Annotated in this window: 55 protein-coding genes and 1 pseudogene (1 of these 56 only partly in view); 33 read left to right on the forward strand and 23 right to left on the reverse strand. The window is 70.1% G+C overall.

Going from position 1 to position 54627, the window contains the following annotated elements; all coding sequences use genetic code 11:
• Positions 1-23: 23 nt before the first annotated feature.
• On the reverse strand, positions 24-287 hold the full coding sequence (gene grxC / locus E8A49_RS11860) for a glutaredoxin 3 (RefSeq protein ID WP_293381056.1): 264 nt from the start codon (positions 285-287) through the stop codon (positions 24-26).
• Positions 288-331: 44 nt separating this feature from the next.
• A complete protein-coding gene (locus tag E8A49_RS11865) occupies positions 332-1126 on the reverse strand; it encodes a ComF family protein (RefSeq protein ID WP_293381059.1) in 795 nt (264 codons plus the stop codon).
• Position 1127: 1 nt separating this feature from the next.
• Between E8A49_RS11865 and E8A49_RS11870 the strand changes: the two genes are divergently transcribed.
• Together E8A49_RS11870 and E8A49_RS11875 are read left to right on the forward strand one after the other, a co-directional pair.
• Entirely contained in the window at positions 1128-2039 is a 912-nt protein-coding gene (locus E8A49_RS11870; RefSeq protein ID WP_293381062.1) for a methyltransferase domain-containing protein, read from the forward strand.
• A 66-nt stretch (positions 2040-2105) separates the two neighbouring features.
• Positions 2106-2282 (forward strand): hypothetical protein, encoded by a 177-nt coding sequence (locus E8A49_RS11875; RefSeq protein WP_293381065.1) that lies wholly within the window; start codon positions 2106-2108, stop codon positions 2280-2282.
• Between the two features lie 4 nt (positions 2283-2286).
• Here E8A49_RS11875 and E8A49_RS11880 read toward each other — a convergent pair whose 3' ends face one another.
• From E8A49_RS11880 to E8A49_RS11890, 3 genes are read right to left on the reverse strand one after another with little or no spacing between them, the layout of a single operon-like run.
• Positions 2287-3846 carry a M28 family peptidase gene (locus E8A49_RS11880; RefSeq protein ID WP_293381068.1) on the reverse strand — a complete coding sequence of 520 codons (1560 nt, stop codon included), beginning with the start codon at positions 3844-3846 and terminating at the stop codon, positions 2287-2289.
• Between the two features lie 40 nt (positions 3847-3886).
• Positions 3887-4291 carry an 8-oxo-dGTP diphosphatase MutT gene (gene mutT, locus E8A49_RS11885; RefSeq protein ID WP_293381480.1) on the reverse strand — a complete coding sequence of 135 codons (405 nt, stop codon included), beginning with the start codon at positions 4289-4291 and terminating at the stop codon, positions 3887-3889.
• A gap of 11 nt (positions 4292-4302) precedes the next feature.
• The gene (locus E8A49_RS11890; protein WP_293381071.1) at positions 4303-5523 is read right to left on the reverse strand and encodes a serine hydrolase; all 1221 of its coding nucleotides are present in this window, start codon (positions 5521-5523) and stop codon (positions 4303-4305) included.
• Between the two features lie 306 nt (positions 5524-5829).
• Between E8A49_RS11890 and E8A49_RS11895 the strand changes: the two genes are divergently transcribed.
• Both E8A49_RS11895 and E8A49_RS11900 read left to right on the forward strand, forming a co-directional pair.
• On the forward strand, positions 5830-7290 hold the full coding sequence (locus E8A49_RS11895) for a DEAD/DEAH box helicase (RefSeq protein WP_293381074.1): 1461 nt from the start codon (positions 5830-5832) through the stop codon (positions 7288-7290).
• Positions 7291-7405: 115 nt separating this feature from the next.
• Positions 7406-8290, forward strand: coding sequence for a hypothetical protein (locus E8A49_RS11900; protein ID WP_293381077.1), 885 nt, complete (start codon positions 7406-7408; stop codon positions 8288-8290).
• A 6-nt stretch (positions 8291-8296) separates the two neighbouring features.
• Here the strand turns inward: E8A49_RS11900 and argJ are convergent, their stop codons facing one another.
• The gene (gene argJ / locus E8A49_RS11905) at positions 8297-9769 is read right to left on the reverse strand and encodes a bifunctional glutamate N-acetyltransferase/amino-acid acetyltransferase ArgJ (RefSeq protein ID WP_293381080.1); all 1473 of its coding nucleotides are present in this window, start codon (positions 9767-9769) and stop codon (positions 8297-8299) included.
• Complete coding sequence (locus E8A49_RS11910; protein ID WP_293381083.1) at positions 9766-10740, reverse strand: peptidylprolyl isomerase; 975 nt, start codon at positions 10738-10740, stop codon at positions 9766-9768. The genes argJ and E8A49_RS11910 overlap by 4 nt, the downstream gene beginning before the upstream one ends.
• Before the next feature lie 158 nt (positions 10741-10898).
• Between E8A49_RS11910 and E8A49_RS11915 the strand changes: the two genes are divergently transcribed.
• From E8A49_RS11915 to E8A49_RS11935, 5 genes are all read left to right on the forward strand, one after another.
• On the forward strand, positions 10899-12068 hold the full coding sequence (locus E8A49_RS11915) for an acetyl-CoA C-acyltransferase (RefSeq protein WP_293381086.1): 1170 nt from the start codon (positions 10899-10901) through the stop codon (positions 12066-12068).
• Between the two features lie 157 nt (positions 12069-12225).
• Complete coding sequence (locus E8A49_RS11920) at positions 12226-12969, forward strand: class I SAM-dependent methyltransferase (protein ID WP_293381089.1); 744 nt, start codon at positions 12226-12228, stop codon at positions 12967-12969.
• A gap of 34 nt (positions 12970-13003) precedes the next feature.
• Complete coding sequence (locus E8A49_RS11925; RefSeq protein WP_293381092.1) at positions 13004-13564, forward strand: hypothetical protein; 561 nt, start codon at positions 13004-13006, stop codon at positions 13562-13564.
• Between the two features lie 174 nt (positions 13565-13738).
• Complete coding sequence (secA, locus tag E8A49_RS11930; RefSeq protein WP_293381095.1) at positions 13739-16495, forward strand: preprotein translocase subunit SecA; 2757 nt, start codon at positions 13739-13741, stop codon at positions 16493-16495.
• A 40-nt stretch (positions 16496-16535) separates the two neighbouring features.
• Complete coding sequence (locus E8A49_RS11935) at positions 16536-16934, forward strand: hypothetical protein (protein ID WP_293381098.1); 399 nt, start codon at positions 16536-16538, stop codon at positions 16932-16934.
• A gap of 24 nt (positions 16935-16958) precedes the next feature.
• Here E8A49_RS11935 and E8A49_RS11940 read toward each other — a convergent pair whose 3' ends face one another.
• The gene (locus E8A49_RS11940) at positions 16959-17297 is read right to left on the reverse strand and encodes a TfoX/Sxy family protein (protein ID WP_293381101.1); all 339 of its coding nucleotides are present in this window, start codon (positions 17295-17297) and stop codon (positions 16959-16961) included.
• A 90-nt stretch (positions 17298-17387) separates the two neighbouring features.
• On the opposite strand from E8A49_RS11940, the gene E8A49_RS11945 reads away from it, so the two are divergent.
• Positions 17388-17597: a hypothetical protein gene (locus E8A49_RS11945; protein WP_293381104.1), complete on the forward strand. Its 210-nt coding sequence runs from the start codon at positions 17388-17390 to the stop codon at positions 17595-17597.
• 6 nt (positions 17598-17603) lie between these two features.
• Here the strand turns inward: E8A49_RS11945 and E8A49_RS11950 are convergent, their stop codons facing one another.
• Positions 17604-18995, reverse strand: a complete 1392-nt coding sequence (locus E8A49_RS11950) for a carotenoid oxygenase family protein (protein ID WP_293381107.1) — start codon at positions 18993-18995, stop codon at positions 17604-17606.
• Positions 18996-19094: 99 nt separating this feature from the next.
• Between E8A49_RS11950 and E8A49_RS11955 the strand changes: the two genes are divergently transcribed.
• From E8A49_RS11955 to E8A49_RS11965, 3 genes and pseudogenes are all read left to right on the forward strand, one after another.
• Complete coding sequence (locus E8A49_RS11955) at positions 19095-19694, forward strand: TetR/AcrR family transcriptional regulator (RefSeq protein ID WP_293381110.1); 600 nt, start codon at positions 19095-19097, stop codon at positions 19692-19694.
• 227 nt (positions 19695-19921) lie between these two features.
• A pseudogene (locus E8A49_RS11960) lies at positions 19922-19987 on the forward strand (hypothetical protein); the annotation flags it as partial.
• Between the two features lie 18 nt (positions 19988-20005).
• A complete protein-coding gene (locus E8A49_RS11965; RefSeq protein WP_293381113.1) occupies positions 20006-20866 on the forward strand; it encodes an alpha/beta hydrolase in 861 nt (286 codons plus the stop codon).
• Positions 20867-20938: 72 nt separating this feature from the next.
• Here the strand turns inward: E8A49_RS11965 and E8A49_RS11970 are convergent, their stop codons facing one another.
• On the reverse strand, positions 20939-21295 hold the full coding sequence (locus E8A49_RS11970; protein WP_293381116.1) for a DUF559 domain-containing protein: 357 nt from the start codon (positions 21293-21295) through the stop codon (positions 20939-20941).
• 145 nt (positions 21296-21440) lie between these two features.
• On the opposite strand from E8A49_RS11970, the gene E8A49_RS11975 reads away from it, so the two are divergent.
• On the forward strand, positions 21441-22433 hold the full coding sequence (locus tag E8A49_RS11975) for a threonine/serine dehydratase (RefSeq protein WP_293381119.1): 993 nt from the start codon (positions 21441-21443) through the stop codon (positions 22431-22433).
• Positions 22430-23443 (forward strand): beta-eliminating lyase-related protein, encoded by a 1014-nt coding sequence (locus E8A49_RS11980; protein ID WP_293381122.1) that lies wholly within the window; start codon positions 22430-22432, stop codon positions 23441-23443. The genes E8A49_RS11975 and E8A49_RS11980 overlap by 4 nt, the downstream gene beginning before the upstream one ends.
• Positions 23444-23473: 30 nt before the next feature.
• On the opposite strand, the gene E8A49_RS11985 is transcribed toward E8A49_RS11980, so the two are convergent.
• Both E8A49_RS11985 and E8A49_RS11990 read right to left on the reverse strand, forming a co-directional pair.
• The gene (locus E8A49_RS11985; RefSeq protein WP_293381125.1) at positions 23474-24469 is read right to left on the reverse strand and encodes a nitronate monooxygenase family protein; all 996 of its coding nucleotides are present in this window, start codon (positions 24467-24469) and stop codon (positions 23474-23476) included.
• An 85-nt stretch (positions 24470-24554) separates the two neighbouring features.
• Positions 24555-25517, reverse strand: coding sequence for an acetyl-CoA carboxylase carboxyltransferase subunit alpha (locus E8A49_RS11990; protein ID WP_293381128.1), 963 nt, complete (start codon positions 25515-25517; stop codon positions 24555-24557).
• Positions 25518-25719: 202 nt separating this feature from the next.
• Here E8A49_RS11990 and E8A49_RS11995 point away from each other — a divergent pair, with 202 nt between their 5' ends.
• On the forward strand, positions 25720-26223 hold the full coding sequence (locus E8A49_RS11995) for a hypothetical protein (RefSeq protein WP_293381131.1): 504 nt from the start codon (positions 25720-25722) through the stop codon (positions 26221-26223).
• Positions 26224-26229: 6 nt separating this feature from the next.
• Here E8A49_RS11995 and E8A49_RS12000 read toward each other — a convergent pair whose 3' ends face one another.
• Both E8A49_RS12000 and E8A49_RS12005 read right to left on the reverse strand, forming a co-directional pair.
• Complete coding sequence (locus E8A49_RS12000; RefSeq protein WP_293381134.1) at positions 26230-27180, reverse strand: site-specific tyrosine recombinase XerD; 951 nt, start codon at positions 27178-27180, stop codon at positions 26230-26232.
• Positions 27177-28457: a hypothetical protein gene (locus tag E8A49_RS12005; RefSeq protein WP_293381137.1), complete on the reverse strand. Its 1281-nt coding sequence runs from the start codon at positions 28455-28457 to the stop codon at positions 27177-27179. The genes E8A49_RS12000 and E8A49_RS12005 overlap by 4 nt, the downstream gene beginning before the upstream one ends.
• On the opposite strand from E8A49_RS12005, the gene E8A49_RS12010 reads away from it, so the two are divergent.
• The 5 genes from E8A49_RS12010 to E8A49_RS12030 all read left to right on the forward strand — a co-directional run bounded on the left by E8A49_RS12010 (position 28456) and on the right by E8A49_RS12030 (position 34038).
• Positions 28456-29100 (forward strand): shikimate kinase, encoded by a 645-nt coding sequence (locus E8A49_RS12010; protein ID WP_293381140.1) that lies wholly within the window; start codon positions 28456-28458, stop codon positions 29098-29100. The two genes, E8A49_RS12005 and E8A49_RS12010, sit on opposite strands and share 2 nt — an antisense overlap.
• Positions 29097-30206, forward strand: a complete 1110-nt coding sequence (gene aroB / locus E8A49_RS12015) for a 3-dehydroquinate synthase (RefSeq protein WP_293381143.1) — start codon at positions 29097-29099, stop codon at positions 30204-30206. Before E8A49_RS12010 ends, aroB begins: the two co-directional genes overlap by 4 nt.
• Entirely contained in the window at positions 30203-31486 is a 1284-nt protein-coding gene (locus tag E8A49_RS12020; RefSeq protein ID WP_293381483.1) for an HlyC/CorC family transporter, read from the forward strand. The genes aroB and E8A49_RS12020 overlap by 4 nt, the downstream gene beginning before the upstream one ends.
• Before the next feature lie 191 nt (positions 31487-31677).
• Positions 31678-32046: a response regulator gene (locus E8A49_RS12025; RefSeq protein ID WP_293381486.1), complete on the forward strand. Its 369-nt coding sequence runs from the start codon at positions 31678-31680 to the stop codon at positions 32044-32046.
• Between the two features lie 309 nt (positions 32047-32355).
• Positions 32356-34038, forward strand: a complete 1683-nt coding sequence (locus tag E8A49_RS12030; protein ID WP_293381146.1) for a hypothetical protein — start codon at positions 32356-32358, stop codon at positions 34036-34038.
• A 9-nt stretch (positions 34039-34047) separates the two neighbouring features.
• Here the strand turns inward: E8A49_RS12030 and E8A49_RS12035 are convergent, their stop codons facing one another.
• Complete coding sequence (locus E8A49_RS12035; RefSeq protein WP_293381489.1) at positions 34048-34320, reverse strand: BolA family transcriptional regulator; 273 nt, start codon at positions 34318-34320, stop codon at positions 34048-34050.
• Between the two features lie 52 nt (positions 34321-34372).
• On the opposite strand from E8A49_RS12035, the gene E8A49_RS12040 reads away from it, so the two are divergent.
• Positions 34373-35023 (forward strand): J domain-containing protein, encoded by a 651-nt coding sequence (locus tag E8A49_RS12040; protein ID WP_293381149.1) that lies wholly within the window; start codon positions 34373-34375, stop codon positions 35021-35023.
• 43 nt (positions 35024-35066) lie between these two features.
• Positions 35067-35777: a TlpA disulfide reductase family protein gene (locus E8A49_RS12045; protein WP_293381152.1), complete on the forward strand. Its 711-nt coding sequence runs from the start codon at positions 35067-35069 to the stop codon at positions 35775-35777.
• A gap of 33 nt (positions 35778-35810) precedes the next feature.
• Here the strand turns inward: E8A49_RS12045 and E8A49_RS12050 are convergent, their stop codons facing one another.
• The 3 genes from E8A49_RS12050 to E8A49_RS12060 form a co-directional block, all read right to left on the reverse strand.
• Positions 35811-36539, reverse strand: a complete 729-nt coding sequence (locus tag E8A49_RS12050; RefSeq protein WP_293381155.1) for a glycine zipper 2TM domain-containing protein — start codon at positions 36537-36539, stop codon at positions 35811-35813.
• 144 nt (positions 36540-36683) lie between these two features.
• Positions 36684-37415 (reverse strand): phosphatase PAP2 family protein, encoded by a 732-nt coding sequence (locus tag E8A49_RS12055; protein WP_293381158.1) that lies wholly within the window; start codon positions 37413-37415, stop codon positions 36684-36686.
• Positions 37415-39748 carry a TonB-dependent receptor gene (locus tag E8A49_RS12060; RefSeq protein WP_293381161.1) on the reverse strand — a complete coding sequence of 778 codons (2334 nt, stop codon included), beginning with the start codon at positions 39746-39748 and terminating at the stop codon, positions 37415-37417. The genes E8A49_RS12055 and E8A49_RS12060 overlap by 1 nt, the downstream gene beginning before the upstream one ends.
• Positions 39749-39952: 204 nt before the next feature.
• Here E8A49_RS12060 and E8A49_RS12065 point away from each other — a divergent pair, with 204 nt between their 5' ends.
• Together E8A49_RS12065 and E8A49_RS12070 are read left to right on the forward strand one after the other, a co-directional pair.
• The gene (locus tag E8A49_RS12065) at positions 39953-40729 is read left to right on the forward strand and encodes a response regulator transcription factor (RefSeq protein ID WP_366928815.1); all 777 of its coding nucleotides are present in this window, start codon (positions 39953-39955) and stop codon (positions 40727-40729) included.
• Positions 40710-42077: a HAMP domain-containing sensor histidine kinase gene (locus tag E8A49_RS12070; protein ID WP_293381164.1), complete on the forward strand. Its 1368-nt coding sequence runs from the start codon at positions 40710-40712 to the stop codon at positions 42075-42077. Before E8A49_RS12065 ends, E8A49_RS12070 begins: the two co-directional genes overlap by 20 nt.
• Here E8A49_RS12070 and E8A49_RS12075 read toward each other — a convergent pair.
• Positions 42074-43078, reverse strand: coding sequence for an aldo/keto reductase (locus E8A49_RS12075; RefSeq protein ID WP_293381167.1), 1005 nt, complete (start codon positions 43076-43078; stop codon positions 42074-42076). The two genes, E8A49_RS12070 and E8A49_RS12075, sit on opposite strands and share 4 nt — an antisense overlap.
• A 230-nt stretch (positions 43079-43308) precedes the next feature.
• Between E8A49_RS12075 and E8A49_RS12080 the strand changes: the two genes are divergently transcribed.
• A complete protein-coding gene (locus E8A49_RS12080; protein WP_293381170.1) occupies positions 43309-45213 on the forward strand; it encodes a pyrroloquinoline quinone-dependent dehydrogenase in 1905 nt (634 codons plus the stop codon).
• Here E8A49_RS12080 and E8A49_RS12085 read toward each other — a convergent pair.
• Together E8A49_RS12085 and E8A49_RS12090 are read right to left on the reverse strand one after the other, a co-directional pair.
• A complete protein-coding gene (locus tag E8A49_RS12085) occupies positions 45210-45572 on the reverse strand; it encodes a DUF4180 domain-containing protein (protein ID WP_293381173.1) in 363 nt (120 codons plus the stop codon). The genes E8A49_RS12080 and E8A49_RS12085 overlap by 4 nt on opposite strands.
• Before the next feature lie 2 nt (positions 45573-45574).
• Positions 45575-46033, reverse strand: coding sequence for a helix-turn-helix domain-containing protein (locus tag E8A49_RS12090; protein WP_293381176.1), 459 nt, complete (start codon positions 46031-46033; stop codon positions 45575-45577).
• A gap of 108 nt (positions 46034-46141) precedes the next feature.
• Here E8A49_RS12090 and E8A49_RS12095 point away from each other — a divergent pair, with 108 nt between their 5' ends.
• Both E8A49_RS12095 and E8A49_RS12100 read left to right on the forward strand, forming a co-directional pair.
• Positions 46142-47413 (forward strand): amidohydrolase family protein, encoded by a 1272-nt coding sequence (locus tag E8A49_RS12095; protein WP_293381179.1) that lies wholly within the window; start codon positions 46142-46144, stop codon positions 47411-47413.
• A complete protein-coding gene (locus E8A49_RS12100; protein ID WP_293381182.1) occupies positions 47410-47898 on the forward strand; it encodes a hypothetical protein in 489 nt (162 codons plus the stop codon). The genes E8A49_RS12095 and E8A49_RS12100 overlap by 4 nt, the downstream gene beginning before the upstream one ends.
• A gap of 123 nt (positions 47899-48021) precedes the next feature.
• On the opposite strand, the gene E8A49_RS12105 is transcribed toward E8A49_RS12100, so the two are convergent.
• On the reverse strand, positions 48022-48894 hold the full coding sequence (locus E8A49_RS12105) for a TauD/TfdA family dioxygenase (RefSeq protein WP_293381185.1): 873 nt from the start codon (positions 48892-48894) through the stop codon (positions 48022-48024).
• Positions 48895-48986: 92 nt separating this feature from the next.
• Between E8A49_RS12105 and cobS the strand changes: the two genes are divergently transcribed.
• From cobS to E8A49_RS12120, 3 genes are all read left to right on the forward strand, one after another.
• The gene (cobS, locus tag E8A49_RS12110) at positions 48987-49988 is read left to right on the forward strand and encodes a cobaltochelatase subunit CobS (protein ID WP_293381188.1); all 1002 of its coding nucleotides are present in this window, start codon (positions 48987-48989) and stop codon (positions 49986-49988) included.
• Between the two features lie 70 nt (positions 49989-50058).
• Positions 50059-50310, forward strand: coding sequence for a hypothetical protein (locus tag E8A49_RS12115; protein ID WP_293381191.1), 252 nt, complete (start codon positions 50059-50061; stop codon positions 50308-50310).
• 87 nt (positions 50311-50397) lie between these two features.
• Positions 50398-51585, forward strand: coding sequence for a DUF3089 domain-containing protein (locus E8A49_RS12120; protein WP_293381194.1), 1188 nt, complete (start codon positions 50398-50400; stop codon positions 51583-51585).
• Positions 51586-51654: 69 nt separating this feature from the next.
• Here E8A49_RS12120 and E8A49_RS12125 read toward each other — a convergent pair whose 3' ends face one another.
• Positions 51655-51834 (reverse strand): DUF1328 family protein, encoded by a 180-nt coding sequence (locus E8A49_RS12125; RefSeq protein WP_293381197.1) that lies wholly within the window; start codon positions 51832-51834, stop codon positions 51655-51657.
• Positions 51835-52027: 193 nt separating this feature from the next.
• On the opposite strand from E8A49_RS12125, the gene cobT reads away from it, so the two are divergent.
• Both cobT and E8A49_RS12135 read left to right on the forward strand, forming a co-directional pair.
• Positions 52028-53977, forward strand: a complete 1950-nt coding sequence (gene cobT, locus E8A49_RS12130) for a cobaltochelatase subunit CobT (protein ID WP_293381200.1) — start codon at positions 52028-52030, stop codon at positions 53975-53977.
• 57 nt (positions 53978-54034) lie between these two features.
• Positions 54035-54627 carry the 5' portion of a dienelactone hydrolase family protein gene (locus E8A49_RS12135; RefSeq protein ID WP_293381203.1) on the forward strand. 154 nt of this gene lie beyond the right edge of the window, so 593 of the gene's 747 nt are visible here — the first part of the coding sequence; the start codon lies at positions 54035-54037; the stop codon falls past the right edge of the window.

Raw genomic sequence — 54627 nt, forward strand, 5'->3', positions numbered from 1 at the left:
CCCCTTCATGGGGAGGGAAGGCGTCAGGCCGCCGCCTGCAACAGGGGGTCGAGTTTGCCCTCGCGTTCCAGGGCCATCATCTCGTCGCAGCCGCCGATGTGCTGTTCGCCGACGAAGATCTGCGGGAACGTCGCCCGGCCGCCGGCGCGCTGCATCATCTCCTGCCGCTTGGCCGGGTCGAAAGCGGCCTCCACCTCGGTGAAGTCGACGCCCTTCTTCTCCAGCAGCGAGATCGCGCGGATGCAGTAGGGGCAATAGGGCTTGGTGTAGATGGTGACGTGGGACATCGGTGTTCCAGGGGGCTCTTCGGGCAAATCCTGTCGCGGAAGCTTCATATGGTGAGTCTGGACATCTCTTTAACCCGCGCGACCGCTGCGACGTCCACCCGCACCGCGCCGGCGGCCTTCAGCGCCCGGGCGCAGCCCTCGGCGGTGGCGCCGGTGGTCATCACGTCGTCGATCAGGAGGACGCGCTTGCCGGCCACCCGCCAGGCGCGGCGGCCGGGCACCTCGAAGGCGCCGGCGACGTTGCGCTTGCGGCACACGCCGGACTTGCCGCCCTGGGTGTCCGTGGCGCGGCGGCGGACCAGGGCGTCGGGCAGGTAGGGCACGCCGGTCATCCGCGACAGCGGCCGGGCGATCTCGGCGGCCTGGTTGTAGCGGCGCGACAAGAGGCGCGACGGGTGCAACGGCACCGGGGCGATCGCGTCGGCCTCCTCGATCAGCGGCTGGGCCGCGCGCGACAGCCAGCGGGCGAAGAGGGGCGCAAGGTCTGTGCGGTCGCCGTGCTTCAGCTTCAGGATCGGCTCGCGGGAGGTCTCGTCATAAAGGCAGGCCGCGCGGGCGGCGTCGAAGGCCCGCGGCTGGGCCAGGCACGCGGCGCAACGCGAACCTATGTCGAATTCGAACGGCGCGCCGCAGCCGTCGCAGACCGGGCCGTCGAGGAACTGGATGCGGCTCCAGGCCTCCGCGGAAAGCCCCGCCGCCATCACGGTCCCGCCGTCCATGGCGCGCGGCGGGAAGATCAGGTCCAGCGTGCCGCGCAGCAGCGCCCGGGCGCGCGGGCCGGGCCGCAACAGGCCGCCGTCTTTGACAAGCAGGGCGAAGAGGCCATCTTCCGCGCTCATAATGTCCGCCGCTCCTCGCCTCTTCGACCGCGCCCTGCACCGCAAGCGCCTGGACCGCGCCGCGGGCGGGTTCGCGGCCGCCGACTTCCTGCAGCGCCGCGCCGCCCTCGACCTGGTCGAGCGCCTCGAGGCGATCATGCGGGACTTCCCGGTGGCCGTCGACCTCTCGGCGCGCAAAGGCGCCTTCCGCGAGGCCCTGACCGAGAACCCAGGCGCCGCCGCGCGGGTGGGTCTGCTGGTCGAGGCGGACCTCTCGAGCGCCATGCTGGCCGGCCGCGCCGGGCCGCGCCTGGCCATCGACGACGAACACCTGCCCTTCGCGGCCGAAAGCCTCGACCTCGTGGTCACGACGCTGGGCCTGCACTGGACCAACGACGTGGTCGGCGCGCTGATCCAGCTGCGCCGGGCGCTGAAGCCGGACGGCCTCTTGCTGGCGTCCTTCCTGGGCGGCTCGACGCTCACCGAACTGCGCCAGGCCCTCACCCAGGCGGAGGATGAGCTTTGGGGCGGCGCGGGCAGCCGGGTGTCGCCCTTCGCCGACAGCCGCGACGCCGCGGGCCTGTTGCAGCGCGCCGGCTTCGCCCTGCCGGTCGCCGACGTCGACCGGGTGAGCGTCAGCTACGAGCACCCGCTGAAGCTGCTCGCCGACCTGCGCCAGATGGGCGAGACCAATGTGCTCGCCGACCGCCATCCGCGCGCGCTCACCCGCGCCCTGCTGGCCCGCGCCAGCGAGATCTACGCCGAACGGTTCGCCGGCCCCGACGGCCGGATCGTCGCGACCTTCGAGATCGTGACCCTCACCGGCTGGGCGCCGCACGCGAGCCAGCCGCAGCCGCTCCAACCCGGCTCGGCCAAGATGCGCCTGGCCGACGCCCTGGGGACCGTCGAACACCGCCTGCCCGGCGACGGTTGAAGCGGTCCAGGAACGTCCGCCCCGCGCCACCCGTTAGCTTGGCCTCACCACAACGGAGGATTCTCGATGGGCCAGCATTCGCAGGACGGCCAAGGCGGCAAGACGGAAGAGAAGCACCCCGGCATGATGGGCGACGGCACCGAGGAGCAGAACCTTAACCAGAAAGGCGATCCCTCGGCGCGGATCACCGAAGCCGAGGTCCAGGAAGCCTTCAAGGATGGCGGCGGCAAGCCGAAGGCCTGACGGCCTAGCGCCCCGGCGCGGCGGGCGGAGGCCCCTTGAGCTTCTCCCGCGGCGCCTTGGCGACGTCTTCGATGAAGCCGGCATAGAAGGCCGCGGCCCGTTCCAGGCCGGGGACCGAGATGGTCGACGGCGTGTCGCCCGACGAGTGGTAGTAGACCTCGCTGGAGATCAGCTGGGCCGAAGGCAGGCCCGCGCGGATGTAGGCGCCGAGGTCGCCCGGCGCGCTGGGCGTCGGCTCATAGCTCGTCACCACCCCGTAACGCTTCGAGGCCTTGCCCATCAGCGCCCAGACGTAGGGGCCGGCGTTGACCGCGCCGGCCTGCTTTGTCGTCTCGGTCGTGTTGGCGGTCCACACGCCGCTCTCGTAGCCGCCGGGCGCCGCCGGATCGAGGCGCGCGGCCTGCGTCACGGCGATCTGCGCCAGATGCTCCAGGTTCATCACCAGCACGGTCTTCTTGATGATCTCCGGATGGGCCTTGATGAAGGCCGCCGCGCCAACTGCGGTGTGGTGGCCGCCGGAGACCATGAAGACCAGGGTCCGCGCCGGCTTCTCCTTGCGGTGGGCGAAGTAGTCGGCGAGCGCCAGCTGCACCGCCAGGCCGTCGGCGTTGTCGTCGGCGCCGTCGAACCAGGCGTCGGCGTGGGCGTTGACGATGACCACCTCGTCGCTCATGCCGGGGATGGTCGCCACGCCGTTCCAGGCGGTGAGGTTCGGCCGCTCCTCGGCCTGTAGCGTGAGCTTCATCCGCACCGTCTTGCCAGCCTTGGCGGCGCGGCCGATGACGCTCTCCAGGAACGCCCCGTCGTCGCCGCCCACCAGGAAGCAGGGCGCGGCGTCGCAGCCGTAGCGGTTGTCGTAGTAGAGCAGGTTGCCGGGGCTCTCGACGGCGTTGATCACGCCCACCGCGCCGCGCTTCTCCAGCTCACGGGCGACGCCCTTTTCGCGGGCGGCGAACAGGCTGTCGTCGGGCACGACATTGACCACCGCGACCCTGCCCTTCACGTCGACGTTGGCGAGCTCGGCGGCCGAACCGCGGCCCACGAAGACCAGCGGCCCTTCGGCGGCGGCCGGCTTGAGGGTCCGGTTGCGGATCGGCACGGCCGAGGCCAGCACCACGTCGGGGCTGCCGTCGGTCATCGCCCGCAGCTCATAGCTCACCGGCAGCCAGAGCGGCGCTTCGGACACGTAGGGCTCGGCGTGGGCGTCGGTCAGGCCGTCGGCCTTCAGCCGGGCCACCGCCCAGTCGACCACGGCCTTCTCGCCCGGCAGGCCGCTGATCCGGCCGTAGAGCAGGTCGCCGGCCGCCTTGCGCTCCAGGGAGAAGCCGACGATCCGGCGCACGTCGGCCATCATCTTCTCGCCGGACAGCGCACCGCGCGCATCGTCGGCGGGCCGCACATGCGCCGGCGCGGGGCCATAGCTCGCCGGGCCGGCATGGAAGGTGGGCTTGTCCGGCGGGCTCACCGGCCCGGGCGTCGGCGCGCCGAACCAGGCCTGGGCGGACGCCGCGCCGGCCGTCAGGGCGAGGGCCGCCGCCAACACCAAGCTTTTCAGATGTCTCATGCGCCCGCCCCGTCTTCCGATTTGTAGGCAGCCTAGCCTATCAGATGAGATCGCGCAGCCAGGCCACCAGCGGCGCATCGGCCGGCGGCATCGGATAGTCGCCAAGCTTGGACGGCTTCACCCAGGCCAGCGCCTTGTGCTCCTTGGCGACGATCGTCCCGGACCAGCGGCGCAGCAGGTAGAGCGGCATCAGGAGGTGGAAGGCCTCGTACTCGTGGCTGGCGAACACGAAGGGCGCCAGGCAGGCCTGGGTGACGGAAATCCCCAGCTCTTCGTCGAGCTCGCGGATCAGGCAGGCCTCCGGCGTCTCGCCCGGCTCGACCTTGCCGCCTGGAAATTCCCAGAGGCCGGCCAGCTGCTTGCCCTCCGGCCGCTGGCAGATCAGCACGCGGCCGTCGGCGTCGATCAGGGCCGCCGCGGCGACCAGCAGCATCTTCTTGGCGATCGGAGGTTCGCTCACCTGGCGGCCGGCGGGACCATGGGCGCGCGGCGCGGCGAACCGCGGGTGGCGGGGTCCTGCTCGCCCCAGCCATAGGCGGCGGCCACGGCGCGGGTGATCTCCATCGCCAGCTGGCCGCCGACGTCGCTGTTGGTCATGACCACCACGCCCTGGCGCGGTCCGTCCAGCAGGGCGAGGGCGTTGCACTGGAAGCCCGCGTTGCCGCCGCTGTGCTGGATGAACGGGTGGCCGCCCCAATGGCCGAGCTCCAGGCCCAGCCCGTAGTTGGCGTCGACCGGCGTCATCATCGCCTTCGCGCTCGCCGGACTGAGCAAGGCATGCGGCCGCCCGGCGTAGGCGCCCTGCAGGGCTATATAGAAGCGGCCATAGTCGGACGGCGTGGTCCAGAGGCTCGCGGCGGCGTACTCCGGATAGGTGTGCCGCGCGCCGGGAATGACCTCGCCCTTGCGGTCGTGGCCGCTGGCCGATTTGCCGATCAATGCCGCCGGCAAGGGCTGGGAGAAGGTCGACTGGCGCATGCCGGCCGGGCGCAGGACCAGCTCGTCCAGCAGCGCCGGATAGGGCTTGCCGCCAGCCTCGACGATGGCCAGTTGCGCCACGGTGTAGCCGCCGCCGGAATAGGCGTAGGCGCCGGGCGGTTCGAAGGATCGCACTGCCGGCGTGTTCGACGGCGGCGCCCCGTCGAGGATCTGCACCGTGGTCGGCACCGGCTTGCCGGCCTCGTACCCCGGGAAGCCGCTGACCGTCAGGCCCGCGGTGTGGCTGAGCAGTTCCCGCAAGGTGACTTTCTTCTCCGCCGTGTACGGACTGTCCGGGACCTTCCAGGCCTTCAAGTGCGTGTTGATGTCGCTGTCCAGGTCGAGCTTGCCCTGGTCGACCAGCCGCAGCGCCGCCGCGGCGGCGAGCGCCTTGCTCATCGAGGCGGCCTGGAACAGCGTGTCGGGCGTGACGGCCTGGCTCCTGCCCGCCGCGGCGACGCCATAGGCGCGGGTCCACTTCACCTTGCCGTCCTCGATGAAGGCGACGCTGACGCCGGGGACCTTCAACTCCGCCATGCGCTCGGCCAGGGTCTTGGTGTCGGGCGGCGTCTTGGCTGAGGCCGGCGTCAGGTGCGTCTCGAAGGCCGCGATCGCCGCCTGATCGGCCGGCGAAGGCGCGGCCCGCGCCAGTCCGGCGACCCCAAGTACAAGTGCGACGACGAGGCTGGGCAGTCTCATTCCGGCTCCCTCCCGATCCGGAGCCATCCATTCATAGCCTGAGTCATAAAGGCAACAGCCTGCGGCCAAAGACCCACCGTGGGTTGACTTCGCAGGTGCGAAAGCCGATGTGCACGGCGCGTCGCCATCCTATGACGTACTCGGTGCTCCAGCCGCGTGGGGTTCTTCCGCAACGAAGACCCAGCCTGTCGAGCGCCGTAAGATCCATAGATCGCCCATCACGCGGGGCGCTTCCCCAAAGACCCGCGTCCCGCACCCTCGACCAGGTCGAGCCGGCGCGCTTGGCGCATATGTGAAAGTTATCGTTTGACCCAATTCTCCGACTTCGGTCTGGCCGCCCCGCTGCTCAAGGCGCTGACGCAGGAAGGCTACTCCGAGCCGACGCCGATCCAGGCGCAGGCCATCCCCGGCGTCATGGCCGGCCGCGACCTGCAGGGCATCGCCCAGACGGGCACCGGCAAGACCGCCGCCTTCGCGCTTCCGATCCTCCACCGCCTGGCCGTCGAGCGGAAGCAGCCGCAGCGCAAAGGCGCCCGCGTCCTGGTGCTGTCGCCGACCCGCGAACTCGCCACCCAGATCGGCGAGAGCTTCAAGACCTACGGCCGCCACATGGGCGTCTCCGTCGCCGTGATCTTCGGCGGCGTGAAGTACGGCGCCCAGCACCGCGCCATGGCCAACGGCGTCGACGTCCTGGTGGCCACGCCCGGCCGCCTGCTCGACCACCTGCAGGAGCGCACCATCACGCTGGGCGGCGTCGAGACCTTTGTGCTCGACGAGGCCGACCAGATGCTCGACCTCGGCTTCGTGGTGCCGATCCGCAAGATCGTCGCCCAGCTGCCGAAGCAACGCCAGAACCTGTTCTTCTCCGCCACCATGCCCAACGAGATCGGCAAGCTGGCCAGCGAGATGCTGCACGATCCCCTGCGCGTCGCGGTGACCCCGCAGGCGACCACGGTGGAGAAGGTCAACCAGAAGGTCCTGTTCGTGGAGCAAGGCCGCAAGCGCGCCCTGCTGGCCGAGCTGTTCGACGACGCCGGCTTCAAGCGCGTCATCGTCTTCACCCGCACCAAGCGCGGCGCCGACCGCGTGGCCAAGGGCCTGGAGCAGGTGGGCGTCGAGGCGGCCTCCATCCACGGCGACAAGAGCCAGGGCCAGCGGGAACGCGCGCTGGCCGACTTCAAGGCCGGCAAGGTCCGGGCCCTGGTGGCCACCGACATCGCCGCGCGCGGCATCGACATCGACGCGGTGACCCACGTGGTGCAGTACGAGCTGCCCAACGTGCCGGAGAGCTACGTCCACCGGATCGGCCGTACGGCCCGGGCCGGCGCCGACGGCTCGGCGGTGGCGTTCTGCGCCGACGACGAGCGCAACCTGCTGCGCGACATCCAGAAGGTGACGCGCCAGACCATCCCGTCCTTCGACCGCCGCAACGACAAGCAGCTTGGCGCGGCCACCGCGGCCCTGCCCGATCCAGGCGGCCGGGCGGAACGCGAGGACACCCGCGGCGCGCAACCGCACCGCGGCCAGCACCAGCCGAAGCGCAACCGCAACCACGGCGGCGGCGGCCAGGGCGGCGGACACCGTCACGAGGGCGCTCCGGCGCGCTCGGGCGAGACCCGTGGCGGCCAGGCCCAGCCGGCGAAGTCCGGACACGGACGGCCGGCCTTCAAGGGCCCGCGGCGCGACGGCGGCGGCGCTGGCGGCGCGGCCGGCGGCAATGGCGGCGGACAGCCCGCCGGCCGCACCGGCGTCTGGTCGAACCGCTAACAGAATGCTCAGGCGGCGGACTTGTCCGTCGCCTGACGCACGAACCCTCTCGCCTGCGCCGCCGTTTACGGCGTAGGTGTTCGCCGCAACGCTCTAGAACGGCGTTCGGGGAGCCATGGACGGGACCGACCTTATCGAGGCGGACGAGACGGACCTGCTGTCCGACGCCGCGGTCGCGCACCTGCGGGGCCATCCCCGCTTCCGCGAGGCCGTGGAGGCGTTCGCCCGCGAGTCCCTCGTCCATTACGAGCAACAGGACGCCGCCACCCGCTGGCTGCTGAAAGACCTCGGTCGCGCGGCGCTCTATCTGGCGGCGACCATCCTGGACGGCACGCCGGAGGGGCTGACCTTCGCCCGCCTGGCTATGACCGCGGCGTCCAATGGCACCTGCAGCCGCGGGCGCGTGCTGGCCTTCGTGCATTACGCCCAGGCCGCTGGACGGTTGACGGTGCCGCCGGGTCCGGAACCCTGGGCGCGGCGCAGGCTCGTCCTGACCCCGGCCTTCATCGATCCCACCCGCGAGCGGCTGGTCGGCGCCCTTGAGGCCACCGCCATCGTCGCGCCGGAGGTGGCCGAGGCCCTGCCCCGGCTGAAATCGGACACGGTGGCGCGCCAGGCCGCCACGGCGGTGGGCATGCTGCTCAACTTCCGGCCCGAACTGAACCGCAACCCCGGCGGCCCGCTCAGGCAGATCTTCATCGCCCGCGACGGCGGCATGCGTATGCTGCAGCACCTGATGGTGCGCCAACCGGCGCAGCGCGGCCGGCTAATGGAGACCGCCCGGTTGAGCCGCGCCGAACTTGCCCGCCGCTACGGGGTCTCGCGCACCCACGTGAACCGGCTGCTGGATGACGCCCAGGCCGCCGGAGCCCTGACCCTGCCGGCCGCCGACCGGGTCGAGTTCTCCAGCGCCTTCTCAGACGAGGTCGAGGCCTTCTTCGGCGGCGTGATGCAGGTCAACCGCGTGGTGGCCCGGACCCTGATGGCCCCGGCCGACTGAGCGGGCTCAGCTTCGGTAGTCGCCGTTGATCTCGACGTAGCGCTTGGTGAGGTCGCAGGTCCACAGGCTGGCGGAGCCGCGGCCCATGCCGACGTCGACGCTGACCTCCAGCTCCTTCTTCTTCATGTAGGCGCTCATCTTGGCCTCGTCGTAGGTGGGCGAGACCAGGCCGTCCTGGGCGGCGACCAGCGGGCCGAACCTCACGCTCATCGAGTCGCGGTCCACCGGCTCGTCGGCGCGGCCCACGGCCATGACGATGCGGCCCCAGTTGGCGTCCTCGCCGGCGAAGGCGGTCTTGACCAGCGGGCTCTCGGCGATGGTGCGGGCGATCTTGCGGGCGGAGGCGTGGCTCTCGGCGCCGGTGACGGTGACCTTGATGAATTTGCTGGCGCCCTCGCCGTCGCGGACAAGCTGCTGAGCGAGATCCATCAAGACCTGCTCCAGCTTGTCGCGGAAGTCGGCCAGCCGCCGGTCGCCCGCGCGGCTGATCTTCGGCGCGCCGGACTTGCCGGTGGCGAACAGCAGGAGCGTGTCGTTGGTCGAGCGGTCGCCGTCCACGGTCACGGCGTTGAAGGTGTTGCGGGTGTAGAGGCTGGCCAGCGCCTGCAGGGCGGCCGGCGAGATCGCGGCGTCCGTCACCACGAAGGCCAGCATTGTCGCCATGTCCGGCGCGATCATGCCCGAGCCCTTGGCGATGCCGCTGATCTTCACCTTCGTTCCGTCGATATCGGCCACCGCGTGGGCGCCCTTCGGGAAGGTGTCGGTGGTCATGATGGCGCGGGCCGCGTTCGCCCAGCCGTCCTCGGCCAGGCGGGTGGCGACCTCGGGCAGGCGGTGCACGATCTTGGCGTCGTCCAGGAGCACGCCGATCACCCCGGTCGAGGCCACCATCACGTCGCGCTGGCGGCAGTCGAACCGCTTGCCGGCCGCCGAGCAGACGCGGCGCACCGCGTCCGCGCCGGGCCGGCCGGTGAAGGAATTGGCGCAGCCGGCGTTGACCACCAGGGCATGCACGTCCTCGCCCTTGGTCATCTCCAGATGGCGCTTGCACCAGTCGACCGGCGCGGAGCCGACGCCATGGCGGGTGAAGACCCCGGCGCAGCTCGCCCCGTCCGGGAAATGCATGACCAGGAGGTCGTCGCGCTCGTGCTTGTAGAAGCCTGCCCGGCCGGTCGCCATCTCCACGCCGGCGATGGGCGGCATCTTTGGGAACGGCACAGCGAGCGGCGAGACGGGCAGGGCCCCCTTGGCCGGCGCGGCGAACTGCTTGGCCTGCTTGTCGGCGCGCTTCAGGGCCGCGCGCTTCAGGGCGCTGGCCAGCGGGTCGAAGGCGCGTTCGAGAGTGTGGCCCACCGCCTCGACCGGCCGGGCGGCCGCCTCCAGCACCTTGGATGCGGATTTGGGGGGCGCGGACCTGGGAGCGGCGCGCTTGGCGGCGGCCGCCTTGGGGGCTTTCGGCGAGGCAGGCTTGCGGGTCATTTCTTCGCCCCTGGCGTTGCGGTGGCGGGTAGCGGCGCGGGCGCCGCGGGCAGGGCTTTCGGCGCGTCGGCCGGCGGAACCGCCTGGCTGGGCGCATCGGTCTTGACCATCACCTCGACCTTGGCCCGGCCGCGCAGCTTCTCCAGCAGGTCGCGGATCTGGTCGTAGGTCAGGAAGCGGACGATCTGCGGCCGGGCGGCCTCAAGCGTGATTGGCTGTTCGGTGCGGCGGTCCTCGACCTTGACGATGGCGAAGCCGCCCTCGACCGGGAACGGCCCCACGACCTGGCCCGGCTTGGCGGTCTTCAGCGCCGCGTCATAGGCCTCGGGCATGACGTCGACGGTGAAATAGCCCAGGTCGCCGCCGTTGAAGCGGGTGGCCGCGTCGGTGGACTTCTCCATGGCCAGCGCCTCGAAGGAGGCGCCGGAGGCGAGCAGCTTCTTGACCGCCTCGCCGTCGGCGGCGGTGGCGACCACGATCTGGCGGGCGTGGATCTCCTCCGAGCGTTTGGCGAGCTTCAGCTGCTCCTGGTAGAGGCCGCGCACGGCGTTGTCGTTGACCGCGTCGGCGACCACGCTCTCCACCAGCATGTCGCCCAGCACCCGGTCGCGGGCGGCGGCCAGGCGGCGCTGGGCGGCGGGATCCTTGTCGAGCTTGCGCCGCACCGCCTCGCCGGCCAGCAGGCGCTGGTCGACCACCTGGTCCAACACCCGGCGGAAGAGGTCGGAGGAGACGTCGAGCGGCTCGCCCTCGCCGATCAGGCCCTGGGCCACCGCCTCGCGCTTGACGTCGGAGGACCAGACGGTCTGGCCGTCCACCTTGGCCACCGCCGCGTCGCCGCGCTCCGGCGCGTGCTCGGCATGGCCGCCCTTGCCGCACGCCGACAGCCCCAGCGCCGCGGCGGCGATCAGGCCCGCGAGCAACAGCCCCTTCGGCATCTGGGTCGAGCGGAAAGGCCGGACGACGGCCATGCGGTTCACCCTCGATATGGACGGGAGTTCTTGGGCTCCCGAAACCTCCCAGGACGCCTGCCCGTCCCTAGCCATTTACATCCCGGGATGCAAAGGTTGCGCGCCCTTGCGCCCGCCTAAGGACGCTCCGGACCAATATGTTGGGAGGATCATTTAAAATGCGCGAAGCCGTTATTGTCTCGTACGCCCGCACAGGTCTGGCCAAGTCCGCCCGCGGCGGTTTCAACATCACCCCCACCGTCTCCATCGCCGCCCATTCCGTGAAGCACGCCGTGGCCAAGGCCGGCATCGAGCCGGAGGCCGTCGAGGACGTCTTCATGGGCAATGTGGCGCACGGCGGCGGCAACATGGCCCGCCAGGCGGGCCTGCTCGCCGGGCTGCCGATCACCACCTCTGGCGTGACGGTGAACCGCTTCTGCTCGTCGGGCCTGCAGACCATCGGCATGGCGGCCAACTATGTGCGCAACGACGGCGCCGACGTGGTCGTGGCCGGCGGCGTGGAGACCATCTCCATGCCCAACATGGGCGCGGGCAAGGACAACTTCGATCCCGAACTGACCCGGATGTATCCGGCGATCTTCATGCCGATGATCGACACCGCCGACATCGTCGCCGAGCGCTACAAGGTCAGCCGCGAGGCGCAGGACGAATATTCCCTGGAGAGCCAGCGCCGCATGGCCGCTGCTCAGCAGGCGAACAAGTTCGCCGACGAGATCGTCCCGATGAAGACCAAGATGAAGGTGGTCAACAAGGAGACGAAGGAAGAAACCATCGTCGACTACGTGGTCAACAAGGACGAGTGCAACCGTCCCGACACCACGATCGAGGGCCTGGCCAAGCTCGAGCCGGTGAAGGGTCCCGGCAAGTACATCACCGCCGGCAACGCCTCGCAGCTCTCCGACGGCTCGGCCTCGGTGGTGATCATGGAGCGCAAGGAGGCCGAGCGCCGGGGCCTCGCGCCCATGGGCGTATTCAAGGGCTGGGCCGTCGCCGGCTGCGAGCCGGACGAGATGGGCATCGGCCCGGTGTTCGCCATCCCGCGCCTGCTGGAACGCCATGGCCTGAAGATCGACGACATCGACCTCTGGGAGCTCAACGAAGCCTTCGCCAGCCAGTGCCTCTACAGCCGCGACAAGCTCGGCATCGACCCGGAGAAGTACAACGTCAACGGCGGCTCCATCGCCATCGGCCACCCCTTCGGCATGACCGGCGCGCGCCTGGCGGGCCACGTCCTGCAGGAAGGCAAGCGCCGCGGGGCCAAGAACGTCGTGGTGTCCATGTGCATCGGCGGCGGCATGGGCGCCGCAGGACTTTTCGAGGTCCTCTAGACCTCAAAAAGGTCCGGCTGCGGCGCCCATCATCAAAAGTCACTGAAATCGCGCCTCGCGATTTCAGGGCGCCGCAGGACTTTTCGAGGTCCTCTAGACCTCGGTTTTTCCGGCCCGGTCCTTGGTCGCAGCCCACGGCGCGGCTAAGGATCGGGCGATGGAAAGCCCACTCTTCCGCAGCAAATTCTTCTGGGGCGTCGCGGACCCTGTCGCCTTCGGCGCGGGCATCGACAGCCTGGTGGCCGCCGCACGGGTGAAGCGGGGCTGGTTCGCCGCCGACAACCTGATCGCCTTCGGCCGCAACCTCGGCTTCCTGACCGACGAGCCCTTCATCGAGGCCTGGAAGGTCCACGCCCAGACACCGGAGGAACGCGGCGTCCTGTGGCGCACGGCCACGGTGGTCTGGGCCGCCCGCCAGGCGATGCGCCGCGGCGGCGATCTCGTGGAGTGCGGTTGCTACAAGGGCACCACCGCGCGGATCCTGATGGACAGCGTCGACCTCTCTGAGCGGCGCTATTTCCTCTACGACCTCTTCGAGCACGACGCCTCGATGAACCACCACGCCATGCCGGAGCACGGGGCGGAGCTGTTCGAGACAGTGAAGGCGCGCTTCGCGGACTTCGCGAACGTCAGCGTGATCAAGGGCGCCGTCCCGGAAAGCTTCAGCCAGGGCCTGCCGGACCAGATCGCCTTCGCCCATATCGACATGAACAACGCCGCCGCCGAGATCGGCGCCCTGGATGCGATCGAGGACCGGCTGGTCCCGGGCGCGATGATCGTGCTCGACGATTTCGGCGCCCTGCCCTACCGCAAGCAGCACGTCGCCGAGACGGAATGGTTCGGCAAACGGGGCATACCGGTGCTGGAGCTGCCCACCAGCCAGGGCCTGGCGATCTGGTGACCCGGAGCTAAGGCCGAACCCGAGGGAGCCAGCCATGCAGGCCTTCGACTATCTCTCGGTGCTGCTGTCGATCGTCCTCGGCCTTGGCATCACCCAGCTGCTCTCGGCGTTCGCGCGGTGGCTGGAGTTGCGGCGCGAGATCAAGCCTTACGCGCCCTCCGCGCTCTGGGCCGGCTTCCTGTTGCTGGTTCACGTGCAGACCTGGTGGGCGATGTTCGCCCTGCGGGGCGTCCGCGACTGGAACTTCCTCGAATTCACCGTGGTGCTGCTCCAGCCGATCCTGCTGTTCCTGCTGGCGTCCTTGGCCTTGCCGGGTCCCCAGTCGACCGAGCGGGATATGCGGGCGCACTTCTTCGCCCACCGCCTGTGGTTCTTCTGGATCTTCCTGGCCGTGCTGGTCGTGAGCCTCTCCAAGGACCTGGTCATCGCCGGCGTGCTGCCAACTCCGCTGAACCTGGCGTTCCACGGCGCCCTGTTCGCCTGTGGCGTCACGGCCTTGTCCAGCCGCGGCCCCCTCGTCCAGCTCGCCTCGGCGACCTCCGCGCTGGCCCTGATGGTCCTCTACATCGGCGTGCTCTTCGCCAATCTGGGGTGAGCCCGGCGGGGTCCGCAGCCGGTTCGCGCGAGGGGGGGAAGCGTGAGGGCGGACGCCGCGCCGCGTTGACACCATGGGGGTCGCTGCTTAAGTCTCCCGCGCCCTTAAAAGAGCAAGTTTTCCCGGCAGGCGACGGGCAATAGCCGCGCCCACCGCATCAACCGGACCTCTCCCTTGAGCATCTTCCAACGGTTCTTCGGCTCTTCCAACGACCGCAAGGTCAAGGCCATGCAGGCGCGCGTCCTGAAGATCAACGCGCTGGAGGCGGCCACCAAGGCGCTGTCGGACGAGGAGCTGCGCGCCAAGACCGTGGAGTTCCGCGAGCGCCTGGCCAAGGGCGCGACCCTCGACGACCTCATGGAAGAGGCCTTCGCCGTGGTGCGCGAGGCCGCGCGCCGCACGCTGGGCCAACGCCACTACGACGTGCAGCTGGTGGGCGGCATGGTGCTGCACGCCGGCGGCATCGCCGAGATGCGCACCGGCGAGGGCAAGACCCTGGTCGGCACCGCGCCGGTCTACCTGAACGCGCTCGCCGGCAAGGGCGTGCACGTGATCACCGTCAACGACTATCTGGCGCAGCGCGACGCCGAGTGGATGGGCCAGGTCTACCGCTTCCTCGGCATGGAGGTGGGCGTCATCGTCCACGGCCTCAGCCAGAACCAGCGCCAGGCGGCCTACAACTCCGACATCACCTACGGCACCAATAACGAGTTCGGCTTCGACTACCTGCGCGACAACCTGGTCTACGACGCCAGCGAGATGGTCCAGCGCGGCCACAACTTCGCGATCGTCGACGAGGTGGACTCCATCCTGATCGACGAGGCGCGCACGCCGCTGATCATCTCCGGGCCGACCGAAGACCGCTCGGAATTCTACAAGACCATCGACCTGCTCGTGAAAGAGCTGATCAAGGACCCGACCTCCTACGACTTCGACGAGAAGCAGCGGCAGGTGATCCTGACCGAGGACGGCTCGGAGCGGATCGAGGAGATCCTGCAGGCGGGCGGCCACCTGGCCGAGGATTCCGCGGGCCTCTACGACGCCTCCAACGTCTCGGTGGTGCACCACGTGAACCAGGCGCTGCGCGCCAACGTGCTCTACCAGCTCGACAAGGACTACATCGTCCGCGCCGGCGAGGTGATCCTGATCGACGAGTTCACCGGGCGCATGATGCACGGCCGCCGCCTTTCCGAAGGCCTGCACCAGGCCATCGAGGCCAAGGAAGGCGCGGTGATCCAGCCGGAGAACCAGACGCTCGCCTCCGTCACCATCCAGAACTACTTCCGCCTTTATGAAAAGCTGTCGGGCATGACCGGCACGGCCGCCACCGAGGCCCAGGAATTCCTCGACATCTACAAGATGGACGTCACCGAGATCCCGACCAACCGGCCGGTGGTGCGGATCGACGACGACGACGAGGTCTACCGCACCTCCGCCGAGAAGCACGTGGCGATCATCGCCCTGATCGAGGACTGCTTCAGGCGCGGCCAGCCGATCCTGGTGGGCACGGTCTCCATCGAGAAGTCCGAGCAGTTGTCGGACCTCTTGAAGGCCCACAAGTTCGAGATCGACGGCAAGACGCAGAACGGCATCCCGCACAGTGTGCTGAACGCCCGCTACCACGAGCAGGAAGCCGGCATCGTCGCCGACGCCGGCGTGCCGGGCGCGGTGACCATCGCCACCAACATGGCCGGCCGCGGCACCGACATCCAGCTCGGCGGCAACGTCGACATGAAGCTCGCCGACTGGCGCGACGAACAGCGCGTCCTGGGCGTGGAGCCGACCCCGGAAATGGCCCTCAAGCGCCGCGAGCAGATCGAGGCCGAGATCGCCGAGAAGAAGACCCAGGCGCTCGCCGCCGGCGGCCTCTTCGTGCTGGGCACCGAGCGCCACGAGAGCCGGCGCATCGACAACCAGCTGCGCGGCCGCACCGGCCGTCAGGGCGACCCCGGCCACTCCAAGTTCTTCCTCTCCTGCGAGGACGACCTCCTGCGCATCTTCGCCGGCGAGCGGCTGGATTCGATCATGCGCACCTTCGGCGTCCAGGAAGGCGAGGCGATCACCCACAAGTGGCTGAACAGCGCCATCGCCACAGCCCAGAAGCGCGTCGAGCAGCGCAACTACGAGATCCGCAAGAACCTCTTGAAGTACGACGACGTCGTGAACGACCAGCGCAAGGCGGTGTTCGAACAGCGCGCGGAGTTCATGGCCGCCGAGGACATCTCCGACGTGGTCGCCGAGATGCGCAACGACACCATCGAGGACTTCGTCTCGCGCTTCCTGCCGCCCAAGGCCTACGCCGAGCAGTGGGACACCGACGGCCTGGAGCACCACGTGCGCGACTACCTGGGCCTGGAGCTGCCGATCAAGGCCTGGGCGGCCGAGGACGGCATCGCCAACGAGGAGATCGAGGCGCGCATCGTCAAAGCCGCCGACGCGCGCGCCGCCGAGCGCGACACCCAGGTCGGCCCGCACATGCGCACGGTGGAGAAGAGCTTCGTCCTGCAGATGATCGACCTGCAGTGGCGTGAGCACCTGATGCACCTCGACCACCTGCGCAACGTCATCGGCCTGCGCGGCTACGGCCAGCGCGACCCGCTGAACGAGTACAAGACCGAAGCCTTCAGCCTGTTCGAGACCCTGCTCACCGATCTGCGCCAGAACGTCACCCGCTGGCTGATGACCGTGGAGTTCCAGTTCGAGGCGCCGCCGCAGCCGCCGCCCGGCCGCTTCCAGGAGATCCACCTCGATCCCCTGACCGGCGAGAACGCCGCCGAGATGGGCGCCCTGCCCGACGGCCTGAACGCCGAGCAGCGCCAGGCCCTGCCGGTCAGCGCCCTGCCGGACAACTGGGAATCGACAGGCCGCAACGCGCCCTGCCCCTGCGGCTCCGGCAAGAAGTTCAAGCACTGCCACGGGGCGCTGATCTAGGCCGGGCGCCGGGCCGCTTCACCCCGACGAAGGAGAGGCCATGACGACGCATCGGTTCAAAGTCCTCGTTGCCGCAACCGCCGCCTTGGCCCTAGCCCTTCCCGCGGCGGCGCAGCCCGCCATGCCGCCCGTCCCGACCACCAAAATCCTCGCCATCGGCACGATCGCGCCAGGGTCGGACATGGCGAAGGCGACGGCGATCCTGCCCTCGGAAGTGCGCGCCACCGCCCAGCTCTACCTCGAGGGCAAGATCGACCAATGGTACTCGCTGCAGGACAAGCGCGGCGTGGCCTTCATCCTCAACGTCACCGACCCGAAGGCGGCCCGGGACATGCTGGAAGCCCTGCCGCTCGGCCGCGCGCACCTGATGACCTTCGAGCTGACCCCGCTCGGCCCGCTCAATCCGCTGCGGCAGCTCCTGGGCCCGCCGGCGAAGTAGCATGCCGAAGCGGCCCATGCTCGATCAGCGACGCTTCGCCGCCTTCTTGGCCTCGGCCGCCGCCAGCGCCTTGCGCGCCCAGGCCGCGGCCTCGTCGGGATCGTCGAGCGCGGCCTCCGGCAGCCGCCAATAGGAGGTCTCCTCCCAGCGTCCGGGAGCGCGGCTGTAGACCCAGGCCGCCGAGCCCTCCGCCGCCAGCTCCGCCTTCAGGGCCCCGTCGGCCTTCAGGTAGATGGTCTCGTCGTCGATCAGGCCGAACATGACATCACCGGCGTAGATCCCCGCGCCGCCGAACATGCGCTTGATCCGCACCGGCCCAAAGCCCGCGAACAGCTCCTCGACGAAGGCGTGAAAGTCGCTCATCCGCCGGCCGTTCTAGGCCCGCGCCGGCGCCACGCAACCGTTTCACGGTGGCGCTCGTTCTAACGGCTAAGTTTTTTGGGGGTTACCGGAATGACCACCTACCGCGCCTACCGCCTGGACAGCCGCCGCCACATCGTCAACGGACAATGGCTGGAAGCGGCCGACGACGAAGCCGCCGTCGATCAGGCCGAGGAACTCTGCGAAGAGGGCGTTCCCACCATCGAACTGTGGCAGGCGACGCGGCTCGTCGACCAGATCGACTGCGAAGATGACGGCGGCTGCGACTGCGCCGACGACTGAACCCGACTAGGCGCCGACCCAGTTGCCGTGGAAGCCGAAGGGCACGCGCCTGGGCACCCGGGCGAGCGCCAATGGCCCCTTCCCCAGATCCTGGGCCTCGAAGACCGCGAAGTCGCTGCGGTCCTCGGCGGCGCGGTAGATCACCGCGGTGATCCAGCCGTCGCCCTCGGCGGCGTCCGCCGAGCGCGGTACGAACACCGGCTCCGAGGTCGCGTCGCCCGCGTCCAGCGGCCAGACCTGCCGCTTGCCCGTGGCGAGATCGAGGTGGGCGATGGCGTTCATCCGCACGGTGCCGGAGCCCGAGGGGTCGGCCGCGTACCAGCCGTGCCGGTGCTTGAGCGTCTCCACCCGTGGATCGACCCGGGGGAACTCGCCGTCCATGTCGTCCAACGCCTCTTCCTTGATGGCGTTCGACGGGCTGGCCAGGTCGAAGGTCCAGCGCACCAGCCGCGCGGCGGCCTTGTCGCCCGGCGAGCCGTCGGCCTTGGGGAACAGGGGCGCCACGTCGTAGCGCATCACGTCGCAGAAGATCTGGTCGCCTTCTTCCCAGCTGTTCAGCGGGTGGAAGACGTAGCAGGCCTCGGTGTTGAACCAGCGGATCGTCGAGACGTCGGCGTCGCGGCGCATCACGCCCACGTGGGCGCCCTTCTCCGGCTCCCAGGCGAAGGGCGGCAGGCCCTTCATCACCCGCTCGAGGCTGGCGGTCAGCGGCATGACCGGGAATAAAACGTGGCTCTGCGTGGTCATGAAGTCATGGACCATCGACGCGAACGGAGCCTGGAAGTTGTCGCGGCGGATCACCGCGCCGTCGGCGGCGGTGACGCCATAGCTCATGCCCGCCGACAGCGGCGCGCCGACGCCATAGGCGAACCAGGTCATCTCGCCGGTCTTGGGGTCGATCTTCGGGTGGGCGGTGACATTGCCCCGGTAGGGCCGGACATAGCCCTTCGACTCCAGGGTCTTCACATCCATCTCGAAGGGATGGTGGCCTTCCTCGAGCGCCATGAGCTTACCGGCGTGCCAGACGATATTGGTGTTGGCGACGCCGCCCTCGTTGCCGGCGGTCAGTGGGTCGCTGTTCATGGGATTGCCCATGCCGCCGAACAGGGCGCGGCCGTGCTCGTGCTCCAGCTGCCACTTAGGCGTGCGGACATAGCGGTTGCGGTACGAGACCTTGCCGTCCTCGACATAGAAGCCGTGGACCATGCCGTCGCCGCCGAACCAGTGGTGATGCTCCGGGTCGCGGGGCTCGAACTGGGGATTGGGACCGATCCGGAACAAGGCCCCGCGCAGGCCGGCCGGAATCTCGCCCACCACCTTCAGATCGAAGTCGTCCTCGCTGCGAACCGGGGCGAAGTTGCCGGCCAGATAGGGGTTCAACCGCACATTGCCGTCCATCGGCGCGCCTCCCTTGGAGTCTAGGAAAACTTACTACGTAAATTTATCTCGTAAAACGATCCACATTGCAACGCTTTTGATGCAAACCTCTGAGTCGCCATGCCGCGCGTATTGTCAGATACCGACGTCGCCGATTTCCGGGAGCGGCTTTGCGAAGCCGCGGAGCGCCTGTTCGCGGAGCGCGGCCCCGACGCCGTGACCATGCGCCAGCTGGCCGCCGAGCTCGGCGTCTCGCCGATGACGCCCTACCGCTATTTCGAGGACAAGGACGACATCCTGGCCGCGGTGCGGGCCAACGGCTTCAACCGCTTCGCCGAGTCCCTGGAGACGGCCCGCAGCGGCGCCAACGGCGCGCGCGCCATCGGTGAGGCGGTGGGCGCGGCCTATGTGGACTTCGCCCTCTCCAACCCGCACGCCTACAAGCTGATGTTCGACCTCAACCAGCCGAACGTCGAAAAGTATCCGGAGCTGGTGGCCGCTGGCGTCCGCGCCCAGAAGACCATGACCGCCCACATCGAGGACGCTATCAAGGAAGGCCTGATGGCCGGCGATCCGCGGCAGATCGGCCTGATGTTCTGGGCCGCGATCCACGGCTCGGTGATCCTGGAGCTGGCCGGCATGCTGCCGCCCGGCGGAGCGCGGCATATCTTCGAAGGCCTCGACGTGGCCCTGATGCGCGGCGTGCGCCCGCAAGACTGAGGCGCCCATGCCCGATATCCGGCCGTTCGACGTGGACTGGCGCGCGGCCGAGGTCGAGGCCCTGCTGGACCGGATCCGCGCCTACCCCTGGCCGCCGGCGCCGCGGCTCTCCCCGGAAGACGGTTTGGGCGGTTGGGCCTACGGCTGCGACGGGGCCTATCTGAAGGGCCGTCTGCGACCACTGGACGGAGGTTTACGACTGGCGGGCCGCCGTCGCCGACCTCAACCGCTTCCCGCAGTTCATCGCCCGGGTCGAGGACTTCGACCTGCACTTCCTGCATGTGGTCGGCGAGGCCGGCGGTAAGCGGCCGTTGATCGTCACCCACGGCTGGCCGGGTTCGCACTACGAGTTCTGGGGCGCCATCGAGAAGCTGGCCTTCCCCAGCCGCTTCGGCGGGAACGCGGCCGACGCCTTCGACCTGGTGATCCCGTCCCTGCCGGGCTTCGGCTTCTCCTCCAAGCCGGCCCGTCCGGTCGGCCAGCGCACCACCGCGCGCCTGTTCAACACCCTGATGACCGAGGTCCTGGGCTATCCGAGCTACCTGGCCCAGGGCGGCGACTGGGGCGCGATGGTCACCTCCTGGCTCGGCCGCGACCACGGGGGAAACGCCCGCGCGATCCACCTCAACATGCTGGGCTTCCGGCCGCACGGCGGGGCGCAGGGCGAGGCGGAGATCGCCTGGGCGCAGCGGCAGGCGGCGATGATGGACGTCATGGGCGCCTATTTCCGCCTGCAGGTCTCCAAGCCGCAGTCCATCGCCTGGATGGCCGCCGGCAACCCGGTGGGCCAGGCCGCCTGGATCCTGGAGCGCTTCCACGACTGGTCGGACCTGTCGGCCAAGGACCTGGACGCCGCCTACGGCAAGGACGCCCTGATCACCAACATCATGCTCTACGCGATGACGGGCAGCTTCACGACCGGCGCCTGGTACTACCGGGGCCTGGTGGAGGAAGGCGGCCTGGCCTTCCAGCCCGGCGAGCGCTGCGAGACGCCCACCGCCTTCGCCAACTTCCCTGGCGAACCGCTCTATCAGGCCCCGCCCAGGTCCTTCGCCGAGCGCGCCTACAACATCGTCCGCTGGCGCGACATGCCGCGCGGCGGCCATTTCGCCGCGATGGAGGAACCGGACCTCTACGTGGACGAGGTCCGCGCCTGGGCGCGGGAACTATAAGAAGCTGCGCATCCGTTCCTCCTCCCCTTGCGGGAGGAGGTGGCCTGCGAAGCAGGTGGGAGGTGGGGTCGCTCAGATGGTCGGGATAGGCGGCAGTTCGTCGAGCGCGGCGAGAACGCGGTCGGCGACGAGGTCAGGCGAGCCCAGGATTTCGCGGTTGCTGAACCGCAGGACGCGAAAGCCCTTGGCCAGCAGCCAGGCGTCGCGTTCGGCGTCACGAACCGGGTCATGGAAGGGACCGTCGGCTTCGATGGCCAGCCGGTGTCTCAGGCAGACGAAGTCCAGGACATAGGGACCCATGGGCATCTGACGCCGGAACTTCAGGCCTTCGAGCCGGCGTTGGCGCAGGCGTTCCCAGACGGCGCGTTCGGTGGCGCTGGGATTTCGCCGAAGCCGCCGCGCCCGCTTGATGGCCGCCTCGCGATCCATGGCTCAGCTTAGCAGCGGAGAAGGCTTTCGACCCCACCTCCGTCAGCCTTCGGCTGCCACCTCCTCCCACAAGGGGAGGAGGAACACGCTCTGGCGTCGATTGCGATTTGCGCTAACAAGCCAGAGCCGCTCAGAAGGACCCGCCATGCCCGCGACGCTCGCGCCCGTGCGCCCGATCGAAATCGCCGAGATCCGCGCGGCGGTGGCGCGCATCAAGGGCACGGCGATCCGCACGCCGCTGGTCAAGCTGGAGCTGGGCGCAGGCTTTCCCGACATCCGCCTGAAGCTCGAGAACCTCCAGCCGATCAACGCCTACAAGCTGCGCGGCGCGGCCAACGCCGTGGCCCTGCTCTCCGACGAGGAACGCAAGCTGGGCGTCTGGACCATCAGCGCGGGCAACGCCGGCCAGGGCGTGGCCTTCGCCGCGCGCAAGGCCGGCGCGCCCTGCACGGTGGTCGCCATCGAGACCGCGCCCAAGGCCAAGCTGGAGCGCATGCGCGCGCTTGGCGCGAAGCTGGTGCTGGTCTCCTACGAGGAGGCCTGGAACGCGCTGGACGACCGGGCCTATCCCGGCGTCGAGGGGACCTTCGTCCACCCGTTCGACGACGACGCCTTCATCGCCGGCCACGCCACCATGGGCCTCGAGATCCTGGAGGACTGCCCCGAAGCCGCCGCGGTGATCTGCGGCGTCGGCGGCGGCGGCCTGATCACCGGGGTCGCCAGCGCCGTGAAGGCCGAGAAGCCCGCCATCAAGGTCTGGGCGGCCGAGCCCGACACCGCCGCGCCCTTCGCCCGCTCGCTGGAGATGGGCTCACCCCAGAAGTACCCGGAATGGCAGGCCTCTTTCGTCGACGGCGCCGGCGGCCAGAGCGTTTTCCCGCGCATGTGGGAGCGGATGCAGCCGCTGGTCGATGGCTCCATCGTCGTCACCCTGGACCAGACCCGGCGCGCCCTGCGGCTGATGGCGGAAAAGGCGCGGATCATCGCGGAGGGCGCGGGCTGCCTGCCGCTGGCCGCGGCGCTGACCGGCCAGATCCAGCAAAAGGGGGCCGGGGACGGGCCGATCGTCTGCGTGGTCTCGGGCGGCAACATCGACATGACCACCTTCTGCGACATCCTCCGGGAGACCGCGGAATGACCGCAGCCCGCTACGATTTCGCCTCCGACAACACCGCCGGCGCGGCGCCCGAGGCCCTGGCGGCCTTCGTCGAGGCCAACAGGGGCTTCGCGGCCAGCTACGGCGCCGACGCAGTCACCGCCCGCGCCGGCGACCTTATCCGCCAGCTGCTGGATGTGGACGCCGAGGTGCGCTTCGTGGCCTCCGGCACCGCCGCCAACGCCATCTGCCTGGCGGCGCTCTGCCGGCCCTTCGAGGCGGTGCTGGCCCACGGCCACGCCCACGTGACCATCGACGAGACCGGCGCGCCCAGCTTCTTCGGCCACGGCCTGGGGATCATCCCCTTGATGGGCGTTTCCGGCCGTATCGACGGCGCAGCCCTCACCGCCGCCCTCGGCCAGGCGGAAAGCGGACACGTGCAGTCGCCGGCGGCGCTGTCGCTGACCAACGCCACCGAATACGGCGCGGTCTATGACGCCAAGGCGATGGGCGCGCTGATCGCGCCGGCCAGGGCGAAGGGACTCTCCGTCCACCTCGACGGCGCGCGCCTGTTCAACGCCGCGGCGGCGGGCTTCGACCTGGCGACGATCAAGCCGCTGGGCGTCGACCTGCTGGTGATCGGCGGAACGAAGGCCGGCATGACGCCGACCGAGGCGGTGGTGATCCTCGACAAGGGCCTCGCCCGGCGGTTCGACGCGCGGCTGAAGCAGTCCGGCCAGCTGCCGTCCAAGAGCCGCTTCTACGCCGCGCCCTTCGTCGGCATGCTGGAGGACGGCGCGGCCCTGCGCCACGCCGCCCACGCCAACGCCATGGCCGCCCGCCTGGCCGCGGCCGTGCCCTTCCCGCTCGCCCACCCCGTGGAGACGAGCGGCGTCTTCGTGGACATGGACGAGCCGGCCCTGCAGCGCCTGCTGGCCGCCGGCTGGCGGGTCCAGCGCTTCCTCGACGGCTCAGTCCGCTTCATGTGCTCCTGGGCCACGACGCCGGAGGCGGTGGACGAGGTGGCCGAGGCGCTGAAGCAGGTGCGCTAGCCACCCCGCCACCCATGTTCTGTGGAGGGCCTAAGCCTCCGCCATCGCGCGGCGGCCGGCCATGCGCGCCAGGCGGCCCTCGATGATCTCCTCGGCCTCGCGGACGATGCGGTGGATCAGCTCGGCGCAGCTGGGGACGTCGTGGATCAGGCCCTGCACCTGGCCCGCCGACCAGATGCCGTGGTTCTGGTCGCCGTTCTCGAAGACCACCCGGCCGCGCACGCCCGCCACCAGCTCGCGCACCTGCTCGAAGGTCGCGCCCTCGCGCTCGAGCGCCACCACCTGGTCGGAGACGTCGTTCTTCGCCACCCGGCTGGTGTTGCGCATGGTGCGGAAGATGAGGTTGGTCTGCCGCTCGTCGTTGTCGACGATCTGCTGCTTGATCTGCTCGTGGATCGGGCTCTCGACCGTGGCCATGAAGCGGGTGCCCATGTTGATCCCGTCGGCCCCGAGCGCCAGCGCCGCCACCAGGCCGCGCGCGTCGCCGAAGCCGCCCGAGGCGATCATCGGGATCTTCACCTTGTCGGCCGCGGCCGGGATCAGGATCAGGCCGCCCACGTCGTCCTCGCCCGGATGGCCGGCGCATTCCAGGCCGTCGATGGAGATGCCGTCGACGCCCATCCGCTCGGCCGACAGCGCGTGGCGCACCGAGGTGCACTTATGCAGCACCTTGACCCCGTGCTTCTTGAACTCGTCGACGTGCTCCTGCGGCTTGTTGCCGGCGGTCTCGACGATCTTCACCCCGGCCTCGATGATCGCCTGGCGGTACTCGGCGTAGGGCGGCGGGTTGATCGCCGGCAGGATGGTCAGGTTCACGCCGAAGGGCTTGTCCGTCAGGCCACGGCAGCGGGCGATCTCTTCGGAGAGCTTCTCCGGCGTCGGCTGGGTCAGCGCGGTGATGAAGCCCAGGCCGCCGGCGTTGGCCACCGCGGCCACCAGCTCGGCGCGGCCGACCCACTGCATGCCGCCCTGCACGATCGGGTGCTCGACGCCGAAGGTCTCGGTGAACCGGGTCTTGAGCGCCATGGGCCGTCCTCCAAACGTTTGTTTGGATCGCAGTCAACGCGCCTCCCGCGCGCGTGGCAACCCCTTCCCAAACGTCATGGCCGGGCTACTGCATCCCCGCCCGGCCGATGGCGTAGAAGCGCTCGGCCCGCTGCTTGCGCAGCTCGTCGGGGGTCAGGCGCTCCAGGGCCTTCAGCTCTTCCTCAATGGCGTCGCCGACCGCCTTCAGGGTCGCCTCGGGATCGGAGTGGGCGCCGCCCGGCGGCTCGGGGATGATCCGGTCGACGATCTTCAGGCCGAGCAGGTCCTGGGCGGTGATCTTCATGGCCTTCGCCGCCTCGTCCGGCGTGCGCCCGCCGCGCCAGAGGATCGAGTTCGCGCCCTCCGGCGAGATCACCATGTAGATGGCGTGCTCCAGGATCAGCACCCGTGAGCCGCTGGCGATGGCGCTGGCGCCGCCGGAGGCGCCCTCGCCGGTGATGACGGCCACGATGGGCACGCCCAGCAGCAGGCTCTTCTCCGTCGACCGCGCGATGGCCTCCGCCACGCCGCGCTCCTCCGACGCCACGCCCGGATAGGCGCCGGGCGTGTCCACGAAGCTGATGATCGGCAGGTCGAAGCGCTCGGCCAGCTCCATCAGGCGGATCGCCTTGCGGTAGCCTTCCGGCCGGGCGAGGCCGAAGTTGTGCTTCACCCGGGTGATGGTGTCGCGGCCCTTCTCGTTGCCCATGACCACCACCGGCCTGCCGCGGAACCGGCCGATGCCGCCGATGATCGCCTGGTCGTCGGCGTAGGCGCGGTCGCCCTTCAGCTCCACGAACTCCTCGATCAGGCCGGCGGCGTAGTCGACGAAGTGGGGGCGGTCCGGGTGGCGCGCCACCTGGGTCTTCTGCCAGGCGTCCAGCTTGGAATAGGCTTCCCGGCGCATCTCCTGGGCGCGGGCGCGCAGGGCCTCGATCTCGGCGTCGAAGGCTCCGGCGCCGGCGGTCTCGGACAGCTTGGACAGCTCCTCGATCTTGGTTTCGAGGTCGGCGATCGGCCGCTCGAACTCGAGGTAGTGGACGGCCATCTGGGAGAACTCGGTCCTTTGGCGAAGCGGGGCCGGAACGTAAGCGGGTTGGCCCGGCCTCACAAGGGCGGGAGGCGGCGCGGGGTTCCCTAGCCGGTTCGGCATGCAACCCGCCGACGCCTCAAGGGGTTGTTGCGCCCGAAGATGCGCCGAAGGGCGTCGACACCGCCTCCGCGCGTCCGAGGAGAATGGAGATTTCCCAATGAAGACCGCTATCAAGATCGGGATGGTCTCGGCGCTGGCCCTCGCCGCCGCCGCCCCCGCCATGGCCCAACCCCAGGCCGCCCCGCAATATCCCGCCCAGCAGTACCAGCGCGATCCACAGGACGAGGGCTCCCAGCCGCCGCCCTCGTACCAGCCGACTCCGCAATACCAGCAGCAACAGCAGCAGTACCAGCAGGACCAGCAGGACTATCAGCAGCGCCGGGGCGCCTATGACGCCAGCAAGGACGCCTACGACGCGCGGCGCGACAACTACGAAGCCAACCGCGCGGGCTATCAGGACGCCCGCATCGCCTACGAGCACCGCCTGCATGCCTGGGAGCGCGCCCGCGACCGCTATGACGCCCGCTACGGCTACGGCGCCTATATCCGGGTTTATGGGCCGGCCCCGGCCTGGGACTACCGTCATTGGGGCCCCTATGAAGGCGCCGTCGCCGTCGACCGCTATGGCCGGCCTGTCGTCGCCGTTGAGCCGCGCTACTAGGCCGGCTCAGCGTTTCCGGGCCAGCGGGTGTTTGGTCGCCACCACCTCAGTGAGGCGGTCGGAGGCTACGTGGGTGTAGATCTGCGTCGTGCCGATGTCGGCGTGGCCCAGCAGGGTCTGCACCACCCGCAGGTCCGCCCCGCCTTCCAGCAGGTGGGTGGCGAAGGCGTGGCGCAGCACGTGCGGGCTGACCCGCGCCGGATCGATCCCGGCGTCGGCCGCCGCCTCGTCCAGCAGCTGGGCGAAGCGCCGCGGCGTCAGCCGGCCGCCCTGGCCGCGTGATGGGAAGAGCCAGGGATTGGCCTTCTGGCCCTTCGGCAGGAACTGGGTCCTGACTTCCAGATAGGCCTTCACCGCCGCGCGCGCGGCGTCGTTCAGCGGCGCGAGCCGTTCCTTGCCGCCCTTGCCCTTGACGATCAGATAGGCCGGGTCGCGGGCCAGGGCCGCGAGCGTCAAGCCGGTCAGCTCGGAAATGCGCAGGCCGGACGCATAGGCCAACTCCACCATGCAGGCGAGCCGCAGCCCCCCCGCGCCATTGGGGGCGCCGTCCTTCGCCCCTGCTGCGGCGATCAGGGCGTCGACCTCGGCGCGGCTCAGCACCTTGGGCAGCGACCGGCCCTTCTTCGGCGCCTCGACCCGGCGCGAGGGGTCGTCCGCCCGCCAGGCCTCGCCCAGGACGAAGCGGTAGAACTGGCGCACCGCCGCGCGCCGCCGCGAGGCCGTGGCCGGCGACAGGCCCCGCGCGCCCAGGGCCGCGAAATAGGCCTCCACATCGGCCGCCGAGGCGCTGGCGAGGTCGCGCCCTCGCCCGGCCAGGAACCCCGCCGCGTCGGCCAGGTCGCGGGCGTAGGCGGTCAGCGTGTTCTTGGCCGCCGCCCGCTCCACGGACATCATCTCCAGGAAGGCCTCGGACCAGGCGCCGCCCTGCCCGCGCCCTTGCCCCGGGGACTCGCTCATTTCAGGCCCGCGAGCCCTTCCAGGGCGAAGGCGCGGGCCTCCGCCTCCAGGCCCACGGCGTGCAGGGCGCGCACGATCCGCACCCGGTCGCCCACGGCCGGCCCGGCGGCGCCGGCCTCCGCGCAGGTCCAGAGCACCAGGAGCGCCGCCTCGCCCTTCAGCTTGCGCTGGGCGGCGGCGTCCAGCGCCAGGTCGCGGCCCACCGGCGCCTTGCCCTCGGGCACGGTCAGCGCGGCGAACTGGTCGCGGACGTCGGCGGTGAGTTCGGGCGCGAAGGCCAGGGCCAGGGCCGCGGCGGCCTGGCCCCGGGCGCGGACCTTGGGGTCGGCGGAATTGGCCGTCTCCAGCATCGCCGCCGCAACCGCCTCGCGCACCGGCTCGCCGCCGCTCAGCGCCTCGACGAGGACGCTGACGTCGGGCGGCGCGGTCGAGGCGTCGATGGCCGACGCGGCGGGACCGTCCGGCGACAGGGCCGCGGCCACCGCCGGCGACGGCTTGGCGGCGGAAAGGTCGAGGCCCAGGCTGCGCGACAGCGCCGCGTCCAGGCCGTTGCGCAGGCTGGCCGCGCCGGGGTTGCCGACGCCGGAGATCTTGGCCGCCATCAGCCGGGCGAAGATCGCGTCCTTCGCCTGGGCCTGCGCCAGGTCGAAGGTGAGCTGGGCCTGGGCGGTCTGGCCCGCCGCGGCCTGGCAGTAGGTGCGCAGGCGCAGCCAATAGATCTCGTCGCGCCCGGAACTGAGGTCCCCGGCCACGGCGCAGGCGCGGGTGTCGTCGCCGGCCAGGAGGGCGCTTTCCGCCGCGGCGCGGGCCAGGTCGGGGTCGCGGTCGACGCCGGGCGCGCGGGCCAGGATCGCAGCGGCGGCCTTGGGATCGCCCTGGGTCAGGAGCGCGCTGGCCCGGGCGCCCAGGAGCGACGGATCCTCGCCCGCGCCCTGCGGTCCGGGTGCGCCAGTCGCCAGCACGCGGCGTGCAAGATCGGCGGCGGCCGGGCTGAGCGGCCGGGCGGCCAGCAGCGGCAGGACGGCCTTCGCGGTCTTCAGGGACGCGCCGCGCCAGAGGTCCTTCGGCAGGCCGGTCTCGCGGCCCGGGGTCGAGAAGGCGTCCGGCGCGGCCAGGGACGAGACCTGCACGCCGGTGGGCGGCGCGACCGGCGAGATGGCGGCCGGCGGCGGGGCTGACGGGGCGGCCTCGGACGGGGCGGGAGGCTCTTGTGCGCTGGCTCCGCTCACCGATCCGGCGAGGAGCAACAGGGCGAGGAGACCAGGGCGACGCGACATGGCGACCATCATAGCCGCCGCGCGAGGTTGGCGCGAGGGCGCGGGCTCGTGTAGACCTTCGCTGTCCATGGACCGTTACGCCCCGCTGCGCCGCCGCACGATCGCCCTCGTTGGCCTGATGGGCGTCGGTAAGTCGAGCGTTGGCCGCCGGCTCGCCAACGCCCTGGAGCTGCCGTTCCGCGACACCGACACCGAGGTGGAGACCGCCGCGGGCCGTTCGATCTCCGACATCTTCGCCGATCTGGGGGAAGAGGCCTTCCGCGAGGGCGAGCGCCGGGTGATTGCGCGCCTCCTGGACCAGGAGCCGCACGTCCTGGCCACCGGCGGCGGCGCCTTCATGAACCCGCAGACCCGCGAACTCATCAAGGGCGCGGCGATCTCCGTCTGGCTGAAGACCGACCTCGACGTGCTGGCCCGGCGCGTGGCGCGTAAGGACACCCGGCCCTTGCTGGCCGGCAAGGACCCGCTGGAGGTGCTGCAGGCGCAGGCGCAGGCGCGCTACCCCGCCTACGCCGAGGCGGACCTGATGGTGGAGACCGGCGACGCCGCCCACCACGTGACCGTCGAACAGGTGATCGCGGCGCTCAGCGTCCATCTGGCCGCCGGGACCGAGACCGCCGCGTCCGAGGCTTCCCCGCCATGATCCGCACCGTCCTCGTGGGCCTGGGCCCCCGCAGCTATCAGGTGCGCGTGGGCGCGGGCCTGATCGACGCCGCCGGCCAGGCCCTGGCGCCGCTGCTGAAGCGCAAGCGCACCGCCGTCGTCAGCGACGAGACCGTCTGGGGCCTGCACGGCGCGCGGCTGAGCGCGGCCCTGGCCCGGGCCGGCATCGAGGCTGTTCCCATCGTCGTGCCGCCCGGCGAGCAGACGAAGAGCTTCGAAGGCCTGGCCGAGGTCTCCGACCGGCTGCTGGAACTGGAGCTCGACCGCGGCGACGTGATCACCGCCTTCGGCGGCGGCGTGGTGGGCGATCTGGCCGGCTTCGCGGCGGCCATCTACAAGCGCGGCGTCGATTTCGTGCAGATCCCGACCACCCTGCTCGCCCAGGTGGACTCCTCGGTGGGCGGCAAGACCGCCATCGACACCCCGCGCGGCAAGAACCTGATCGGCGCCTTCCACCAGCCGCGCCTGGTGCTGGCCGACCTCGACGTCCTGGCCACCCTGCCCGAGCGCGAAATGCGCGCCGGCTACGCCGAGGTGGTGAAGTACGGCCTGCTGGGCGATTTCCGCTTCTTCGAGTGGCTGGAGGCCAACGCCGCGGCCGTGCTGGCCCGGGACCCCGCGGCCCTGGCCCACGCCGTCGCGCGTTCCATCGAGATGAAGGCCGAGATCGTGGCGGAGGACGAGACCGAGCAGGGCCGCCGCGCGCTCCTGAACCTCGGCCACACCTTCGGCCATGCCCTGGAGTCCGAGACCGGCTATGGCGAGGCCCTGCTGCATGGCGAGGCGGTGGCCGCGGGCATGGCGCTGGCGTTCCGCTTCTCGGCCTCACAAGGCCTCTGCGAGACGCAGGAGGCGGGCCGCGCCGCCGCCGCCATCGCCGCCGCCGGCCTGCCGGCCACCCTGGGCGAGGTGCGGGCCGAGCCCTTCGACGCCGAACGCCTGGTCCGCCACATGGCGCAGGACAAGAAGGCTGAGGCCGGGCGGCTGACCTTCATCCTGGCGCGCCGCCTGGGCGAAGCCTTCGTGGCCAAGGACGTGGACGCGCAGGCGGTCGCCGCGTTCCTGGAATCGGAAGGAGCTGTCTGATGGGCGCTCTGATGGCGCTGGCCCCGATCGTGTTCGGCCTCCTGGCGGCTTCGGCCCTGTTCTCCGCCGCTGAGACCGCCATGACCGGCGCCAGCCGCGCGCGGATGCACCAGCTCGACCGTGAAGGCGACCGCGCCGCGCGGCGGGTCACCCGCCTGATCAGCGACCGCGAGACGATGATCGGCGCGGTTCTCCTGGGGAACAACATCTTCAACATCCTGGCGACCGAGCTTGCGAGCTCGGTGTTCGCCAAGGCGATCCCCGGCGCCTGGGGCGTGGCGGCGGCGACGGCGGTGATGACCGTGCTGATCCTGGTCTTCGCCGAGATCCTGCCCAAGACGCTGGCCATCCTGCGTTCCGACGACGTGGCGCGGGTGCTGTCGGGACCCACCGAGATCGTGGTGCGGGTGTTCGGCCCGATCATCTTCGCCGTCCAGTGGGTGGTGCGGAAGACGTTGACCCTGTTCGGCGTCCACCTGGGCATGAGCATGGACGTGCTGGCCGCCCACGAAGAGATCCGCGGCGCGGTCGAGTACCATCACTCCGAGGGCCTGGTGGAGACCCACGACCGCTGGATGCTGGGCGGCGTGCTGGACCTGGCCGAGATGGACGTCAGTCAGGTGATGGTCCACCGCAACGCCATCGCCTCCATCGACGCCGACCAGACGCCGCGCGAAATCCTGGCCGAGGCGCTCGCCAGCGGCCACAGCCGCGCCCCGCTCTATAGCGACGAGCAGGAGAACATCGTGGGCGTGCTGCACAACAAGGACATGCTGGCGGCCATCGCCGAGGCCAACGGCGATATCGACGCCATCGACATGGCCGCCATCGTCCGCGAACCCTGGTTCATCCCCGAGACCACCAGCCTGAAGGACCAGCTCTCCGCCTTCCTGAAGCGCCGCAGCCACTTCGCCCTGGTGGTGGACGAATATGGCGCCCTGCAGGGCCTGGTGACGCTGGAGGACATCCTCGAGGAGATCGTGGGCGAGATCGAGGACGAGCACGACGTGGCCATGCCGGGCGTCCGCGCCGCCGAGGACGGCTCGGTGGTGGTGGACGGCTCGGTGGCGATCCGCGATCTCAACCGCGCCCTCAACTGGGACCTGCCGGACGAGGAGGCGGTGACCGTCGCAGGGCTCCTGATCTACGAGGCCCGGCGCATCCCCGACGCCGGCCAGACCTTCACCTTCCATCGCCAGCGGTTCCTGGTCCTGGAGCGCAAGATCAACCGTGTCACCAAGCTGCAGATCTGGCCCGCGACCGCGCGCGACGAAAGCTGAGCCGCCGGCCGGAACCAAGCTGCGCCGTGAACGTTTTGGCGATCGCGGGTTTAGGGGATCGCCTCGTCACAATGTCAGCCGACAAGTCGTCGACTATGGCCGCATGGTTTGCGATGCCCTCAACGCAGGGCAAGATGCCCCGTGATCGGACCACCGCCCGTCTGGCTTGGAGCTTCCGCTAAATGACCGACATCGCCCAACTGAGCGGCCTGCGCGTGCTGGTGGTCGAGGATGAGATGATGGTCTCGATGCTGATCGAGGACATGCTCGCCGACCTCGGCTGCACCGTGGTCGGTCCGGCCTCGCGGCTGGACGAAGCGATGGAGCTGGTGGAGGGCGCGGAGCTCGATTGCGCGGTGCTGGACGTCAACCTGGGCGGACAGCCGATCTTCCCCCTGGCGGACCTGCTGCGCGCGCGCGGCGCGCCCTTCGCCTTCGCCACCGGCTATGGGGATGCGGGGCTCCGCGACGTCGACCGGGGCACTCCGGTCCTGCAGAAGCCGTTCCGCGAAGGCGACCTGGCCCGCGTGCTCGGAGAGCTGCGCGCCAAGGTCGGCTAGGCGGCTAGAGGTAGCTGAGGACCGGGCCCCAGCCCTCGAACAGCAGGGTCAACGCGCCGGCCAGGCTAGCCAACGGCAGGATCAGTTTCACGCCCCATCTCCTCGAAATCCTGAAGGCGGAAGCCAGAGGCTCCGCTCTCAAGACGCCCTAGATAGGCACGAACCGACACCGCGTTAGATGCGGCTTTCCGAAACACTGTTATGCGCTTTCGGAAAGGGTCATACCGCCGAGCGATGAACAATTTTGCGGGAGTTGCCCCGCATGACGCGCCGCCTGTAATGGTCGCTGTATCACGGGAGGACCACTCCATGCGGTCGCATTGGGTTTTCGGAACGGCCCTGGCGTTTGCGCCCATGGTCACCGCGGCGAACGTCGAGCCCACGCCCGCCATCGGCCACATCTGCGGCGCGGCCGCGCCGGACGACGCCCAGGCCGCGCCCGCCGCTGCGCCGGCGCAGAAGCTGCTGACCGGCTACGGCACCGGCGGCTTTCCGGTCCGGACCTCCAATCCCCAAGCCCAGGCCTATTTCGACAACGGCATGCAGCTGGCCCACGCCTTCGCCCACAAGCCGGCGATCGCCGCCTTCCAGGAGGCCGAGAAGCTGGACCCCAACTGCGCGATGTGCGCCTGGGGCGAGGCCTGGTCGCGCGGCCCGACGATCAACTACCCCATCGACCCCAAGACCCAGGCCGAGCTGGCGGCCATCGCCGACCGCGCCGCGGCGCTCGCCAAGGACGGGCCGGTGAAGGAGCAGCGGCTGATCGCGGCCCTGCAGGCCCGCTACCACAAGGGCGGCGGCGCGGGTCCCGGCGACTTCGCCTTCGCCAAGGACATGGACCAGCTGGCCCGCGACAATCCCACCGACAACGAGATCGCCATCGTCGCCGCGGACGCCTGGATGATCCCGGCGGCGGCGAAGAACACCCAGGACAACCTCAACCGCGCTCTGGAGCTGATCGGCGGGGCGCTCACCCGCAAGCCCGACGACACCGGCGCCATCCACTTCTACATCCACGCCACCGAGATGAACGGCATCGGCGGCCAGGCGGAGAAGTACGCCGACACCCTGCAGCGGCTCGCGCCCTCGGCCAGCCACCTGGTGCACATGCCGTCGCACACCTACTACATCGTCGGCCGCTATCAGGACGCGGTGCGCGCCAACCAGGACGCCGCCCAGCTCGACATCGCCAACGCCACGCGCCAGGGACTGGGCGGCGACCCGTGGCTGCTCACCTACCACGCCCACAACGTCCAGTTCGCCACCGGCGCGGCGCTGATGAGCGGCGACGGCCCCGCGGCGCTCGCCCAGGCCGACGCGGTGTTCGACCACCTGGCGCACGGCAAGGAGGGCGGCGTCTGGGATCAGGTCGGCGGCGGAACCGCCTACTTCGCCGAGGGCCGGTACGCCGCGCCGGCGCAGGTCCTGGCCCTGCCCGACCCCGGCGCCAAGAAGCCCTACCTGCAGGCCATGTGGCGCTACGCCCGCGGCGAGGCCTACGCCCGCCAGGGCGATGCGGCCGGCGTGCGGCGCGAACTGGCGCTGGTCACGATGAAGCCGGCCGACCTGAAGGCCTTTGGCGACTTCGCCTCCACGGGCCAGGCCGTGGTGGATGTGGCGAATGCGGTGCTGGTCGGCCGCGCGGCGATGATCGAGAACCAGCCGGTCCTCGCCGCCGCGGCCTACCGCAAGGCCGCCCAGATCCAGGAGGCCAAGCTGCTCCGCGTCAGCGATCCGCCGATCTGGTGGTATCCGGTGCGGCGCAGCCTGGCGGCGGCGCTGCTCTCCGAAGGTCAGGCGGATCAGGCGGCCGCGGAAGCCCGGAAGGCCCTGAACGGCTGGCCCAACGATCCGGTGACGCTCGCCGTGCTGGCCCAGGCCGAGAAGAAGCTCGGCGACGGCAAGGCCGCCGACCTGCACCTGGCTGAGGCCAAGGCGGCCTGGCATGGGCGGGCGCAGTTGGCCGTCATGGCGCGGCCTGCGGACGCCTAGGCTTCGCCCTTAGATCTCTCCCGGCGCCAGCGCCTTGACCGACAGCGCGTGCAGCGGGCCGGCCAACTCCTCCGCCAACGCCCGGTAGACCATCCGCTGGCGGGCCACTTTCGGCTCGCCGGCGAAGGCCGCGGACTCGATCGTCACGTTGAAGTGGCTCTCGCCGCCCGGCGAGGCGCCGGCATGGCCGGCGTGACGCGCGGAATCGTCCACGACCTCGAGCCGCGTGGGCGCGAAGGTGTCGGTCAGCTTTTCTTGGATGGCATCGAATATGGCGCCCATCGGCTGCATCTTCAATTCTTGAAAGGGATTATCTCGGCCCCATACTTGGCCCATGCCCGCCGCGTTTCAATACAAGCCGCGCTTCGTCGATATCCGTGTGCGTCCGCCCTCGGAAGAGGAGGACGCGCGCGCCGAGGACGTGCACGCGCTCAAGCCCGGCGAGCGGGCCTGCGACCATCCGGGCTGCTCGAAGGCCGCCACCGCGCGCGCGCCCAAGTCGCGCGACATGCTGAACGAGCACTACTGGTTCTGTCAGCCCCACGCCGCCGAGTACAACCGCAACTGGAACTTCTTCGCTGGGCTCAGCGAGGCCGAGGTGCGCCGCCGCCAGCAGGACGAGCTGTTCACCGGCGGCCGGCCCACCTGGGAGATGAAGGCCGGGCGCATGAGCCGCGAGGCCGCCGCCTTCTCCGCCAAGTTCCGCAAGGGCGAGGGCTACCGCGACCCCTTCAATATCTTCGGCAAGAACGCCGGCAAGCCGATGCCCGAGCCGGAGGACCGCCGGCTGGGCAAGATCGAACGCAACGCGCTGGCCGACCTCGACCTCGACGCCAACGCCGACGGCCCGAAGATCCGCGCCCGCTACACCGAGCTGGTCCGCCGCCTGCACCCCGACGCCAACGGCGGCGACCGGGCGGGCGAGAACCGCCTGCAGCGGGTGATCCGCGCCTACCAGGCGCTGCGCAAGGCTGGTATGGTCTAGCTTCGCAACCCACGCGCGAGACGTGGGCGAGGGAGAGACCGAGATGGCCACCAGCCGAAGGGCGATCCTGGCCGGGCTGGCCGCCAGCGCCTACCTGCCCGGCTCCGCCGGCGCTCAGATGCATCCCGCGGGCGTCGCCTGGTCGGACAGGCCCGCGTTCGGCCATGGGCCGCTGGCGGCCAACAGGTTCGCCCAGATCTGGAGGGCGCCGGCGGCCGAGACCTTCTGGCCCGAGGCGATCCCGATCCTCGGACGCGACGGGCCGCTGCCGATCAAGAGTAAGCGAGGCAAGACGCTGCTTGTCACCTTGTGGGCTGAATGGTGCGCGCCATGCTTGGCCGAGATGCCGATCCTCTCGGCGTTCAACAAGACCTACGCCGGGCCTCGCTTCGAGATCGTGCCGATCGCCACCGGGTCCAAGACGTTGAAGACCTGGACTGACGCCCAGGCGCGGGTCGACCGCATCCCGGGTGCGAGCCTTTCGACGCTCATCGATGGCAGTCGCGATGGGGCGGGGCTGGAATGGGCGCTGGCGCGGATGAAGGTCTCGCCCGAGGCGATCGCCAAGCTGCCGCCGGGCTCCACCATCGAAAGCGTCGCCTTGCCCTGCCTGCTGATCGTGGACCCACAAGGGCGGCTAAGGGCGCGCTACCAGGGCGGGCCTGGCCCGGGCGCCGAGGAGAAGGGCCCCTGGGGTCCGCCGGAAGGCCCGGGACTGATCAAGGCCCTCGCGGAGGGCGCGGTCTGGACCTAGCCAAACCGCGCCACCCGACTCCAGAACGTCCGCCTACCAGTGGCGGTAGTGGTAGTCCCAGGGCCCCGGACGCCAGCCCGGACGCCAGTAGGCGTTGTGGGTCCAGTACCAGTAGCGGTACGGCCGGTAGATCCAGGTGCCGCCTTCGAAGAACCAGGGATTGTACCAGGCCGGGCCGGCGTAGACCGGGCCCGGGCCATAGTAGAACGCGGGCGCCCCGGCGCGCATGTAGTAGCCGGGCGGGCAGGCGCCGGACGCCTGAGCGGAGTTCGAGCCGATGGCCGCGCCGGCCGTGGCGCCCAGCGCCCCGCCGATGATCGAGCCGCCGGTGCGCGAGCCGCGTCCGGAGACGTTGGAGCCCACCACCGCGCCCAGGATGCCGCCGATGATGGCGCCGGCGGCGGTGTTGTTGCGCTGCTTGTCCATGCAGTACTGCGCCGCCCACTGCGAATAGCGCTGGGCGTACTCGCGGTCATAACTCTGCGCGCGGTCGTCATAGACGGCGCCCTGGTTTTCCGCGCCGGGCGGCGGCGGAGCGTACTGGCCCGGCGGCGGGCCGCCCTGCGGACCGCCGGACGGCGGCGGGCCATAGTTCGGGGGCGGACCATAGTTGGAAGGCGGCGGGCCGTAGTTCGAGTTCGGCGGGGGGCCATAGCCCGGCGGCGGGGGCGGCGGCTGGGCCGCGGCGGCGGTGGCCTCCAGCAACAGGCCGAACGCCAGTCCGGCCGCGATCACCTTCGCGCCGGCTTCCGATGGCTTCATCGTGGTCTCCATAACAGTCAGCCGTCCACTCGACTCAGAAGGAGACAGCTAAGCCTCATTTGGGGCCAAGATGTGGAATTGCCAGGGGCGATTGTTACAGACCGCGTTGCGATTCCGACCGCCTTCGGGGGTCCCCGACTGTCTTCAGGGCGCGATATGGGCGGCGGTCAGTTCGGCGCGGGCCGCCTCCAGCTCCTCGCGGAACTTCGGCTTGGTCATCAGCTCAGCGACCAGGGCCACGGCCAGCACATGACCGCCCTCGACGTCGCGCCGGTAGTGCGCCTCGCAGATCAGCCGGCTTTCCGCATAGTCCGCCGCCCGCGCCTGGATCACCTGGGCATTGCCCGGCATCAGGTTCGACAGCACCGCGGCGGCCGAATAGCCCATGGTGGCGTGGCCGCTGGGATAGGCGGTCTTGCCGTCCTCGCCGTGCTTGCAGGGGTTCAGCGTCGGGTCGGCGGTGATCGGGCGGGTGCGCGCGAAAAAGGCCTTGAAGCGCTTCACCGCCAGGCTGTCCTCGTTGCGCAGGTCCTCGAAGAGGAGGGCGGTCGCGGGCAGCCGCGCCAGGTCGAAGGCCGGACCCAGCGGCGCGGCGATCGAGGTCACGTCCTCGAAGTCCTCGTCGTGCTTGGCGAGCGCGAAACGCTCCGGCGTGCGGGCGGCCTCCAGGCGATGCAGTTCGGCGAGTTCGGCCAGGGCCTCGGGCGAGCCGTCGCGCGGCGGCGCTGGCAGCACCTGGGCCGGGTCGAGCTCGCCCGGCGCCAGGAACTTGGAGACCGTCGGCTTGGGCGGCTTGGCGGGCGCGGCGGCAGAGGGGGCAGTCGCCGCGCCCGCGGCCGTCAGGGCGAGGAGGAGCCCAGCGACGGTTTTGCGCATCAGAATTTCGCTCCAATGGTGCCTTCGATCGTCCGGCCGGCCTGGAAGAGGTAGAGGCCGGTGTCGGTGGTGGAATGCAGCACCGCGCCGGTGAAGGAGGTGATGTCGCGCTTGTCGGCCAGGTTGAAGACCTGCAGCTTCGCCCAGTAGCGGGGGGTGAAGTCGTAGCGGACCGCGACGTCGATGCTGTCATAGCCCGGCAGCTCCACCGCCTGGCCGCCGGTGTAGGTGGCCACGTACTGGCCGGACCGCTTGTAGGTCAGCGAGCCGGACCAGTCCTGGTAGTGGTAGATGGCGCCGGCCGCCGCGGTGTACTTCGGCGCATTGGCCAGGGTCTCGGCCGGCGAGGCGGCGATGCCCGCTGCGGGGTCGGCGGCGGTGGCCAGCTGCTTGGCGGTGTTGATCGAGCCGTTGACGAAGAAGGTGACCCCGAACGGCGCGGCGTAGGCCGCCTCGCCTTCCACGCCCGAGTACTGGCCCTTGCCGACGTTGCAGAAGCCGGCGGTCGTGGCGGTGGAGTTGCCGGACGTCGGGTCGGGGATGTTGCAGGCCTGGACGAGGTCGGTGACGTCGACGCGGTAGACGTCGGCGTCGGCGGTGAACTGGCCGTGGGTGTAGACCGTGCCGGTCTGGTAGCTGATCGACTGCTGCGGCCGCAGGGACTGCAGGTTGACCCCCGTCACGTAGAGCGCCGACAGCGAGGGGACCAGGAAGCCCGTGGCGGCCTGGCCGTAGACCGACCAGTCCTTGGTGATGCGGTAGTTGGCGGTCAGGAAATACAGGGTCTTGTCATAGGTGTTGGAGCCCACCAGCGGCTGGTTCTTCGCTCCGCCCGCGGTGCTTTCGTCGGCCGCATCCACGTCGCGGCGGAAGTTCACGTACTTCACGCCCGGCTGGATCGTCAGGTTGTCCAGCGGCCGCCATTCGAAGTCGGCGAACAGCTGGTACTGCAGCCACTTGGAGTTCTCCTGCAGCTTGGCGTTGGTGGTGAACGGGAAGGCCGGCGGGTGGAACTTGTCGTCGGCGATCCCCAGGGTGAAGTCGCGGAACAGGTTGTGGCGGTTGGTCGAGGAGGTCTCGACCAGGGCGCCGGCCTTCAACGTGCCGAAGCCGAAGTCGTCGTTGAGGCGCACGATATCGCCTTGGACCCGATACTCGTTCAGCTTGTCATAGCCGCCGATGTCATTGGCGCTCTGCGGCGCGGTCGTGATGTTCGGCGGCGAGGTGTTCGGCCCGCCGATCAGCCCGGTGATGTCGTTCACCGAGGTTGTCTTGTTGGCGTAGAAGTAGGTGTAGAGCTGGTTCTCCGCCGTGATCTTCGGCGTGAATGAGCCCTTCAGGTCGATGTATTCGAAGTCGCTGGTCTTGTACTCGTAGTTCAGCTTGTAATTGTGCTCATCGCCCGGCAGCGCGTCGAGGGCGAAGTCCTTGCCGTAGAGCTGCACCTGCTGCCAGGTCGCGCCGGGTCCGGCGTCGGACAGGTTGAAATAGGTCTGCTCCATCGCGCCGAAGGCGGTCAGCGTCCAGTCGGAGCCCAGCGGCTGCACGAACTTGACCATCTCGTTGTTCGCATAGCCGCCCGAGTGGCTGAGTTCGCCGTCGGAACGGCGCAGGTCGAGGTTGAACAGGAGTTTGCCGCCGCCGGGCAGTTCGCCGGTGTTGATCGTCGTGACCGAGGCCTGGGTGTTGAACGAGCCGGCCGTGAGCCGCTCGGCGAAGCTGCGGTCCGAAGTCGGATCGAGGGAGAAGAAGTGGATCGCGCCGCCCAGGTTCGCCTGGCCGAGGTCGCCGGCCGCACCCGGACCGCGGTCGATGACCACCGCCTGCAGGGTCGAGGCGGGGAAGTAGGAGGCCGAGTGGTGGGTCGGGTCGTTGGTGTCGCCGAAGGCGATGCCGTCAAAGGTCAGGTTGAACTGGCCGTCCTGGAAGCCGCGCAGGGTCAGCGTGTTGTACTCGCCGATGCCGCCGCCGTTCGAGGTGATGCCGGAGACCGAGGGCGCGATGCTGGCGACCGTGGTCCAGTCGCCCGTCTCCGGCGTGGCCAGGCGGATGAAGGCGTTGCTGACGATCGACTCCGGCTGCATCTCAACGAGCGAGGCCTTCGACGGCGCGTCCTGCGCGGCCTTGTTGGGCTCGGCGGTGACGATCACCTCCGAAACGTCGGTGCCCTCGGCGCCCGCGCCGGTCATGGGGCGCGGCGCGGTGGCCGTCGGCGCGGCGTCGCCGGCGGCGGCCTCCGCCGCGAACGCCGGGGCGGCGACGACCGCCAGGCCCAGGCTGATCGCCGTACCGCAGAGAAGCCGCGAAATGGCGGCGGAATGGCTGGTGCGCATGAATGATCCCCCCTGAAACTCGCCGGGGAAACACGATCAAGCGGCCGAAAGTACAAGTTACAGAAACGTCGCCGATATTTGACAGATCTATGACACCCTAGACACTGGTTTGAATTTATTGGTTATTTCGAGAACCGTCACATAAGCTACATCGATATTGAGATATCTCAACCTGACACGCGCTTGCCAGGCGGAAACGATCCGATGATGCTTCTCTCTTCGTCCGAGGCGGGCCGCCGCCCGCGCCGGGCGCGCCCGGCCGGCGCGACGCCCGCCCCGCAGTCCGCGCCCGCCGCCCTGCGCGTGCTGATCGTCGAGGACGACGTGGAGGCCGCGCAGCACATGGCCGACGACCTCGCCGCCCGCGGCATTGAAGCGGCGCTGGTCCACGACGGGCTGCAAGCGCTGGAGCCCGGCGTGGGCGACGGAGCCTTCGACGTGCTGATCGTCGACCGCATGCTGCCGGGCCGCGACGGCCTTTCGGTGCTGAAGGCGCTGCGCCAACGCGGCGTGGAGACCCCGGCCCTGTTCCTGACCGCCATGGGCGCGGTGGCCGACCGCGTCATGGGCCTTCAGGCCGGGGGCGACGACTATGTGGTCAAGCCGATCGATTCCGAGGAGCTGGCCGCCCGCGTGCAGGCCCTGGCGCGCCGGCGCGTCCGGCCCGCGGCCCCGGAGACCACGGCCCTCACCTGCGGCGACCTGGAGCTGGACCGGCTGCAGCGCAAGGTCCGCCGCGGCGGCCAGCCGATCGCGCTCTTGCCGCTGGAATACCGCCTCCTGGAATTCCTGCTGCTGAGCCGCGGCCAGCCGGTGACCCGCAAGATGCTGCTGGAGGAGGTCTGGGGCTTCCGCTTCGACCCGCGCACCAACATTGTCGAGACTCACATCAGCCGCCTGCGCGCCAAGCTGAGCGAGGGCGGCGCGGCGCCCCTGATCCACACCATCCGCGGAGCGGGCTATGTCATCCAGGACGTCTGAGCCGGCCGTCGGCCTGCTGCGCCGGACCTGGCGGCGCACCGGCGCCCGGGTGCTGACCCTGCAGGCGGTGGCCCTGGTGCTGGCCTTCGCCGTGGCCGGCGCGCTGGCCAGTCTCTCCATCCGCCAGATCAGCGAGCGGGCCTACCGCGCCGATGTGCTGGGCGAGATCGCCTCGCTGAACGACGAGGCGCTGCACAAGGGCGTGGGCCACCTGCCCTACACCGTCACCAAGCGTTTGCGGCTCTGGCACGGCTTCGAATACGGCATCTCCGGCGCAGGCGGCGCCTATCTGGCGGGCGACGCCAGCCTGGCGCGGCTCGGCCGCCCGGGCTGGACCCGGCGGGCGGCGGCCAAGGGCCTGGTCCTGGCCTACACCGAACCCCTGACCGGCGGCGGCTGGCTGACCGTGGGGCGCGACCTCTCCGCCGAGCAGCGGCAGATGCGGGAGCTCTCCGTCCTGCTCGCCCTCTGCGGCGCGGCGGGCGTCCTGATCTGCCTGGCGACCGCCTACCTGACCACCCGCTGGACCTGGCGGCGGCTGGACGAGCTCTCCGCGACGGCGGCCCTGGTGGCGGCGGGGCGGCTGGACGTCCGCGCGCCGGTGAAGAGCGCCACGGCCCCCGACGAGATGGACGACCTCAGCCTGGCGCTGAACCTGATGCTGGACCGGATCAGCCGGCTGGTGGACCAACTGCGCCGCGTGACCACCGACGTGGCCCACGACATGCGCCGGCCCATGACCCGCCTGCGTCAGAAGCTCGAACGGCTGGCTCGCACCGCCGAAGCGACGCCGGCGGTGGCCGCCGAGGTGCGCCGGCTCGACGCCGAGTTCATGGAGATCCTCCACACCTTCGACGCCCTCCTGCAGCTCGCCGAGATCGAGGGCAGCGCCGCGCCGGAGACCCTGATCGACCTCACCGAAGTGGCCGAGCGGGTGGCCGAGGCCCTGCGGCCGGATATCGAGGACTCCGGCCGGGCGCTGGACGCGCACATGGAGAAGGCCCGGGTGCGCGGCGACACCGACCTGGTGGCCCAGGCGCTCGCCAACCTCCTGGAAAATGCGCTGCGCCACACGCCGGCCGGCACGCGCATCGAGCTGGCGGTGGAGGAGAACGGCGGGGCGCCGAAGCTGGTGGTGCGCGACAACGGCCCAGGCATCGCGGCCGATCAACGCGACCTGGCGCTGGCCCCGCTGGGCCGGCTGGAGGCCAGCCGGAGCACCCCGGGTTCGGGCCTGGGCCTGGCCATCGCCTCGTCGGTGGCCACCTGGCACGGCGCGCGGCTGGAGCTGACCGACGCCGGCCCTGGCCTGGAGGTCTCGATCGCCTTCCCGGCCACGCGCCGCTAGGCGGCTTCCGCCTCGGCGGGCGTCAGCTCGGTGTCCACGGTGGCCTGCATGAAGGCCGGATAGCGCGGGCCGGCGACGGTGCGCTCGTTCACCAGGGCGTCGACCCGCCCGACCATCTCCGCCGACAGGGCTATCCCGGCCGCCGCGGCGTTCTCGCGCATGTGGTCGGGGCTGGTGGTGCCGGGGATCGAGACGATGGTCGGGTCCTTGGCCATCAGCCAGGCCAGGCACAGCTGGGCCGGCGTGCAAGGGACCTCCGCCGCCAGGGCCTCGAAGGCGGACAGCAGTTTCAGGTTGGCCGCGAACGCCTCGCCCTGGAAGCGTGGCATGGCGATCCGCATGTCGCCCTCCTGGAACGCCGCCGGATCGCGCGCGCCGCCGGCCAGGAAGCCGCGGCCGACTGGCGAGAAGGCCACCAGCGTCGTCCCCAGTTCGTGGCAGGCGTCGATCAGCGCGATCTCCGGATTGCGGGTCCAGGGCGAATATTCGTTCTGCACCGCGGCGATCGGATGGACGGCGTGGGCGCGCCGCAGGGTCGGGCCGGAGACCTCCGACAGGCCGATGGTCCTGATCTTGCCCTCCGCCACCAGGTCGGCGAGCGCGCCGACGCTGTCCTCGATCGGCACGCGCTTGTCCCAGCGGTGCAGGTAGTAGAGGTCGATGACCTCGGTCTTCAGCCGCTTCAGGCTGCGCTCGCAGGTGTCCTTGATGTTGGCGGGACTGCCGTCGATCCGGCGTTCGTCGCCCACGGTGAGGCCGCACTTGGACGCCAGCACGATCTCGTTCCGGTGCGGCCCCAGCACCTCGCCCACCAGGGTCTCGTTGTGGCCCACGCCATAGACCGCGGCGGTGTCGAAGAAGGTGTAGCCGGCGTCGAGCGCGCCCTTCAGCACCTCTTCGGCCCGCGCGCGCGGCGCGGCCGGGCCGTAACCGTGGGAGAGGCTCATGCACCCCAGGCCGATGGCCGAGACCTCGAACGGGCCGATGCTGCGGGTTTCCATGGACGCGCCTTCCGTGATGCTGCTGCGGGGCAGAAACGGATTGGCCGGCGCCGCGTCAAGCCTGACGTCCTGACCGGCCACCGCTGGCCCCTCACGGTCCGCCGTCTGTCCCAGGGCGGACCTCGGACAACCCGCCGGCCCCGCCGCTTGTCCCTGGGCGCTGGCGGAGCGGCGAGGCAGGATGATCCTGCGCCAGCCGGACGGAGCCCGGCCTCAAGGAGCGTTTCGACATGCGTAAGGGGATCTGGCTGGCCGGCGCGGCGGCGGCGCTGTTGGCGGGCGCGGCGACCGCCGACGAATGGGGCGCCTATGGGCGCGATCCGCAGGGGACCCGCTTCTCGCCGCTCACCCAGATCAATGCGGGCAATGTCGCCAGCCTGAAGCCGGCCTGGACCTTCCACACCGGCGACATCTCCGACGGCAAGGCCAAGGGCGGCGGCCCGCGCAGCGGCTTCGAGACCACGCCCCTGATGCTGGACGGGCGGCTCTATCTGACGACGCCGTTCAACCGGGTGATCGCCCTCGATCCCGCCACGGGCCGGCAGCTCTGGGCCTTCGATCCCAGGCTCGACCGCGCCAAGCCCTATGGCGACGGCCTGATCAACCGGGGGCTGGCGGCCTGGCGGGCCGGCAAGGGCGGCGTCTGCGCCCTGCGGCTCTACGAAGCGACGCTGGACGCGCGGCTGGTCTCGGTGGACGCCGCCACCGGCAAGCCCTGCGCGGACTTCGGCCAGGGCGGCGAAGTCTCGCTGCGCGACGTCGCCCGCTACGCGCCCGGCCCGTACCACATGACCTCGCCGCCGATCGTGGTGGACGGCGTCGTAGTGGTGGGCTCGGCCATCGACGACAATGCGCGCGCCGACATGCCGGATGGCGTGGTCCGCGGCTTCGACGCCCGCAGCGGCAAGCTCATCTGGTCGTGGGAGCCGATCGCCAAGCCCAAGGACGTGGCCGACAAGGACTGGAAGACCGGCGCCGGCAACGCCTGGTCGGTGCTGAGCGCCGACCCCAAGCGCCATCTGGTCTATGTGCCGACCGGCAGCGCCAGCCCCGATTACTGGGGCGGCCTTAGGCCCGGCGACAACCGCTGGGCCAATTCGGTGGTGGCGCTGGACGCGCGCACCGGCAAGCTCTCCTGGGGCTTCCAGCTCGTGCACCACGACCTGTGGGACTACGACACCGCCGCCGCCCCGCTCGCCACCGCCCTGACGCTCAAGGGCAAGGCGACGCCCGTGGTCATCGCCGGCAACAAGACCGGCATGGTCTTCGTGCTCGATCCGGCGACCGGCAAGCCGGTGCTGCCGGTCGAGGAACGGCCCGTGCCGCAGAGCACCCTCTATGGCGAGAAGAGCTCGCCCACCCAGCCCTTCCCGACCACCGTCCCGCCGCTGATCCCGCAGAGCCAGGGGCCGGAGGCGGTCGGCGGGCTCACCGACGCCGACCGCAAGTTCTGCGCCGAGACCATCGCCGGCCTCTCAGGCCACGCGATGTTCAGCCCGCCCAGCGAGCAGGGGATCCTGGCGATCCCGGGCAATGTCGGCGGGATCAACTGGAGCGGCTTCGCCTGGGACGCCGCGCACGGCTGGCTGATCGTCTCGGTCACCAACCTGCCCGCCAAGGTGCGGATGATCGCGGCCAAGGACTTCGTGAAGGGCGACCACGGCGATCTGCGGGCCGAGACTACGATGCAGGTGGGCACGCCCTTCGCCATGAGCCGCGACTTCCTGCGCGGGCCCTCCGGCCTGCCCTGCGTCAAGCCGCCGTTCGGCGAGCTGATGGCCGTCGATCTGGCGGCGGGCAAGATCGTCTGGCGCTCGCCCCTCGGATCGTTGGAGGAGCTCGCGCCGGACGTGGGCATCGGCAAGATCGCGCCGGGCTCCATTGTGCTGGGCGGTCCGATCGTCACGGCGGGCGGCCTGATCTTCCAGGGCGGCACCATGGACAAGACCCTGCGCGCCTTCTCCGTCGCCGACGGCAAGCTGCTCTGGAGCGGCGCCCTGCCCGCCAGCGCCCACGCCACGCCGATGACCTACGAAGCCGGCGGCAAGCAGTACGTGGTGGTCGCGGCCGGCGGCTCGGCCAAGATCGACGAGGAGGTGCAGGGCGACGCGGTGGTGGCCTACGCCCTGCCCTAGCCCGTGAGCTTCGCCGCCAGCGCCTCCAGGTCGTCCACGAACCACACCGTCTGGCCTCGATTGGACTCCCGGATGAAGTCGCGCAGCGGGGCGCTCCGCGCCTGGGCGGCCGAGATGTCGCCCAAGATCGCCACATGGACACGGTAGTTGACCAGCTTCTGCAGCACCTCGCCCGCCACGCCCGACGACAACTTCAGGAAGTCCGGGCCGAGCCGCGCCAGCGGGATGGCGACGACGCGGACGCTCAGGCTGAAAAGGTCCCCGATCAGGCCGCTCAGTTCGTGATTGTCCGCAAGCGACGGCCCTTCGTCCGCGCAGACATAGACCGGCCGACCGCAGATGTTGCGGACTTCACCCATGGTCAGTCCTCGCTGAGCGCCTGGACCATCTTGAGCATGGCCGCGGTGTCGGCGGGCGAGCCCACGATGATCACCTTCAGGCTGCGGCGCGCCGGGTCGTAGGCCACGTCGATGCTCATCAGGTCGGGATGGGCGTCCTGGCCCATGCGCGCGCTGGGCAGCAGCCGCGCCAGGCGCTGGGCGACCTCCGGGCCGATGTTCGGCATGTCGACGATGCTGGTGACCCGGATCTCCGAAGGCCCTTCGCGCGTGGACAGCGTCGCGCCGCCGGTCTCGTGGGAGATGCGGTAGTCGCCCGACGGGACGCCGGTCATCGCCTCCATCTGGCTGCGCAGGATGCGGTAGGACTTGCCGACCTTGACCGCGCGCAGCCGGCCGTCGCGGATGAACCGCAGCACGGTCTTGGGATGCAGCTTCAGCCGTTCGGCGAACTGCTCCACGGTGTAGACTTCTTCCGACATGGAGAGTCGGGGCTCCGCGTTCATAATCCTTATTGTTCCCTATCACTCCCCATCAAGGAGTCAATTGCGTTGAAAACAGCCTTATTGGGAACAATTGCCGCATTTGGCTTGGCCGGCGCTGCGGCTGCGGCGGAGGCGCCCAGCCGCTATCTGCTGGAGCCCGCGGCGGTCTGGACGGCCGGCGAGGCCCAGCCGCATGCCGGCTGGGTGGTCGCCGTCGAGGGCGAAAAGATCGTGGGCGTGGGCCCGAAGGCCGAGGTCAAGGCGCCGGCCGGCGCCCAGGTGATCTTCCTGCCCGGCCTGACGCTCACGCCCGGCCTGATCGAGCTGCACTCGCACCTCCTGCTGCACGCCTACAACGAGGTGGTCTGGGACGATCAGGTGCTGAAGGAGCCGCCGACCTACCGGGTGCTGCGCGCCGGACGCGACGCCACGCGCACCCTGATGAGCGGCTTCACCACCGAGCGCGATCTGGGCACCGAGGGCGCGGCCGACGCCGACGTGCAGCTGAAGCGCGCCATCAACGAGGGCATCCTCGCCGGGCCGCGCCTGTTCGTCGCCACCCGCGCCATCGTCGCCACCGGCAGCTACGGCCCCAAGAAGGGCTTCCGCGCCGACATGGACCTGCCGCAGGGCGCCCAGGAGGTCTCCGGCGAAGCCGAGATGATGAAGGCGGTGCGCGAGCAGGCGGCCATGGGCGCCGACTGGATCAAGCTCTACGCCGACTACCGCACCGGCCCGAACGGCGAGACCAAGCCCACGCTCACCGAGGAGGAGATGGCCGCCGCGGTGAAGGTGGCCCACGCCTCCGGCCGCCCGGTCGCCGTCCACGCCGCCAGCGACGAGGGCATCCACAACGCCGTGGTCGCCGGCGTCGACACCATCGAGCACGGCTATGGCGCGAGCGAAGCCACCTTTCGACTGATGAAGCAGAAGGGGATCGCCTACATCCCGACCCTCACCGCGCCCGAAGCGACCTCGATCTACTTCCAGCACTACGTCCCCGGGCAGACGCCGCCGACGCCGGCGATAACCGCCGCGGCCGAGGCGTTCAAGCGGGCGCTGGCCGTGGGCGTCACCATCGGCGCGGGCTCCGACGTCGGCGTCTTCCCGCACGGGGAAAGCTGGCGCGAGATCGCCTGGATGGTGAAGGACGGCATGACGCCCAGCCAGGCGCTCACCGCCGCCACCCAGACCAACGCGAAGATCCTCGGCCGCGAGGCCTCGCTGGGCGAGGTCAAGGCCGGCTACCTCGCCGACCTCGCCGCCTTCCAGGGCGATCCGACTAAGGACATCGCGGTCCTGAAGGACGTCCGCTTCGTCATGAAGGGCGGCAAGGTCTACCGCACGCCCGCCACCGCCGCCGGAGAGCATCCATGACCACCGTCACCGTCGAGCACACCCCCCACGAACGGCTCGCCGAGCGCGAGAAGGCCGGCCCGCACACCACCAAGGCCGAGCTGAACAGTCTGAACGGCAAGATCGCCGTCCTGATCACCAATGCTGTTGGCACCATGTGGTGCGCCTACGCCTTCACCCTTCTCGCCCTGATCAGCCTGCCCGAGGCCATCAAGGCCGGCACCGCGGCCCTGGTCGCCTGGATCGCCCAGACCTTCCTGCAACTGGTCCTGCTGTCTGTGATCATGGTGGGCCAGAAGGTCTCCGCCGCCGCCTCCGACAAGCAGGCCCTGCAGACCTACAAGGACGCCGAGGCCCTCTTGAAGATCCAGGACGACGTCCACCGCCTGATCAAGCTCAACAACGAACTCACCGCCCAGATCCACGCGGCGACGTGCAAGGGCGACCCGGCGCCGGTGGCGGCGGCGAAGGCGTCCGCAAAGCCCCGGACGCCGCGGAAGACTTGAGGCGCAGCGCAGTTGCTCCCCCCGCTGAGGGGAGCTGTCAGCGAAGCTGACTGAGGGGGTCTTCAACCACCGTGGATGACCCCCTCCGGCGCGACGCGCCGCCTCCCCCGAAAGGGGAGGACCTTAGACCGGCGTGTCGCCCTTCACCGTCGTACGGTGCATCAGGCGCAGGTGGCCGTCGTAGCCGCCCTCGGCGAAGTGCATGGTGCAGCGGTTGTCCCACATCAGCAGCGTCTGCTCGCGCCAGCGGTGGCGATAGACGAAGGCCTCCTGCGTCAGGTGGGCGAACAGGAAGCCGAGGATCGCCTTGGCCTCGGGCTCGGTCAGGCCCTCGATCCCCACGGTGTAGACCGGCGAGACGAAGAGCGCCTTTCGGCCCGTCACCGGATGGGTGCGCACCAGGGGATGGCTGAGTGACCCGTCCGCCTCTTCCGAGACCATGATCTGCAAGGTGCGCTTGGCGGTCTCGCGGGCGAAGACGCCGCTGGTCCCGTAAGCCTGTCGCGCCGAATGGATGGCCCTGAGCGGCGCCAGCATGGCCTGCATCGTGGGCGACAGGGACTCGTAGGCGCGGGTGGCGTCCACGAACAGGGTGTCGCCACCCACCGGCGGGACGACCTTGGCATGCAGCAGGGTGGCGGCGGGCGGCTCGGCCTGGAAGCTCCAGTCGGAATGCCAGCCGGCGCCGAAGTTGGTCGCCGTCTCGTCCGGCTCGCGGCGCAGCTCCAGGACGTTGGGGTGGCCGGGCATCGGCGCGATGTAGGGATCGACGCCGAAGCCGCCCATCGCCTGCGTGAACGCCTCCTGCGCCTCCAGGCTCAAGGGCTGGTCGGGGAAGGCCACGACCCCGTGCGCGGCCCAGGCGCCCTTCACCTCGGCCAGCGCCTCAGCCGGCAGCGGGCGCGACAGGTCGAGGCCGCTGATCTCGGCCCCGAAGCCGGAGGCCTGCGGTGTGACCTCGATGCAGCGGTAGGCCGCCTCCTGTTCCTTCAGCATCGCCTCACCTCCCGGCGCCTCTGGCGGACGCACTCTTCCTTATGAAACACCCGTTTGCTTCCGTCCCGGCAAGCCTGTAATCGACGCCCGTCATGACCGCCTTCGACACCCAAGACGACAAGCTGCTGACCCTGGTCCCGGATCACGAGGTCAACGCCCGCGAGACCTTTGGCGTGGACTTCGACATGAAGGCGCCGGCCTTCAAGGAGCGCGACAGCCACGTCCCCGACCTCGACGAGAACTACAAGTTCGACCCCGAGACCACGCGCGCCCTGATCGCCGGCTTCGCCCACGACCGCCGCGTGATGGTCCAGGGCTATCACGGCACCGGCAAGTCGACGCACATCGAGCAGGTGGCCGCGCGGCTGAACTGGCCGCTGGTCCGGGTGAACCTCGACAGCCACGTCAGCCGCATCGACCTGGTTGGCAAGGACGCCATCGTCCTGAAGGACGGCAAGCAGGTCACCGAATTCCGCGAGGGCATGCTGCCCTGGGCGATCCAGCGGCCCATCGCGCTCGTCTTCGACGAATACGACGCCGGCCGCCCGGACGTGATGTTCGTGATCCAGCGGGTTCTGGAGGCGCAGGGCAAGCTGACCCTGCTGGACCAGAACCGGGTGATCCGCCCGAACCCCTGGTTCCGGCTGTTCTCGACCACCAACACCATCGGCCTGGGCGACACGACCGGGCTCTATCACGGCACCCAGCAGATCAACCAAGGCCAGATGGACCGCTGGTCGATCGTCACCACGCTGAACTACCTGGCCCACGACGTGGAGGCCGAGATCGTGCTGGCCAAGGCGCCGACCTACAACACCGCCGACGGCCGCCGCACGATCAACGCCATGGTCCGCGTCGCCGACATGACCCGCAACGCCTTCATGAACGGCGACATCTCCACGGTCATGAGCCCGCGGACGGTGATCACCTGGGCCCAGAACGCCGAGATCTTCGGCGGCGACATCGCGCTCGGCTTCCGGATGACCTTCCTGAACAAGTGCGACGAGCTGGAACGCGGCACCGTCGCCGAGTTCTTCCAGCGTGCGTTTGGCCAGGACCTGCCGGAGAGCACGGCGCGGGTGCGGGTGGCCTAGGGGTCGGGTGAAAGCGGCCGTCGCCAGTCTGACGCTCGACGGGATATCCTCAGGCGGGGATCGCTTTCCCGTGACCCTGCAAATAGGCGCGCCTTACCACTGCAACACCGGCGAATGGGCGTGTCCGGTCGATCTTTCGCTTTACGAAGGCCTGTCGGATATCCGGGGCGAGGATTCATACCAGGCGCTCTGCCTGGCGATCCGCTTCGCTCAAAATCTTCTTCAGGGCTTCGTCGACGACGGAGGGAAACTACTCGTGGGCGGGGAGCCATTTCCCATCGAAGCCTATGGCTTCAAGTCGCCCCCGATTTCGCCGCGATAGCGCCGCCTGAAATGGCTGGACGACGCAGCCTTAGGCGAGCCAATCTCTAGACAAATCTGTCTAATAAATTCGAGGGGGATGACGACCATGACTAGGATCATGCTGGCCGCGACGGCTGTGGGCGCGACGCTGATGCTGAGCGCGGGGGCGGCGGCCGCCCAAACCGCTGAGGGGAACGCGCCGGCGCCGAAGAACGACTACGCCAAGCCCGAGACCTGGCTCTGCCGGCCGGACAAGGCGGCGAACAATTACTGCAACGTCGACCTCTCCACGACCATCGTGAAGGCCGACGGCGGCGAGACGACCGAGGCCTACAAGGCCGATCCGAAGGCTGGAATCGACTGCTTCTACGTCTACCCGACGGTCTCCAACGACCCCGGCGTCATCAGCGGCATGACGCCGACCGCCGCCGAGATCAACGTGGTCAAGGCGCAGTTCGCGCGGCTGGGCGCCAAGTGCCGGCTGTATGCGCCGATGTACCGCCAGTTCACGCTGACCGCCCTGCGCGCCGCGCAGTCCGGCCATCCGATGCCGGGCGGGCGGCCGACCACCGGCTATGACGACGTGGTCGACGCCTGGAACTACTACCTGGCGCACGACAACCATGGCCGCGGCGTGGTCCTGGTGGGCCACAGCCAGGGCTCGGGCGTGCTGACCCAGCTGATCAGCAAGGAGATCGACGGCAAGCCGGTGGAGAAGAAGGTGGTCTCCGCCATCCTGATGGGCACCCGCCTGCCGGTCGACAACGGCAAGGACACCGGGCTCTTCAAGGACTTCCCGCTCTGCAAGTCGCCCGGCCAGACCCAATGCGCCGTCGCCTATTCCAGCTTCCGCGACACCATCCCGCCGCCGGCCAACAGCCTGTTCGGCAAGGCGCCCTCCGACAGCCAGTTCGCGGCCTGCGTGAACCCTGCGGCGGTGGGCGGCGGCAAGGCCGAGCTGCACGCCTACCTCTCGAACGGCGCGCAGATCGTCAATTCGGGCGCCCAGTCCACCTGGGTGAAGGGCAAGCCGAACCCCTCGACGCCCTTCGTCTCCGTCCCCGGCCTGCTCACCGGCGAATGTGTCAAGAAGAACGGCTTCTCCTACCTGGAAGTCCACGTGAACGCCGTGCCCGGCGGCCCGCGCACCGAGACCATCGCCGGCGACGTGATCCAGAACGGCCAGGTCAACGCCGCCTGGGGCCTGCACCTGATCGACGCCAACCTGGAGATGGGGAACATCGTCGACCTGGTGGGCGCGGAAGCGAAGGCCTATCTGGCGAAGACGAAGTAGCCGCTCAAGAAAAAGCGCCCGCTCCGGATCCGGGGCGGGCGCTCTCCAACGCAGTCCTGAGACGGCCGGCTAGCCGCCGGTGATCTTCTTGCCGGCCATGAAGCCCAGCACCAGGAACACCAGGAAGCCGACCAGGAACAGGAAGAACAGGATTTTGGCGACGTCGGCCGCCGCGCCCGCGACCCCGCCGAAGCCCAGGCCGCCGGCGATCAGGGCGACGACGGCGAAGATCAAAGCCCACCGAAGCATCGTTCTCTCTCCAAAGGGAACCCGCCTTGCGCGGGCCATAATTCCCCAACGCAGGCTTGGCCGTGGCGTTCCGATGGGAGGACCGTCATCACAACATCTCTCCGTCATCCTCCGGCTGGCCGAAGGATGACGCCGTGGTGAAGGCCGGATTCCTGTTTCGCGCGCCCGCCCGCGTGATCTAAGACACCCCCCGATGGCCAAGAACCCGGAAAGTCCGCTGGAGCCCTTCAAGCGCGCGCTGGTCAACGCCACGCGCTCGCTGGCGGAATCCCCGGACCTGGAGATCGTCTATTCCGGCGAGGGCCCGCTGCTCAGCGGCAACCGCGCGGTGCTGCCGCATCCGCCGCGCGACCTCACCGAGACCGACGCGGCGCGCATCCGCGGCATGGCCGACCAGATGGCCCTGCGCATCGCCCACCATGACCCCGCCGCTCACGCCAAGACCCGGCCCGCCTCGGCGCTCGGCCAGCCGATCTATGATGGCGTCGAGCAGGCAAGGCTCGAGGCCATCGGCGCGAATGCGCTGGGCGGGGTGCGCGAGAACCTGAAGGCCGTCCACGAGCAGGCCTGGGCCAAGCGCGGCTTCAACCAGATCGAGGCCCTGGCCAATCCGCCCTATGGCGAGATCGTCAGCCTGATGGTCCGCGAGCGGCTGACCGGGGAGAAGCCGCCGGCCATGGCCCGGCCCCTGGTCGACCTGTTCCGGGACGAGATCGAGGCCAAGGCGGGCCCCGACCTCGACCGGCTGTCCGAGGCCGTGGAGGACCAGAAGGCCTACGCCCGCATCGCGCGCGCCATCATCCGCGACCTGAAGATGGGCGACGACCTCTCCGACGCCCCAGACCAGCCCGACGACGAGGACGGCAAGAGCGAAGAGGGCGAGCCCGACGCCAGCGACGAGAACGACGAGGGCGACGGCGAGGGCCAGTCCCCGCAGCAGGCCTCCATGGACGACAGCGAGGCGAGCCACCGCGAAAGCGAGGACGCCGACAGCCAGATGATGCAGGCGGAGGACGATCCCAACGCCGAGGATTCCGACGAGCCGCCGGAGATGGGCGAAGGCGACCAGCCCGCGCGCCCCGACCTGAAGGGCGAGGGCAAGGCCGTCACCTACAAGGTCTTCACCACCGCCCACGACGAGATCGTCGCCGCCGAGGAGCTGTGCGACGCCGAGGAGCTGACGCGCCTGCGCGCCTACCTCGACCAGCAGCTCGCCAGCCTGTCCAACGTCGTCAGCCGCCTGGCCAACCGCCTGCAGAGGAAGCTGCTGGCCCAGCAGAACCGCTCCTGGTCGTTCGACCTGGAGGAAGGCATCCTGGACGTCGCGCGCCTGACCCGGGTGATCGTCGACCCGACCGCGCCGCTCAGCTTCAAGGAAGAGCAGGACACCGAGTTCCGCGACACCGTGGTCTCGATCCTGATCGACAACTCCGGGTCGATGCGCGGGCGCCCTATCATGGTGGCGGCCGTCTGCGCCGATATCCTGGCGCGCACGCTGGAGCGCTGCGGCGTCAAGACCGAGATCCTGGGCTTCACGACCCGGGCCTGGAAGGGCGGCTCCTCGCGCGAGGACTGGCTGAAGGCCGGCAAGCCGCCGCAGCCCGGCCGCCTGAACGACCTGCGCCACATCATCTACAAGGCCGCCGACGCGCCCTGGCGGCGCGCCCGGCGCAACCTCGGCCTGATGATGCGCGAGGGCCTCCTGAAGGAGAACATCGACGGCGAGGCCTTGATGTGGGCGCACCAGCGGCTGATCGGCCGCCCGGAAGCCCGGCGCATCCTGATGGTCATCTCCGACGGCGCGCCGGTGGACGACTCCACCCTGTCGGTGAACTCCGGCCACTACCTGGAGCGCCACCTGCGCGAGGTGATCGCCGAGATCGAGGGCAAGAGCCCGGTGCAGCTGATCGCCATCGGCATCGGCCACGATGTCACCCGCTACTACCGCCGCGCCGTCACCATCGTCGACGTGGAGCAGCTGGCCGGGGCGATCACCGACCAGCTGGCCGAGCTCTTCGAGGAAGAGCCGCGCAAGCTCACCCGCCGCAACGCGGGCCTGCTCGAGCCGCCGCCCAACACCCAGGGGCCCTCAGGCCCCGCCCGCCGCTCCACCTTCAAGGAGGTGCGTCGAGCGGTGGCGTGAGGCGCGGCCCCCGGGTCGCGCGGCTGAAGACCAAGATCCGATACCGGGAGAGACCGCATGAAGACCGACGTCGCCATCCCCACGCCCGAAGGCGAAGCCCGCGCCTTCGTCTTCACGCCCAACGCCGGCGAAGGCCCTTGGCCGGCGGTGATCCTCTATATGGACGCCCCCGCGATCCGGCCTGCGATGTTCGAGATGGGCGAGCGGCTGGCCGAGGCGGGCTACTATGTCCTGCTGCCCGACGTCTTCTGGCGCGCCGCGCCCTATCCGCCGCTCGACATCCGCAAGGCCTTCGGCGGCGACCCGGAGATGGCCGCGCTGTTCGCCAGGCTCCGGGCCTCCACCGACGCCGAAAAGCAGATGGCCGACACCAAGGCCTATCTCGACTGGCTGACCCATCAGCCGCAGGCGATCGCCGACCGCGTGGGCGTCACCGGCTACTGCATGGGCGGCGGCATCGCCCTGCGCGCCGCGGGGACCTTCCCCGACCGCATCGCGGCCGCGGCCTCCTTCCACGGCGGCAACCTGGCCACCGACGAGGACAACAGCCCGCATAAGCTCGCGCCGCGGATGAAGGCCACGATCCTGGTGGCCGGCGCCGACGAGGACCGCCACTTCGACGAGGCCCAGTGCGAGCGCCTCGACGCCGC

The organism is Phenylobacterium sp. (genome assembly GCF_004799515.1).
Lineage (GTDB): Bacteria > Pseudomonadota > Alphaproteobacteria > Caulobacterales > Caulobacteraceae > Phenylobacterium.

Bases quoted from the DNA above. Each gene is read 5' to 3' on its own strand.
- grxC (WP_293381056.1), bottom strand. From the start codon at position 287: ATGTCCCACGTCACCATCTACACCAAGCCCTATTGCCCCTACTGCATC.
- E8A49_RS12010 (WP_293381140.1), top strand. From the start codon at position 28,456: ATGGCGACCATCATAGCCGCCGCGCGAGGTTGGCGCGAGGGCGCGGGC.
- E8A49_RS11985 (WP_293381125.1), bottom strand. From the start codon at position 24,469: ATGGCGCTCAAGACCCGGTTCACCGAGACCTTCGGCGTCGAGCACCCG.
- E8A49_RS12040 (WP_293381149.1), top strand. From the start codon at position 34,373: ATGCCCGCCGCGTTTCAATACAAGCCGCGCTTCGTCGATATCCGTGTG.
- E8A49_RS12070 (WP_293381164.1), top strand. From the start codon at position 40,710: ATGTCATCCAGGACGTCTGAGCCGGCCGTCGGCCTGCTGCGCCGGACC.
- E8A49_RS11870 (WP_293381062.1), top strand. From the start codon at position 1,128: ATGTCCGCCGCTCCTCGCCTCTTCGACCGCGCCCTGCACCGCAAGCGC.
- E8A49_RS12045 (WP_293381152.1), top strand. From the start codon at position 35,067: ATGGCCACCAGCCGAAGGGCGATCCTGGCCGGGCTGGCCGCCAGCGCC.
- E8A49_RS11990 (WP_293381128.1), bottom strand. From the start codon at position 25,517: ATGGCCGTCCACTACCTCGAGTTCGAGCGGCCGATCGCCGACCTCGAA.
- E8A49_RS12075 (WP_293381167.1), bottom strand. From the start codon at position 43,078: ATGGAAACCCGCAGCATCGGCCCGTTCGAGGTCTCGGCCATCGGCCTG.
- E8A49_RS11915 (WP_293381086.1), top strand. From the start codon at position 10,899: ATGCGCGAAGCCGTTATTGTCTCGTACGCCCGCACAGGTCTGGCCAAG.
- argJ (WP_293381080.1), bottom strand. From the start codon at position 9,769: ATGACCCGCAAGCCTGCCTCGCCGAAAGCCCCCAAGGCGGCCGCCGCC.
- aroB (WP_293381143.1), top strand. From the start codon at position 29,097: ATGATCCGCACCGTCCTCGTGGGCCTGGGCCCCCGCAGCTATCAGGTG.
- E8A49_RS12005 (WP_293381137.1), bottom strand. From the start codon at position 28,457: ATGTCGCGTCGCCCTGGTCTCCTCGCCCTGTTGCTCCTCGCCGGATCG.
- E8A49_RS11995 (WP_293381131.1), top strand. From the start codon at position 25,720: ATGAAGACCGCTATCAAGATCGGGATGGTCTCGGCGCTGGCCCTCGCC.
- E8A49_RS11920 (WP_293381089.1), top strand. From the start codon at position 12,226: ATGGAAAGCCCACTCTTCCGCAGCAAATTCTTCTGGGGCGTCGCGGAC.
- E8A49_RS12060 (WP_293381161.1), bottom strand. From the start codon at position 39,748: ATGCGCACCAGCCATTCCGCCGCCATTTCGCGGCTTCTCTGCGGTACG.
- cobS (WP_293381188.1), top strand. From the start codon at position 48,987: ATGACCGCCTTCGACACCCAAGACGACAAGCTGCTGACCCTGGTCCCG.
- E8A49_RS12030 (WP_293381146.1), top strand. From the start codon at position 32,356: ATGCGGTCGCATTGGGTTTTCGGAACGGCCCTGGCGTTTGCGCCCATG.
- E8A49_RS11955 (WP_293381110.1), top strand. From the start codon at position 19,095: ATGCCGCGCGTATTGTCAGATACCGACGTCGCCGATTTCCGGGAGCGG.
- E8A49_RS11900 (WP_293381077.1), top strand. From the start codon at position 7,406: ATGGACGGGACCGACCTTATCGAGGCGGACGAGACGGACCTGCTGTCC.
- E8A49_RS12065 (WP_366928815.1), top strand. From the start codon at position 39,953: ATGATGCTTCTCTCTTCGTCCGAGGCGGGCCGCCGCCCGCGCCGGGCG.
- E8A49_RS11925 (WP_293381092.1), top strand. From the start codon at position 13,004: ATGCAGGCCTTCGACTATCTCTCGGTGCTGCTGTCGATCGTCCTCGGC.
- E8A49_RS11950 (WP_293381107.1), bottom strand. From the start codon at position 18,995: ATGGACGGCAATGTGCGGTTGAACCCCTATCTGGCCGGCAACTTCGCC.
- E8A49_RS11890 (WP_293381071.1), bottom strand. From the start codon at position 5,523: ATGAGACTGCCCAGCCTCGTCGTCGCACTTGTACTTGGGGTCGCCGGA.
- E8A49_RS12050 (WP_293381155.1), bottom strand. From the start codon at position 36,539: ATGAAGCCATCGGAAGCCGGCGCGAAGGTGATCGCGGCCGGACTGGCG.
- E8A49_RS11940 (WP_293381101.1), bottom strand. From the start codon at position 17,297: ATGAGCGACTTTCACGCCTTCGTCGAGGAGCTGTTCGCGGGCTTTGGG.
- E8A49_RS12000 (WP_293381134.1), bottom strand. From the start codon at position 27,180: ATGAGCGAGTCCCCGGGGCAAGGGCGCGGGCAGGGCGGCGCCTGGTCC.
- cobT (WP_293381200.1), top strand. From the start codon at position 52,028: ATGGCCAAGAACCCGGAAAGTCCGCTGGAGCCCTTCAAGCGCGCGCTG.
- E8A49_RS12090 (WP_293381176.1), bottom strand. From the start codon at position 46,033: ATGTCGGAAGAAGTCTACACCGTGGAGCAGTTCGCCGAACGGCTGAAG.
- E8A49_RS11980 (WP_293381122.1), top strand. From the start codon at position 22,430: ATGACCGCAGCCCGCTACGATTTCGCCTCCGACAACACCGCCGGCGCG.
- E8A49_RS12055 (WP_293381158.1), bottom strand. From the start codon at position 37,415: ATGCGCAAAACCGTCGCTGGGCTCCTCCTCGCCCTGACGGCCGCGGGC.
- E8A49_RS12035 (WP_293381489.1), bottom strand. From the start codon at position 34,320: ATGGGCGCCATATTCGATGCCATCCAAGAAAAGCTGACCGACACCTTC.
- E8A49_RS11880 (WP_293381068.1), bottom strand. From the start codon at position 3,846: ATGAGACATCTGAAAAGCTTGGTGTTGGCGGCGGCCCTCGCCCTGACG.
- E8A49_RS12120 (WP_293381194.1), top strand. From the start codon at position 50,398: ATGACTAGGATCATGCTGGCCGCGACGGCTGTGGGCGCGACGCTGATG.
- E8A49_RS12105 (WP_293381185.1), bottom strand. From the start codon at position 48,894: ATGCTGAAGGAACAGGAGGCGGCCTACCGCTGCATCGAGGTCACACCG.
- E8A49_RS11865 (WP_293381059.1), bottom strand. From the start codon at position 1,126: ATGAGCGCGGAAGATGGCCTCTTCGCCCTGCTTGTCAAAGACGGCGGC.
- E8A49_RS12080 (WP_293381170.1), top strand. From the start codon at position 43,309: ATGCGTAAGGGGATCTGGCTGGCCGGCGCGGCGGCGGCGCTGTTGGCG.
- E8A49_RS12100 (WP_293381182.1), top strand. From the start codon at position 47,410: ATGACCACCGTCACCGTCGAGCACACCCCCCACGAACGGCTCGCCGAG.
- E8A49_RS11935 (WP_293381098.1), top strand. From the start codon at position 16,536: ATGACGACGCATCGGTTCAAAGTCCTCGTTGCCGCAACCGCCGCCTTG.
- E8A49_RS11945 (WP_293381104.1), top strand. From the start codon at position 17,388: ATGACCACCTACCGCGCCTACCGCCTGGACAGCCGCCGCCACATCGTC.
- E8A49_RS12125 (WP_293381197.1), bottom strand. From the start codon at position 51,834: ATGCTTCGGTGGGCTTTGATCTTCGCCGTCGTCGCCCTGATCGCCGGC.
- E8A49_RS11910 (WP_293381083.1), bottom strand. From the start codon at position 10,740: ATGGCCGTCGTCCGGCCTTTCCGCTCGACCCAGATGCCGAAGGGGCTG.
- E8A49_RS11970 (WP_293381116.1), bottom strand. From the start codon at position 21,295: ATGGATCGCGAGGCGGCCATCAAGCGGGCGCGGCGGCTTCGGCGAAAT.
- E8A49_RS11975 (WP_293381119.1), top strand. From the start codon at position 21,441: ATGCCCGCGACGCTCGCGCCCGTGCGCCCGATCGAAATCGCCGAGATC.
- E8A49_RS12085 (WP_293381173.1), bottom strand. From the start codon at position 45,572: ATGGGTGAAGTCCGCAACATCTGCGGTCGGCCGGTCTATGTCTGCGCG.
- E8A49_RS11875 (WP_293381065.1), top strand. From the start codon at position 2,106: ATGGGCCAGCATTCGCAGGACGGCCAAGGCGGCAAGACGGAAGAGAAG.